A 54843-nucleotide genomic window follows, 5' to 3' on the forward strand; every position below is an offset into this window, starting at 1 on the left:
TCTAAATTTATGTTATTATTAGTCATGGGTATACAGTTCCTTTCAATGAATTTAGTCGTTTATGATTGTACTATATATCCTATTTTTTTCAAGTCTTATTTTGGACATTTACTATTTTAATTTAGGAGATTTATCTGAACTTTTTTTCTTTTATTGATAAAAAAAGGCATTTATGCTATAATAAATAGTAAAAACATATAGAATTGAAAGGGGAAAAATGTTTCAAAAATTAGATGAAGTTGTTGAAAAATACGAAGAGATAAATAAACTACTTATGACTCCTGAAGTTTTATCAGATCCAAAAAAATTAATGGAATATAATAAGACTTTAAGTCAAATGTCAGAAATAGTAGAAAAATATTTATCATATAAATCAAAAAAAGAAGCTTTAGAGCAATATAAAGAAGAAATTAAAACAGAAAAAGATGAAGAAATGCTTGAAATGTTAAACATGGAAATTGATTCTATAACAGAAGAAATTCCACATTTAGAAGAAGAATTAAAAATCTTATTATTACCAAAAGATCCTAATGATGATAAAAACGTTATAGTTGAATTAAGAGCAGGAGCTGGTGGAGATGAAGCTGCATTATTTGTTTCTGATATATTCCGTATGTTTACAAGATATGCAGAAAGAAATAGATGGAAAACAGAAATAATTGATAAAAATGAGATAGGTGTTGGCGGACTAAAAGAAATCACTTTCTTAATAAGTGGTAAAGGTGCTTACTCAAGACTTAAATTTGAAAGTGGAGTACATAGAGTACAAAGAGTTCCAGATACAGAAGCATCAGGAAGAATTCATACATCAACTATAACAGTTGCTGTTTTACCTGAAATTGATGATGTAGAACAAGTAGAAATTAATCAATCTGATTTACAAATAGATACATATAGATCAAGTGGTGCTGGTGGTCAACATGTAAACACTACAGATTCAGCTGTTAGAATTACACATAAACCGACTGGTATTGTAGTTACATCACAAGATGGAAGATCTCAAATTAAAAATAAAGAAGCTGCAATGAAAGTATTAGCAGCAAAATTATATGAAATAGAAGTTGAAAAACAAAGAAGTTCTGTTGAAGCAGAAAGAAGAAGTCAAGTAGGAACTGGAGATAGATCAGAAAAAATTAGAACATATAATTACCCTCAAGGAAGAGTTACTGATCATAGAATTAAGTTAACACTACATAAATTAGATGCAATACTTGATGGAGCATTAGATGAAATTATTGATGCATTAATAGCATTTAATCAAGCTGAGTTATTAAAAAATTCAGGAGAAAATTAATATGCAAGACACTTTATTATCTTTGTTAAATAAATCAGTAAAATATTTAGAAAATAAAGGTGTCCCAAAAGCAAGATTTGTTGTTGAGAAAATATTATCTGAAATTTTAGAACTTGATAGAATCTCATTATATTCTAATTTTGAAAAAGTTATCTCTGAGGATGAGAAAAATTTAATCAGAGAGAAAATTTTAAAATATAATGCAGATGAAAAAGAAGAAATTTTATTAGAAACGATAAGAGATTATTTTGAAAAGACTAAAATTTATCTTGATAAAAAAGGTATAAATGAAAGTAATATAATAACTAATATTATTTTTTCTAACTTATTAGATATAGATACTAGTTTATTATTTACAAAATATAATTCTAAAATTACAGAGGAACAAAAAGAAAGACTTAGAGAAATACTAAAAAAAATTGTAGAAAAAAGAATACCTATACAGTATATCTTTAATGAACAAGTATTTTATGGTTACTCATTTTATGTAGACAAGAATGTATTGATTCCGAGGATTGATACAGAAATTGTTGTTGAAAAAGCATTAGAATTGATAAGTAAAATAAAAAATCCTAAAGTTTTAGATATAGGTACGGGTAGTGGAGCTATTGCTTTAACTATTGGACTTGAAAATACTGAAAGTAAAATTTTAGCGGTAGATATTTCTGAAAATGCTTTAAAAGTAGCAAGAAAAAATGCTGAAATTTTAAATGTTCAAAATGTTAAAATTATACATTCAGACTTATTCAGTAATGTTACTTATAATGAATTTGATTTAATAGTATCAAATCCACCATATATATCTCGTGATGAAATAAGTGTCATGGGTGAAGATGTGTTATTACATGAACCAGAATCTGCATTATTTGCAGATGAAGGTGGATTATATTTCTACTATCAAATTTCTAAAGATGCTTTAAATTATTTGAAAGAAAATTCTTATTTGCTTTTTGAAATAGGATATAAACAAGGTGAAAAAGTAAAAGGAATTATGGAAAATTTTGGATATGTAGAGGTTAGTATAGGGAAAGATTTAACTGGAAATGACAGATTTGTTTTTGGTAGAAAGAAAGGGAACAAATGAGAGTAGATGACTTTGATTTTGAATTACCTTTAGAATGTATTGCTCAACATGCAATAGACCCGAGAGATTATTCAAAATTGTTAGTACTTAATAAAAATAATGGTAATATAAAAGATAAGAGATTTTATAATATCATAGACTATTTAACACCAAATGATATTTTAGTAATTAATAGAACTAAAGTTATTCCAGCGAGATTATTTGGGAAAAAAGAAAATGGTGTAGTATTAGAATGTTTTTTATTAAAAAGAATAGGTTTAAAAAAATGGGAAGTGTTATTAAAACCTGCCAAAAGATTAAAGATAAATGATAAACTTATTTTTTCTGAAAGATTATCAGCTAAATTATTAGAAATAAAAGAAGATGGTAATAGAGTTGTAGAATTTGAATTTGAAGGAGTATTTGAAGAGATACTTGATGAACTTGCAGAAATGCCACTTCCACCATATATAACTGAAAAGTTAGAAGATAAAAATAGATATCAAACTGTTTATGCAAAGTCAGGAGAATCAGTTGCAGCACCTACTGCAGGATTACATTTTACAACAGAATTACTACACAAAATTGAAAAAAAAGGTATAAAAATTGTTGAAGTATTTTTAACAGTTGGTTTAGGAACTTTTAGACCTGTTCAGGTAGATGATGTTAAAGATCATATTATGCATAGTGAAGAATATGAAGTTCCGGAAGAGACAGCAAGAATTATAAATGAAGGGAAAAAACAAGGTAAAAGAATTGTTGCAGTTGGTACAACATCAATTAGAACTTTAGAATCTTCAATTGATGAAAATAATAATTTGATTGCTCAAAAATCAGAGACAAGTATATTTATTTATGGAGATTATAAATTTAAAATGGTGGATGCATTAATAACTAATTTTCATTTACCAAAATCTACATTAATTATGTTAGTTTCATCATTTGCAGGTAAAGATTTTGTGATGAATGCATATAAACATGCAATAAAAAATGGCTATAGATTCTTTAGCTTTGGAGATTCAATGTTTATACAAGGAGAGTTATGAGAATTACATCAGGATATTTAAAAAATAGAGTTATACTAAGTAGAATTGGAAAAGAAACTAGACCAACTCTTGAAAGAGTAAAAGAAGCAATATACAGTATAATTTCTACAAAAGTAGAAGATGCTATATTTTTAGATCTTTATTCAGGCACAGGTAATATGACATTTGAAGCTATTAGTCGTGGTGCAAGTAGAGCAGTAATGATAGAAATGGATAAAGAAGCTTTAAGAGTAATTATTGAAAATGTAAATAATTTAGGTTTAGAAAGTAAGTGTAGAGCATATAAAAATGATGCTTTACGTGCAATAGAAATTCTTGAAAATAAAAATGAGAAATTTGATATAATTTTTATGGATCCGCCATATAAAGAAAATTTAACTGTTAATACATTATCTAAGATCTCACAACATAATATTTTAGCTGAATATGGAATAATTATTTGTGAGCACGGAAGATATGAAAAATTAGAAAGTGAAATTGGAAATTTAATAAAATTTGATGAAAGAGAATATAACAAAAAAGTTGTATCATTCTTTAAGAAAAAATAGGAGGAAATATGGCTAAAAAGAATTTTGAATCAATTTTAGAAGAAATTAAAGAAAGTATATCTAAATTAGAAGATTCAGATATTTCTTTAGATGATTCTATCGTTGAGTATGAAAATGCGATTAAACTAATTAAAGAAGCAGAAAAAAAACTAAAAGAAGTAGAAGGTAAATTAGAAGTTATCAAAATTAATGTTGAGAAAGAATAATTGATGGAAAAATATTTAAAAAATTTAAAGAAAAAAGTAGATAAAAATATAAAAAATATACTTAAAAAACATAAATCAATAAAAGAAATTGATGAAATGTTAGAATACGCAGTATTATTGGGTGGTAAAAGAATTAGACCTGCCATTATGTACATGTTAGCTGATATTTTTAATAAAGAATACAAAATGATAGAAAATGAAGCAGTTGCAATTGAGTTAGTACATGCATATTCACTTGTTCATGATGATTTACCTTCAATGGATAATGATGAATATAGAAGAGGAAATTTAACTGTACACAAAAAATATGGAGAATCAAATGCTATTTTAGTTGGGGATGCTTTATTAACACTTGCATTTTCAGTACTTGCAGAATCAGAATATTCAAATAAATATAGTATTGTAGCATTATCATATTATGCAGGACATAAAGGTATGATATTAGGTCAATATCTTGATTTATTATATGAAAATGTAAGTATTAATTATGAAGAATTGATGGAAATCCATATTAATAAAACTGCAATGTTATTAATGGCATCTGTTGAAATTGCTTCTATAAGTTTATCTTTAAATAATGATTCTAGAAATGCATTAAGAAAATATATGCTTTATTTAGGTCTTGCATATCAAATTCAAGATGATATTTTAGAGGTAGAATCTAATTTTGAAAAAATAGGTAAAAAAAATACAGATTTTGAAAATAAAAAATCAACATTCCCAAGTATACTTGGAATGGAAAAATCAAAAGAATTAAAAGAGAAATTTATTAATGACGCTATTTCAATAGCAACAGGAAATGAAAAATTGATAGAATTTGCGAATTATTTATTAAATAGGGAGTATTAATGTTTAGAGAAGAGAAATCGTTCTTTATAATAGACGAATTTTTAAAATATAATTGCATTGCTGCTTTTACTAAAAAAGAGTTAGGTAACATGGCAGATTATATTGACAATGGGATGCCGAAAGAAAATAGAAAAAATGCTTTATCTATTTTAAATCTTAGTGATAAAAAAATTGTATTTGCTTTACAAAAACATACAAATAAAGTAAAATATATAGATAATGAAATGGATGTAAATGAATTAGTAAATATTGATAATATTGATGGTTTTGTAACAAAGAGAAATGATATAGTAATTTTTACTTTTTATGCAGACTGTCTTCCTATATTTATAATTGATAAAAAAAATAAAGCTTATGGATGTGCTCATTCAGGTTGGGTAGGAACAACTAAATTAATGATACATAAATTAATTGATAAAATGATAGAATGTTTTGATTCAAAAAAAGAAGACTTATTAATAGGCTTGGGTATAGGTATTCATATAGAAGATTATGAGGTAGGTAATGAATTTTTAGATAATTTTAAAAATTTATTTCCAAATCATTTTCAAAAGTGTTTTAAAGAATTAAATGGTAAAATATATTATGATAATACATATTTAAATAAATTATTAGCTTTGGATTATGGTATATTAGAATCTAATATTATTGTTGATGATAGAGGTGTAAAAAATGCTTCAACATTTTCACATAGATTAGATAAAGATAATATTGGAAGATCTGCTGCAATAATTTCGATAAAGGAGTAAAATGCAACAAAAAAATAGGTTAATTTCTATTTTTATACTTTCACTTTTATTAATAATGATGAATAATAAAGCTTTAAGTAATACAAGCTATAATTATCAAATTAATAGAATGATTACGACTGTTTTAAAAATAGAAAAAAAAGAAAATGAAGATATAAAGATAGAAAATAATGAAAATAAATTTTTTCTTGAAATAAAAAAAGTAGATAAGAAAAATGTATTTGTATTTTTTTGGAATAAAGTTTTTACTTATAGTAAAATAAATGGTAGAAATAATCTAAAATATCTAGAATAAACAGTATTTTATAATCTAACATAAAAATAAAATACAAGGAGTAGAAATGAAAATAGTTGATATAATTAATAAAATATTTGGTACATCTGATGAAAAGATTATCAAAAAAATGAGAAAACAAGTTGATAAAATTAATGCTTTAGAGCCAGAGATGGAAGCATTAACAAATGAACAGTTAAGTGCAAAAACACAAGAATTTAAAGATAGATTAGCACAAGGTGAAACATTAGACGACCTATTGGTCGAAGCATTTGCTGTAGTTAGAGAAACTGCAAAAAGATTAACTGGAATGAGAATATATGATGTGCAATTAATTGGTTCTATGATTATACATAGTGGTAGAATTGCAGAGATGAAAACAGGAGAAGGTAAAACTTTAATGTCTACTCTAGCAATATATTTAAATGCATTAACAGGAAAAGGTGTACATGTAGTTACAGTTAATGATTATCTAGCAAAAAGAGATAGAGATACTATGGCACATATTTATGATTTCTTAGGATTAACTTCAGGAGTTATCATTGCAAATTTAGATAATGAAACTAGAAGAGCACAGTATAATTGTGATATTACTTATGGTACAAATAATGAATTTGGTTTCGATTATTTAAGAGATAACATGGTACATGATCCAAGTGAAAAAGTGCAAAGAGAACATAATTATGCAATAGTTGATGAAATAGATTCAATTTTAATAGATGAGGCAAGAACGCCTTTAATTATTTCAGGACCAGCAGAAGAAACAACACATTGGTATGATGTTTTTGCAAATGTTGTATTAAGATTGAAGAGAAGTTACAAGACAGAAGAAATTAAAGATAAGAAAAATACTATTATTCCTGATGAAGATTGGGAAGATTATGAGGTTGATGAAAAGGCAAAAACAGTTACAATAACTGATAAAGGTATTAAAAATGTTGAAAAAATATTACAAATTGATAACCTTTATTCTCCACAATATGTTGAATTAACTCATTTCTTATCACAAGCTTTAAAAGCAAAAGAGTTATTTAAGAGAGATAGAGATTATATAATAAATGAAAAAGATGAAGTAATTATAGTTGATGAATTTACAGGAAGATTAATGGATGGGAGAAGATATTCTGACGGTCTTCATCAAGCTATTGAAGCAAAAGAACATTTAAAAGTTGCTGGAGAAAACCAAACTTTAGCGACTATTACTTTACAAAATTATTTCAGAATGTATGAAAAATTATCAGGGATGACTGGTACTGCAAAAACAGAGGAAGAAGAATTTAAACAAATATATAAATTAGGAGTTGTTGTTGTTCCAACTAACAAACCAGTACAAAGAAAAGATTTACCTGATGTTATTTATCAAACAACAAGAGCTAAATATATTGCAATAGTAAATAAGATAATTGAACTATTTGAAAAAGGGCAACCGGTTTTAGTTGGTACTGCTTCAATAGAACATTCAGAATTATTATCATCTTACTTAACTAAAGCAAGAATACCTCATGAAGTATTAAATGCTAAATATCATGAAAGGGAAGCTGATATAGTTGCTCAAGCTGGTAGATATAAAACAGTTACAATAGCTACTAACATGGCAGGACGTGGAACAGATATTAAACTTGGAGGGGATCCAGATTCATTAGCTGTTAAAATAGCTGATCGTGGAACACCTGAGTATTATGAAGCATTTAAAACATATGAAAAAGAATGTTTAGAAAATAAGAAAAAAGTACTAGAAGCAGGAGGATTATTTATTTTAGGTACTGAAAGACATGAAAGTCGTAGAATAGATAATCAGTTAAGAGGAAGGGCTGGACGTCAAGGAGATCCAGGAGTTTCTGAATTCTATTTATCACTTGAAGATGATTTAATGAGATTATTCGGTGGAGATAAGTTAAAATCTATGATGAAAGCTTTAAATATTCCTGAAGAAGAAGATATCAGACATAAGAGAATATCAAAAGCTGTTGAAAATGCTCAAAGAAGAATTGAAAGTAGAAACTTCTCAATTAGAAAGAGTTTAATTGAATATGATGATGTTAATAATAAACAAAGAGAAGTAATCTATAAGCAAAGAGATCAAGTATTATACAATGAAAACTTAAGAGAATTAATTTATGATATGATTGATAATACTGTAGTTTCTACAGTTTCTGATTTACTTTCACCAAATAAATCAGAGTGGGATTTTGAAAGTTTAAATTCAAAAATATATGAAATTTATGGATTTGAATTACCTGATTCAGTATATCATGCAAATAATTTAGATGAAATTTTTGATATTTTATATAATGAAGTAAAAGAAAGATATGATAATAAAGTATTAGAAATTGGAGAGGAACAATTCTCTAAAATTGAAAGATACATAATGTTAGAAGTATTAGATCAAAAATGGAGACAAAACCTAAAAGACTTAACTGAATTAAGAGAAGGAATTAATTTACAATCATACGGTCAAAAAAATCCAGTTAATGAGTATAAAATTGCAAGTACAGATGTTTATAATGATATGATAGATGGAATAAATAGAGAAACTACATCATTCTTATTAAGATTAAAACTAAATGTACCTGAAGAACTTACAAATGTAAATGAAGAAGCAGTAGAAATTGTTGAAGAAGAAAAAGAATTTGTTAGTAGAAGAGAAAGATTAGAAGATAATGAATAATCAGTGAAAGAGAATTTTTTATAAATTCTCTTTTTACTTAAAGGGAGTGAAAAAATGATTGATAGAATTATAAAATTAGAAGATATATATGAGGTAATGTATTCTGAATTATATAATAAAAAAAATGATTTAGAATTATGTAATGAAAAAATATTTGAGAATGCAATTATTGATGAAAAGACAAAATTAAAGAGTTTAGCCAAGATAAAATTTGAGATAAAAAAATATTTTTATAATCTACCATTTATTACATTATTTAATGAATTTAAAAATGATATAAATTTCTTAGAAAAACATACATATTTTACTGAAAGTTTAAATAGACTTGAAATAACAAAAGCAACAAATTTGATAAATAAAGAAAATATGCATGATTATCAAAGTATTATAATACACTCAGATATTTTATCTAATCTACAAAATAGATTAGTTTGTGATAAAGGATGTCCTTTAAATTCAAGTAAAGTAGAGGATGAATTAAGATTAAAAATCATATTAAATAATGAAATAACAAAAAATGAAAATGGAGAATATATTTCATATGTAATTGGTAATAAAATATTTGATTTTAATGCTAACTTAACTAATGTTGAAATAGATAATGTTGCTAAAACGACAGTTAATTATAATTTAAGTATAAATAAAAATATAGACCATACATTAATAAAAATAACTAGAATTATTAGTAAAAACTAATCATATATTTAATATATGTTTAAATATATCTAATATACTTGTATTTTTTAGAAAATTGTGTTATTATACATCTAGAATAAATTTTGGAGGAAATAAAAATATGATAAATAAAGTAGTTACATTTAACAAAAATATGATGCACATGTACTAGAAGCTTGTATCTAAAGGGTACAAGCAGTTTGTGTTTGTGCCTTAAATGTAACTACATAAGTCAGGCACAAAAGCCTGACTTTTTATTATATTTAAGGAGGAGAGATGTCGTACTTAGTAATTAAAGACTTAACAAAAAAGTTTAAAGAAAAAGTAGCGGTAAAAGATGTAAACCTTGAAATATCCAAAGGTGAAATATTTGGGATAATTGGTTTATCAGGTGCTGGTAAATCAACTTTAATTAGAATGATAAATAAATTAGAAAAACCTACTGAAGGTACTATTTATCATGAAAATACTGATATTTTCCAATTAAATGATGTTGAAACTAGAGAATATAGAAAGAAAACTTCTATGATATTCCAAAGTTTTAACCTTTTATCTTCAAGAACAGTATTTGAAAACGTTGCTTTACCTTTAGAGATTTCAAAGGTAAGTAAAAAAGAGATTAATGATAAAGTAAATGATTTATTATCTTTAGTTGGACTTGATAAATTTAAAGATGAATATGTAAATAATTTAAGTGGAGGTCAAAAGCAAAGAGTTGCAATTGCAAGAGCATTATCAACTGATCCAGATATATTACTTTCAGATGAATCTACATCAAGTTTAGATCCAATTACTTCAAACTCAATTTTAGAGTTATTAAAAGATATAAACAGTAAACTTGGGATTACAATAATATTAATTACACATCAAATGGAAGTAATTAAAAAAATCTGTGATAGGGTAGCTGTAATGAAAGATGGAGAAGTAATAGAAGTATCGACTGTAAAAGAATTATTTATAAGTCCTAAAACAAAATTTGCAAGAGAACTAATTAGTGATCTTAAAATGGAAGTTCAAACAGGTAAAGCAAATACATTAAATTTAATATTTGATGGTGAACAAGCAGATAAATCATATGTATCTATTCTTACTAGAGAATTTAATCTTGATATAAATATATTAGGAGGTTCAATTGATACTCTAGCAAGTGGAGTAAAAGTAGGACACTTAAATGTGAGTATTGAAACTGACAATATTGAAGAAATAATTACTTGGTTAGAAAAAAATGGTATTAAAGTAGAGGTGGTAAAATAATGATTATGAAAGCAATAATAGAGACGATGTATATGATAATTGTTTCAATATTAATAGCAAGTATAATTGGTTTACCATTAGGAATATTACTTTCAATAACTAAAGAAGGTTCTATTTCAGAAAATAAAACTTTAAATAAAATTTTGGATCTAGTAATTGTAAATATTACAAGATCAATACCATTTGTTATCTTAATTGTATTATTAATACCTTTATCTAGATTAATTGTAGGTAAATCTTATGGAACAACAGCATTTATTATTCCACTTTCAATAGGTACTGCGCCATTTGTTGCAAGAATAATTGAAAATGCATTAAATGAAGTAAGTTATGGATTAATGGAAGCTGCAATTTCTATGGGTGCTACAAACAAAGATATAGTATTAAAAGTATTAATACCTGAAGCAATTCCATCTATAGTTAATGGTTTAACTTTAACATTAATATCTTTAGTTGGATTTTCTGCAATAGCAGGTATAATAGGTGGTGGAGGTCTTGGAAATCTTGCTGTAATAGAAGGTTTTCAAAGAGGAAACTATAAATTAATGTATTTATCAACATTTATATTGATAATAATAGTTCAAATAATTCAGTTTATTGGAACTAAAATTGTAAAATTTATTGAAAAGAAAAGAGGTAGGTAGAATGTTTAAAAAATTATTATTAGCATTTTTAACATTTGTTGCAGTATCATGTACTGGAGGAAAAAGTACTGAAGCTGAAACACAAAAATTAGTATTAGGAGTTTCACCAATTCCACATCAAGAAATTGTAGAATTTGTGAAAGAAGATTTAAAAGCGGAAGGTGTTGATTTAGAAATAGTTGTATTTAACGATTATGTACAACCGAATATTTCATTAAAAGATGGAAGTATTGATGCAAATTATTTCCAACATGTTCCTTATATGGAATCATTTGGAAAAGAAAATAATATTGATATGGTAAGTGCAGGTGGAATACATTTAGAACCTTTAAAAGCATATTCAGAAACTATTAAAGATGTAAATGAAATTCAAGATGGAGCAGAAATATTAATACCAAATGATCCTACAAATAGAGGAAGAGCTTTATTATTATTAGATGCTGCTGGTTTAATTAAATTAAATGATAGAGAAAAATTAGATTCTAGTGTTGCAGATATTGCTGAAAATCCTAAAAATTTAGTAATAACTGATTTAAATTCAGAACAAATAGCTCCAAGATTATCAGAAGTAGCTTTAGCAGTAATTAATACTAATAATGCATTAGCTGCAGGTCTTACTAAAGATAAAGCAGTTATTGTTGAAGGAAAAGATTCACCATATGTTAATATTATTACTGTTCTAAAAGGGAATGAAAATGATGAAAGAGTTAAAAAACTAGTTAAAGTATTACAAAGTGACAAAGTAAAACAATTTATAGCAGAAAAATACAACGGAGAAGTAGAAGTTGGATTTTAATAGTTAAAAAACTGCATCAAAATGATGCAGTTTTTTTATTGACAATTGTAAATGATATGATAGAATAAAAATAACAAAATATAGGAGATGATACAATGAAAAAATTACTTTTTGGATTAACATTATTTTTAACATGTATTTCAAATGCAGAAGTTAAAAGTGAAAAAATAGAAATTAAAAATGGATATTATTCTATTCCTGCAGTTTATACTTATAATGACGAAGTTAAGAATGCTCCATTAGTTGTAATGTTACATGGAACTGCATCAAATAAAGATGAAGTAAATGGAACATATATTAAAATGGCAAATTCATTAGCTGAAAACAATATTTCGAGTATTAGATTTGATTTTAATGGTACAGGAGATTCAAAAGTAAATTATTTACATTATACTTTAACATCAGCAACAAATGATGTAGAAAAAGTAATTAATTATTCTAGAATTTTAACTTCAGGTAAAATTGGGTTATTAGGATGGTCTCAAGGTGGTACAATTGCTTTATTAAGTGGAGATAATAAAAATATTGACTCTATTGCAACTTGGGCAGGAGCACTAAATATGTTCACTAAACAAAGAATGAAAGAATATGAGGCTTCGAAAGAAATGGGATATTTTGAAAATACTTTCCCTTGGAGAGGCCCATTAAAATTTTCACATCAATGGTATTCAGAAGTAAAAGATTTAGATATTTTATCTGAAATCAAAGAAATTAAAGTTCCTATATATGCAGTGGCTGGTTTAGAAGATGATGTAGTAAATCCAAATGAAGCAGATTTAATTGTTAAAACAGCTTCAAATAAATTATCACGTGTTGAAAAAATAGAAAAAGCAGATCATATTTTTTATACATTTGATCCAATAAAATCAAAAATTGATGAATTAGTTTCTAAAACGACTAATTGGTTTATTGAAAGTTTGAAATAATGAATGTAAAATATCAAGAAATTATTGAATATAATATTGAAAATATTGTTGAGATCTATAATTCTGTTGGTTGGACTAATTATACAGAAAATATTGAAATGTTAAAAAACTCTTATGAGAATTCTTTGTTCATTTTAGGGGCATATCTAGATGAAATGTTAATAGGTTTAATTAGAGTAGTAGGAGATGGGTATTCGATAATATATATTCAAGATATTATTATTAAACCAGAATATCATAGAATGGGAATAGGTAGTACTCTTTTAGAAAAGATACTTAAAAGATATAAAAATACATATCAAAAAATTTTGACAACAGATAATACAGAAAAGACTTTAAAATTTTATAAATCGTGTGGATTTTTAGCTGTTGAAGAATTAAATTGTAAAAGCTTCATAAAAATATTTTAGTAAATAAAAGACTAAGTTATATTTAATTGACTTAGTCTTTTTTGTTTAGTATAATTAAGATATATAAAAACAAAGTGAGAGTGAAATAATGGAAAATAAACAAGAATTTACATTGAAAAGGTTTTTACCTTTAATATATATGATTACAGTATTATTAATTGCATTACTTGCATTTAAAGTATCAATTTATTTACTACCTTTTGTTATTGCATTTATAGTTGTAACAATAACAAGAGGGCCAGTAAATTTTTTGATGGAAAAATTGAAATTTAATAGTAAATTTGCAAATATTACCGTAATTTTATTATTTTATATGGTTATACCGGTAATACTTATTTTACTATTAATAAGATCATATAATGAAATTTACAATTTTTCAAATTGGTTGATAAAAAATGTAGATACAATCAAAGAATTAGCAATTAAATTAACAGAAAAATTTGATTTTTTTGAATCTTTATTACCGCCAGTTGCTATTGTTTCAATTAAAAACTTTATTGCATCTATGATTGGGAAATTAACTAATTTAGGATTTGTAATTGCAAATAATATTTTATCAATTACATTAAAATTACCTGTTATTTTGGTTTATGTAATTATTACTATAACAGCTACGTTTTTAATGGCAAGTGATATTGAATCGGTTAATAATTTTTTTGATAAACAATTTCCTAAAAGTTGGTTAGATAAGTTTAGATTAATAAAAGTTGATGTAGTAGAGGTTGCATATCAATATTTAAAGGCGCAATTAATGTTAATTACATTATGTTTTATTGAACTTATTATAGGATTAAGTATAATTAATTTAGTTGTAAGTCCTATTAATTATGTATTTTTAGTTTCAGTGTTAATTTCTGTATTTGATGCATTGCCAATACTGGGTGCTGGGGGAATATTGGTACCTTGGTCAGTGTACAATTTATCTACAGGAAATTATGCATTAGGAATAGCAATATTATTATTATATTTATTTATTACAATTACACGTATGACATTAGAGCCACGTATTTTAAGTAAAAATTTAAGTGTAAATCCATTATTATCTTTATTATCTTTATTTGTTGGATTTAAACTATTTGGAGTAGTTGGGTTTTTATTTGGACCAATATTATTAACAATAATGACAATATTATTTAAAGAAGAAATTAATAAAGGATTCTTTAAAATATTAGCAGGAGAATATATAGAAGAAAAATAATTTAATATACATATCATATTGATATGTATATTTTAATAAAGGAGAAATATGAGAAAATTATTAGCATTATCACTAATACTAGGAATACCAGTTGGTTATTTTTTTACAGACCAATTTGTATTAAAAAATCAAATTAATGAAGAAATTATATCAGTAGAAAAAGGTGACACAATAAAGAAAATATATGATAAATATAATTTCAATTATACTATTTTAGATAAGATATTTTTAAAACTTAATCCCAAATTGTCAAATCTTAAAGAAGGGATGTTTAAATTTGAGAATACTAACATTTCAAAATTTGAATTATTAAATGGTTTACAAAAACCATATATTGATAATGTTATATTGACAATTCCTGAAGGATTTACTCAAAAACAAGTATTTGCAAGACTTGAAAAGTTAGGTTTAGCAACAGAAGAAGAAATGTTAAATGCACTCAATTCAGTTGATTTTCCTTATTATCATGAGAAAGATAATTATGATGGATATCTTTATCCAGAGACATATTTAATTCCTAGAGGAACAAAACCTTCCCAAATTGCAGAAACTATTTTGAATGAGTTTTTAAAACAATTTCCATCGGAAGATTATCCAGATAAAAAGAAATTTTATGATGATATTAAATTAGCTTCAATAGTTGAATTTGAGACAGGAGAATTAGAACATAAAGCAAAAGTTGCAGGAGTTTTTAAAAAGAGATTGAGAATAAATATGCTACTTCAATCAGATGCAACTTTAAAATATGAATTAGGTAGAATGGCATATAAAAAAGAATTAATGGAAAGTAATTCATTATATAATACGTATAAACATAAAGGATTACCGCCAACACCAATATGTAGTCCATCTAAAGAAACAATAACTGAAACTATTAATGCAAAAGAGGATAAATATTTATTCTTCTTTATGGATGGAGAAAATACATATTATTCTGAGACTCATGATGAACATTTAAGAAAGAGAAGATCAATAAAATGAGAAAATTAAGATATATACTAATCCTACTTTTTATATTTTCTTGTTCTAATATTGAAAGAACAAATACAAATAGAAATCAAGAAATTAAGGTAGTAAGTAATAAAGAGGTAAATTTAAGAGATGACATTAGAGTTAGATTAACCAATCTAGAAAAGAATAATTTAAATATTGAATTAGATGAAAATATGTTATTAAATGAAAATGTTCCATATAGTTTAAATATAAGCTTAGAAGGTTTAGAAGATAAAGTGTATATGGATGGTAATTATTATGAAAATATAACCATTAGTAATAAAACTGGTATTATAAAAATTGGGAAATATTCATTTTATGGAGATATGCTAATTAAATCAGTTGATTCAAAGTTAATATTAATTAATACATTAAATATGGAGAAATATTTACTAGGTGTAGTACCCTTTGAAATTCCTGCTTCTTTTCCAATAGAAGCATTAAAAGCACAAACTGTTATAGCAAGAAGTTATGCATATAGAAATATTGCAAGAAATAAAAAAGACTTTGATGTATATGATAGTACGTTATCTCAAGTGTATCAAGGAATACCTACAAAAAATGTTGATAATGTTAGAAAAGCAATTAAAGAAACAAGTGGAGAAGTAATATTATATAACAATAGAATAATAGATGCAGTGTTTCATTCATATAGCGGTGGTTATACAGCAAGTGCAAAAGAAGTATGGGGTAATGAAGTTGAATATTTACAAGCAATAGAAGATAATTATTCTAAAGGGGTACATTCGACAGTTTTAAATTGGGAATTTCAAATTGATAAAGAAAGCATACTTGAAAAAGTGGGATTTGAAGTATTTGATTATGATATTAGTTTTACTGAAAGTAATAGAGTATCTAAATTAATATTATATAATGAAGATAAAAGTCAAGAAATGCAATTTACAGGTAATTCATTTAGAAAGGCTTTTTCATTATCTAAAATAAAATCAACGGCATTTACGATAGAAATAAATGATCGTGGTATAAAAGTAGTAGGTTCTGGATATGGTCATGGAGTTGGGTTCTCACAATGGAGTTCTAAAACTATGGCAACAGATCATAATATGTCATATATTGATATAATTAATTTTTTCTATAGAGGAGTTAAAGTAGCAAAGAAAGGGGAATAGAATGTTTAGAAAATTTATATTAGAAAATAAATTGATTGAAAAAAATGATAAGATATTAATTGCATTTTCTGCAGGTCCTGATTCTGTTTTTTTGCTTGAAAAATTGTTAGAAATAAAGGAAGAATTTAATTTAAAAATACATTTAGGATATGTAAATCATAACTTTAGAGATGATGTTTGGAAAGATATTGAATTGGTAGAAAAAATTGCTCAAAAATATCATTTAGAATTTACAATTTTAAATATAAAATTAGACATTTTTTCTGAAGAAAGAGCTAGAGAATTAAGATATAAAGTGTTAGGAGAATTGAAAGATAAACTTTCATTTGATAAAATTGCAACAGGACATAATAAAACAGATAATGCTGAAACAATAATTTTTAGACTCATTAGAGGAACAGGACTAGATGGTCTAGAGGGGATAAAGGTTAGAAGAGAGGATATTATTAGACCGATATTATATATATCTAAACAAGATATTTTAAAACAGGTATATAATGAATATATAGTTGATAAAACAAATTTAGAAAATAATTATAGCAGAAATAAAATTAGAAATTTGATTTTTCCAATATTTGAAGAAATAAATTCAAAATTTATAGATAATATAGTAAAAATACATCAAAATATCATAAATAATAATGATCAAAAATATGAGTTTATAATTAATAAACTAAAGGAATATAATATTTCTCTTAACACAAAAAAAATAAATCAAATATACAGTATTCTTGAAAAAAATGAAAGTAAGATTATAGACTTAGGAAATGGATTTGTATGGTATAAGTCTTATGAAACAAATTCTATAATTAAACAATCTGATTTATTTAAAAATGAGGATGAACTAATTTTAAGTATTGATAAAGAGCTTGTTTTAAATGGATATACTATAGGTTATACGAATTCAACTGGACTTGAAAAAATATTAAATAAAGGGTATAATATAGTTACTTTAGATACCTTTAAAAAAGATTCAATATTTAATATTAGAACAAGATTAGATGGAGATAAGCTAGGTAATAAAAAGTTGAAAAAATTATTTATTGATAGTAAAGTTGATAAATTAGAAAGAGATAAGATACCTTTAGTAATTTTTGAAGATAATATTATTATGGTTGGGAATCTTTTTAAATTAAAAACTAATACTACATTAAATGAATATTATGTATATATTAGGAGAAATGATGGAAAATAAAAATATAAATGAAGATGAGATTTTTGATAATCAAGAAGAAAAAAAAACTGATGATCAAAATCAAGAAGAACCAAAAGAGGTTGAGAAACCTAAGAAACCAAAGAAAAAGGTATATATTTCTGATGAAGAAAATGCTGAAGAAATTAAGCGTAGAATAGAAAGTTTAAAAAATAAAAATAATAATGTTTCATTTAGAGTGAAACCTCCAGTATTTTTCTTTTTAATCTTAGTTATTATATCTACACTTTTCTATTTATATGGAAATAAAACACCTTTATTTGATGAAAAACGTGAAATAAGTTATACACAATTTGTTACGAAAGTTAGACAAGGTGAAATTACTGAAATTAGAGAAGGTGAAGAAACTTTAACTGGAATAAAAAAAGTTGCTGGAAAAATAGATGTTTTTGAAACTAATAAATTAACTGATAGATTAGGACAAGATACTAATTTAATGGAAGTTGCAAAAGAGAAAAATGTTAATATAATTGTATTAGGGACTCCAATTTCAACTATAATAAGTAGAGCTATTTTTAGCTTTGCACCAATATTTATGTTACTATTCCTTATGTATTTCATTAATAAGAAAATGATGGGTGGTTCTGGTGGAGGAATGGGAAATCCATTTAACATTGGAAAAGGAAAAGGAAAATTAAGTGAAAGACCAAATGTTAAGTTTTCAGATGTTGCTGGATTAACAGAAGAAAAAGAAGAATTAAGAGAAATTGTTGAATTCTTAAAAAACCCATCAAGATTTGAAAAAGCAGGTGCAAGAGTTCCAAAAGGTGTTCTATTATTAGGTGAACCTGGTACTGGTAAAACTTTACTTGCAAAAGCAGTTGCAGGTGAATCAGAGGCTGCATTCTTCCCAATTTCAGGTTCAGAATTTATAGAATTATATGTTGGGGTAGGAGCTTCACGTGTAAGAGAATTGTTTAAAGATGCTAAAAAAGAATCACCAGCAATTATTTTTATTGATGAAATTGATGCTGTAGGTAGAAGAAGAGGACAAAATAAAAATGGTGGTGGAGGTAATGAAGAAAGAGAGCAAACTCTAAACCAATTACTTGTTGAAATGGATGGATTTGAAACAGATCAAAGAATTATAGTAATGGCAGCTACAAATAGAGCTGATGTATTAGATCCTGCTTTATTAAGAGGTGGAAGATTTGATAGAAGAATTGAAGTTTCAAGACCTGATGTTAAAGGTAGAGTAGAAATACTTAAAGTTCATAGTAGAAATAAAAAATTAGCAAGTGATGTAAAACTTGAAGATATTGCAAAAATAACTCCAGGTTTTGTTGGTGCAGATTTAGAAAACTTATTAAATGAGGCTGCAATACTTGCTGCTAGAAAAAATTCTGATGAAATAACAATGGAAGATTTAGATGAAGCTGTAGATAAAGTAGGAATGGGTCTAGGCCAAAAGAGTAAAATTATTTCAAAAAGAGATAAAGATATGTTAGCTTACCATGAAGGTGGACATGCATTAGTTGCTTCAATTATACCTGGTGCAAGTAAAGTTCATAAAGTTACTATTATACCTCGTGGTGATGCAGGTGGATATATGATGCCACTTCCTGAGGAAACATTAGGTAAAACTAGAAAACAAATTTTAGCGGAAATTAATGTTTTATTCGCCGGTAGAGCAGCAGAAGAATTAATGATGGATGATATTGCAACAGGAGCATATTCAGATATAAAGAGAGCAACTGAACTTGCAAAATTACTAATTTCAAGTGTAGGTATGAGTGATTTAGGACCTATAAATTATGAACATTCTGATAATGGATTTACAATGTCATCTGATATGAGTAATGAAACTGCAAGAGAAATAGATCTTGAAGTAAGAAGATTATTAAAAGAAAAATATGATGAAACATTAGAACTATTAAAAGAGAATAAAGAAACTTTAGAAAGAATAGCAACATTATTAAAAGAAAAAGAAACAGTAACTGGTTCAGAAATTAGAGCTTTAATTTCTGGTTTAACAGTTGATGAAGTATTACAACTTAATGATGAAGAATTAGAAAAATATTATTAAAATATAGTGTATATACCTTGACAAAGTCTCAAAAATTTTGTAGAATAGAGTGTATTAATACGAAATTACATGTAATGACATAATTACAATCAAATTATGTAGAAAGGAGCTCAAAATGGCAGTACCTAAGAAAAGAACGTCAAAAGCGAAAAGAAATATGAGAAGAGCACATGATTCAATCAATGCTCCACAATTCGTAGTTGAAGCAAATGGTAGTGTAAGAAGACCTCACAGATTAAATCTTGAAACAGGTGAATATAGAGGAAGAAAAGTACTAAAAGCATCAGCAGAAGAAATAGTTGAATAAATAAAATACATCTTTTAGATGTATTTTTTTTAATTTTTTAGGAATTTATTTCATAGAAAAAATGTTGGAATTATGATATTTTTCTTTATAAATATCATGTTTATTTATTTTTTATTTAGTTTAACGGGATCAAGTTCGTATAATTTCTTTACAGCTATCCTACTTTATTTATTTTCTTTATTTATTGCTTTATCACCAATTGGTGAAAGTATAATTAGATGGCAATTAGGATGTAAAAAAGTTACAGACCCAGTTATAAAAGAAAGATTAGATAGAATTTTTTATGAAGTTTATAATAAGGCTAATATTTCTAATCCAGAATTAGTAGATGATATTGAAATTTTTATGACTAATGATATGTATATGAACGCTTTTGCAACAGGTAGAAAAACTATTTGTATGACTAGAGGGTTATATGAAAATCTAGATGATGAACAAATTGAAGCTGTATTAGCTCACGAGTTTTCACATATTTTATATAAAGATACAGATCTTTTATTAATTATAATGGTTAGTAATATTATAATGAACTTTGTTTTAATTATTGCAAGAAGTTTAGCTCATGTATTTGCAGTAAATATGTCTAAAGAAAAAGGTTATTCGTATGCACGTTCTAGAATAATGATAGATTTACTAATTTCAGGAGTATTTCAAATTTGTACTAAACTTGGAGTAATGTTAGTATTAACGTCAAGTAGAAATCAAGAGTTTGTTGCTGATGGTTATGATAAAAAACTTGGTTATGGAATACATTCGCAGAAGTACTGTACATACTTAATCAAGGTAATGTAGGTAAACATAGTTTAGCTCAAACTTTAATGCCTTCACACCCAAGTGTAGGAGAGAGAATTGAAAAATTAAGAGAAACATAAAATTAAGGTGATTAAATCACCTTTTTTTATTGTATTTTCAAATATTTTAGGGGACTATTTTTATTCACAAAATATGCAAAATATGATATAATTTAAAAGCATAGATTTAAATAAGGGGTATATATTATGAATAAAAAATATGAAGTTTTAGAGTACCATAAAATACTTAATAATTTAATAGATAAATCAAAATTGGAATCTACAAAAGAAAAATATATAGATTTGAAAATTTTCACTGAAAAAAATGAACTAGATAAAGAATTTTCATTATTACAAGATCTTTTAGATTTCTATAAATTTGATGATGGATTCGATTTAAATCAATTATCAAATATAAAAAGGTTTTTAAAACCAATTTCAATTTTTGGTAATTATTTAGAATCAGAAGATTTAGATGAATTAAGAAAAAATTTAGTTACATATAGAATTTCAAAATCAAGAGCTAAAAATGTAAGAGATAAATATAAACAAATATGGAATATATTTAAAGATTTAAATGACTTAAAGGATGTAGAAAATTTTATTGATGAAGTTGTAGATGATAGTGGAAGTATTAAAGATAATGCAAGTTTAACATTAGTAGATATAAGAAAACAAAAAGCTATTATTTTTAATAATATAAAAGAAAAATTTGATGCATTAATAAATAATAAAGATACACAAAGAGCAATACAGGATAAAATAATTACTAAAAGGAATGAAAGATATGTTATTGCAATTAAAACAGACTTCAAAGGATTAGTAAGGGGTATAGAGCACGATAGATCTTCAACTGGCTCAACTTCTTTTATTGAACCATTAAATGTAGTTTCATTAAATAATAAATTAAGAGAATATGAAGCAAGAGAAAAAGAAGAAATTAGAAAAATTTTACTTAGATTAACAGAAATATTAAGAGGTAAACTAGATGATTTAAATGTAATTTCGGATGTATTAGAAAAATTAGACTTTTTAAATGCAAAAGTTGAATATGCATTAGAAACAAAATCTAATATTCCTAAAATTGTAAATCATACTAAAATACATTTAGAAGATGCTAGGCATCCTTTTATAGATCAAAATAAAGTAGTACCTTTAACTTTTGATTTAGATGAAAATGATAAAGTTATGTTGATAACTGGACCAAATACAGGAGGTAAAACAGTAACATTAAAAGTTGCTGGTTTATTTACATTGATGGCTTTATCTGGTCTTGCAATACCTGCAAGTGATAAATCTATTATTGGAATGTTTGATAATGTTTTATCTGATATAGGAGATGAACAAAGTATAGAACAAAGTTTATCATCTTTTTCATCACATGTTAAATCAATATCTGAAATATTAAATGAAGCTACTTCAAAATCTTTAATACTTTTAGATGAATTAGGTTCTGGAACAGATCCTAGTGAAGGAGCAGCCTTTGCAATGGCGATAATAGATCATATTTTAGAAAGAAAAATAAAAGCTTTAATTACAACACATTATAGCCAAGTAAAAGCACATGCATACACACATCAAGGTATAAAATCTGCTTCTATGGAGTTTAATGCAGAAACATTATCACCTACATATAGACTATTAGTTGGTATACCTGGTGAGTCGAATGCATTAATTATTGCTTCAAAATATGGAATTAGCAAAGAAATAATTGAAAATGCTAAATCATATATAAGTGAAGATAATAAAGAAGTTGACAAAATGCTTGCTTCAATCAAGGAACAAAATGATACATTGGAAGCAATGAATCTTGAAGTTGAAAAATTAAAACAAGAGCTTGCAGATGAAAAAGCTAATTATGAAAATAGGGTTGCAGAGTTTGAAAAAGAGAAGAACAATGTATTAAGAGATGCATATAAAAAAGCTGAAGACTATATTAAAGACATGCAAAATAAAGCAAAAGCTTTAGTAGATAAAATAAATTCTGATAATGTTAAAAAAGAAGAAGCAAAAACTCTTCAAAAAAATATGAATATGATAAGACAATATATTGAAGATAGTAAAAAAGAAAATGTTGTTGAAAAGAAATATACAAAATCAGATATAAATTTTGAAGTAAATGAAGAGGTATTAATTAAAACACTTAATCAAGTTGGAAAAGTTTTAAGAATTATTCCAGAAAAAAATTCACTACAGGTTCAAGCAGGTATTTTAAAAATTACTGTTGCTATTGAAGATGTGGCAAAAATTCCTAAGAAAAAATCACCACGTACTACAAATGTTGTAAATGCGAAAGTAACGCAAGTAAAGGGTGAAATTGATGTTAGAGGAAAAATTGCTGAGGAAGCAATATTAGAAATCGAAACATACTTTAATAGAGCGATATTGAATGGATTTACAACAGTAGCTATAATTCATGGTAAAGGTACTATGGTACTTAGAAAAAAAATACATGATTATTTAAAAAAATCAGTATATGTAAGTGAATTTAAAGACGGTCATCCTAGTGAGGGTGGACTTGGAATTACAATTGTAACTTTAAAGTAGAGGGGTAATTATGAAAATATATAATAGTTTGAATAATAGGTTAGAAGAATTTGTACCAATTAATAAAAATAAAGTTGGGATTTATGTATGTGGTCCTACTGTATATAATTATATTCATTTTGGTAATTCTAGACCTGTTATTGTTTTTGATACTCTTGCCAGACATTTTATAAATCAGGGGTATGAAGTAGAATTTGTACAAAATTTTACAGATATTGATGATAAAATAATTAAAAAAAGTGTAGAAGAAAAACTATCATTTGATGAAATATCTTCTAAGTATATTAATGCATTTATGGAAGATATTTCTAAATTAAATATATTAGAAACTGTGAAAAGACCAAGAGTTAGTGAATATATACCACAGATAATAAATATGATAGAAACATTAATAAAAAATGGATATGCATATATATCAAATGGCGATGTTTTATTTAGAGTAAATAAATATTCAGAATATGGTAAATTATCTAATCAAAGATTAGATGATTTAACAGTTGGTGTAAGAATAGATAAAAATGATGATAAAGAAAATCCTTTAGATTTTGTACTTTGGAAAAAGAAAAAAGAAAATGAGCCTTATTGGGAATCACCTTTTTCACAAGGTAGACCAGGATGGCATATTGAATGTTCAGTAATGAGTAGAGAGTTTTTAGGTGATGATTTTGATATACATGCTGGAGGAATTGATTTATTATTCCCTCATCATGAAAATGAAAGAGCACAAAGTGTATGTTTCTGTAATGAGAAATCTAAATTTGTAAAATATTGGATGCATAATGGTTTTTTAGAAATAAATGGTGAAAAAATGAGTAAATCTTTAGGTAATTTTATTACATTGAGAGAAGTTTTATCAAATTATTCAGGTGATGTAGTTAGATTCTTTATGTTATCAACTCATTATAGAAAACCAATAAATTATTCAAATGAAAATTTAGAAATATCTAAAAAAACATTGGATTCTATAATTGAAACAATTGAAAGATATAAAGGGTTACAAGGGGGAACAAATAATTCTAATTCTGAAATAATTAAAGAAATAGAGTTATTCGAAAAAGAATTTAATGATGCACTTAATGATGATCTAAATACACCACTTGCAATATCATGTATACATGATTTAATTAAAAAGACAAATATACAATTAAACATTTCTAATTTTAAAGAAATTGAACAAGTAGTAAATATTTTAGAAAAATATATTATTAATGTATTGGGGATAAAAATGGAAAAAAATATAAATGATGAATTAAGTGAAAAATTAATAGAATTATTAAATATAATTAGAGATGAAGCTAGAGCAAATAAAAATTATGTTCTTTCAGATATGATACGTGATGAATTATTAAAACTTGGAATTAAAACAGCTGATAGAAAGGTAAAATAGATGTTTAAGAAAAATTTTATAAAAAGAATAATTAGATCTCTTAGAATTAATAAGAGTATATCTATAGATTTAGGTACAGCAAATATTCTTATATATGATAAACAAGAAGATAAAATTGTGCTTAATGAGCCATCAGTTTTGGCTAGAGACAAAAAAACTGGTAAGGTTATTGCAGTAGGTAAAGATGCAAGAGAAATGTTAGGAAAGACTCCTGATAGTATAGAAGCAATTAAACCATTAAAAGATGGAGTAATAGCCGATTTAGATGCAACTCGTGAAATGCTTTCACACTTTATGTATAAAATTTATGGTAGTTCAATTTTTAAACCTGAAGTAATGATATGTGTTCCATTAGAAGTGACACCAGTTGAAAGAAAAGCATTATTTGATTCAGTAAGTGGTGCTAAAAAAATATATATTATTGAAGAAGGAAGAGCAGCAATTATTGGTTCTGGAATTGATATTTCAAAACCTGCAGGAAATATGGTTATAGATATTGGTGGAGGTTCAACAGATGTTGCTATACTATCGTTAGATGAAGTTATTGCTTCAAAATCTATAAGAGTTGCTGGAAATAAATTTGATGAAGACATTGTTAGGTATGTTAGAAATAAATATAACTTGTTAATAGGTGATAGAACTGCTGAAAAGATTAAAAAAGAATTAGGAACAGCTTTATATGAAAAAGAGCCTAGAGTAATGACTATAAAAGGTAGACAACTAGAAATTCAAACGCCTGTTTCTTTAGAAATTAATTCTAATGAAGTTTATGAAGCTATTAAATCATCACTTTATGCCATAATTAATGCTACAAAAGAAGTTTTAGAAAAATCGCCACCTGAATTAGCAGCAGATATTTTAGATAACGGTATTGTTATGACAGGAGGAGGTTCTATGATAAAAGATTTTACAACTTTAGTTGAACAAGAAGTAAAAGTTAAGGTATATTTATCAGAACATCCTTTAGATTCTGTTGTATTAGGTGGAGGAAAAGCATTTGATAATAAGAATTTATTGAAGACTTTACAGATGAGAGAGAACTAATATGAATCTATTTGAAAATGAAGTATTAAACTTGAAAAAAAGTGCAACTTTTATGCTCTTTGCAGACAATAGAATCTCGTTGTTTGAAAAAGCAAAAGAATTTGCAACATTATTAATAAATGAATCAAATAAAGAGATACTGACTCATCCTGATGTTAGATATTATAATGAATTAAAAATAGATGATGTTAGAGATATAATCATAACATCTGTTGAGAGTCCTTATATTTCAGATAAAAAAATATATATAATTGATTCTATTGAAAATACAAAAAAAGAACCTTTAAATGCTTTATTAAAAGTAATTGAAGAACCTCCTAAGAATGTATATTTCATATTATTAACAAGAAGATTAGAAATATTAGAAACAATAAAATCTAGATCAATAATTTTAAATTTAAACTTGAATATTGATACAAAATTAATTGAAGATAATTTTTTTATGTTTAATTTGCTTGAGAACAATCTAGATTATTTAAATATTTATTTAGAAAATAAAGATAAAATAGATTTAGATTTGTATAAGGTAGATAACTTTGATAAAGTAATTAATTCAATAAAAAATTTTTTTGATGAAATAAATATATTCACGCTACTCTCATATCAAAATGCAATAGAGTATTTAGTAAAAGAAATTAGATTTAAAAAGGAAATAGAAGTAATTAAATTTAAAGACGAATTATTGTCGATTTTATTAGTATACAATGATAATAAAAAGAGTAGAGAAAGAGTAAAAACTTTCTTTCAAACATCAATTAATAAATATTCTAAATTAAAGAGAATAGAATACCTTGATGAATTAATAGAATATAAGTTAGCAATTAATTCTAATGTTAACTTAAAAGTGTTAGTCTTATTATTTATTATGACTTTATCAAAAAATTAAAGAAAATGGTGACGAAAATGTCTATAGGAATTTTTGACTCGGGTATGGGTGGTGTAACTGTATTGAATCAAATTAGAAAAGAATTTCCTGATGTAGAAATTCATTTTTTTGGAGATACAGCTAGATTACCATATGGAGAAAAAACAAAAGAACAAATAATACAATTTTCAAGTGAAATAGTTGAGTTTTTAAATAATAAAAATGTGGAACTAATAGTAGTTGCTTGTAACACAGCAACTTCACTAGCTCTTGAAGAATTGAAAGAAAAATATGATATAAATATTATTGGAGTAATTGAAGCTGGAGTTAATGGTGCCTTAAAAAATAATACAAAAAATATAGGCTTAATAGCTACTACAGCAACAGTGAACTCACATAAATATAGTGGTACAATTAATGAATTAAACTCTAATATAAAAGTAATAGAAAAAGCATGCCCATTATTTGTACCTATTATAGAAAATGGTAATATTTCTGGAGAAAAAGTAGAAAAATTAATTGAAGAATATGTTGGTGATTTAAATAGTGATATTGATACATTAATTTTAGGATGTACACATTATTCGATTTTAAAAGAATCAATTCATCATAAATATCCTAATTTAAATATTATTGATCCTTCAATTGAAATAGTAAATATTATTAAAAGTAAAAAGTTAATAAAAAATTTACATGAAAACGGAAAAACAACTTTCTATGTATCTGGAGATAAACTACAATTTAAAAACAATTTAAAGAGAATATTCGATATAGAAACAGATAATATTTTCAGAGTAAAAGGAGAAGAATAATGTACGAATATTTTGAAGGTATATTAAGTATTAAAAATTTAAATTATGTTGTAATTGATATAAATGGAGTAGGATACAAAATATATACTTCAATAAAAACATATGATAAGTTAAACTCAATAGGTGAGAAAGATAAACTATTTATTCATACTATAGTTAAAGAAGATGATATATCATTTTTTGGTTTTAAAACAGAATTAGAAAGAAGTATTTTTTTAGAATGTATAGCAATAAATGGTATAGGTGCTAAAAAAGCAATCGCTATTTTATCTAATTTTGAATTTGAAGAATTAGCTGCAATAGCTTCTTCTAAAAACTTTAAAGAATTAGCTAAAGTTCCAGGAATTGGAATGAAAAAAGCGGAGAAAATAATGGTAGATCTTGCTGATAAACTAGAAGGATTAAGTATTACAAGCTCTGCAGCTAGTCAAGATATTTTAGAATTATATAATAAAAAAGAGAATTTAAGATTAGCACTAGAATCTCTAGGATATGAAAAAATAAATGTAAATACATATGTTGAAGATAAAGAAATTAAAGAATTAAGTATGCAAGAATTAATTAAGTTAGCTTTATTAAATATAAATAAAAAGAAAAAGTAGGTGAAAACATGAATTTATCGTGGATATTAATAGTAATTGGAGCAATGATGTGGGGTATAGATGGAGTTTTATTAACACCTCGTTATTTCCAATATGGATTATATAATGTTGTTTTAATCGTTTTTATAGCTCATTTAATACCATTTATATATATGAGTATAACTAAGCCTAAAGATATTAAAGCTGTTAAGAAAATAAAATCTTCAGATTTTTTATATTTCATCTTAATTGCTTTATTCGGAGGTACTATTGGAACACTTTCAATAGTTAAAGCTTTACAACTAAGTGAATTTAATCCATATAGTTTAGTTATATTAATACAAAAATCTCAACCAATTTTTGCAATTTTATCTGCCTATATTTTATTAAAAGAAAAGATAACGCACAAATTTAAAGCAGTCTTTGTAATTTCATTGCTTTCACTATATTTCTTAACTTTTGGACTAAACAGTCCATTCTCTATAGAAATAAAATCAATATATCCTGCAATTTATTCATTAATTGCCGCAATTTCATTTGGTTTATCAACTACATTTAGTAGAAAAGTCGCTATGAAATACAGTGCTAGTTTATCAACTTATGTTAGATTTATGCTAACAACTGTAATCACATTATGTATATTATTATTTAATATGACTCAAACTAAACAAGATTTATTATATTTTATAAGTACTAAAGAAGTTTTAATTCTCGCTTTAGTTATATCAATTTGGGGTATGATTGCAACAAAATTATACTATAGAGGTTTACAAAATACGAAAGCTATTTATTCAACAGTTTCTGAACTTGCGTTTCCACTAACGTCAGTATTTATTGATATGTTTATATTAGGAAATGTTTTAGAACCTGTTAGAATAATTGCTGGATTAATCTTATTAATAAGTATAGTTTATTTAAATGTAAAGAATGAATAAAGGAGTTTAAGATGGAATATATTAAAATAAGGGGTGCAAGAGAACATAATCTTAAAAATATTGATATTGATATACCGAAGAATCAATTTGTTGTAATTACAGGAGTTAGTGGTAGTGGAAAATCATCTCTTGCATTTGAAACAATATATTCAGAAGGTCAAAGAAGATATGTAGAAAGTCTTTCAGCATACGCTAGACAGTTTATAGGTCAAATGAAAAAGCCTGAATTAGATAGTATTGAAGGATTATCACCTGCAATATCTATAGAACAAAAGTCTGTTTCTAAAAATCCTAGATCTACAGTTGGAACTATGACTGAAATATATGATTATATGAGATTATTATGGGGGCATATTGGTAGTGCACACTGTCCTATATGTAAATCATTAGTAAAGAGACAAAGTATTGAAGAAATAACGAATGAAGTTCATTCTAAATGTAAAGATAAAGATAAATTAATATTTTTATCACCAGTAGTAATTGATAAAAAAGGTAGTTTTAAAAATTTATTCATAAATCTTTCAAGACAAGGTTATTTAAGAGTTAGAGTTGATGGTACAATATTAGAATTAGATGATAGTATTGAACTTGATAAAAATAAAAGACATAATATTGAATTAATAACAGATAGAATCGTTTTTAAGGAAGAAAATATATCAAGAATAAATGAAGCTATTGTTAATGCAACGAAATTTTCAGATGGTAATTTAATTGTAAATATTAACGGTGTAGATTATAAATATAGTGAAAATTTTGTTTGTAGTAATCATCCAGATGTATCATTTCCGGAAATAAATCCAAGATTATTTTCTTTTAATGCGCCTTATGGTGCTTGTGAAGAATGCAATGGGTTGGGTTCATCATTAGAAGTTAATATGGATGCGATATTGTTAGATGAAAATTTATCAATAAATGAAGGAGCTTTATCAATAGTAGGTGGAAGTTCTCCAACATCTTGGACATGGAAACTATTTTTAGCCTTTTTAAAAGGTCATAATATTGATCCAGATAAACCGTTTAAAAAATTAACACAAAAAGAAAAAGATGTTATTTTCTACGGCAGTGATAAAGAATATCATTTTTCAATTCATACTAAAGAGTATAATTATGATGGAATGAGAACTTTTGAAGGATTAGTTAATCTTGTAAAAAGAAGACATAAAGAATCTATGAGTGACTCAAATAGAGAAGAAATACAAAATAGATATATGATAGAAATGAATTGTTCAAAGTGTTCCGGTAAAAGATTAAATGATACAGTACTTGCAATTACTATAAATGATAAAAGTATTATAGATGTTACAAATATGAGTATTGTAAATGCTCTAAATTTCTTTGAAAATTTAGTTTTAACTGAAAAAGAAAAACAAATTGCAGAAGAAATATTGAAAGAAATAAAAAGTAGATTATCATTTCTAATAAATGTAGGTCTTGATTATTTATCTCTTGATAGAATGACAAAAACTCTTTCAGGTGGTGAATCACAACGTATAAGACTTGCAACTCAAATTGGTTCAAGACTGACAGGTGTTATTTATGTATTAGATGAACCTAGTATAGGTTTGCATCAAAGAGATAATGATAAACTTTTAAAAACTTTAAAGGATTTAAAAGATATTGGAAATACTTTAATTGTAGTAGAACATGATGAAGATACTATGATAGAATCTGATTATTTAATAGATATTGGCCCTGCAGCAGGAAAATTTGGTGGAGAAATAATAGCATGTGGAAAACCACAAGATGTAATTAAAGAAGGTAAGTCTTTAACTGCTAAATATTTAAATAAAGAAATTGAAATCGAAACACCTAAAAAGCTTAGAAAATCTAAAGAATATTTAAAAATACATAATTGTTGTGGTAATAATCTTAAAAATGTTGATTTAAAAATACCATTAGGAATATTTACAGTTGTTACAGGTGTTAGTGGAAGCGGAAAATCTAGTTTAATTAATCAAACACTATATCCAATTCTGCATAATCATATAAATGAAAAAACTATGTTTCCATTAAAACATGGTAAAGTCGAAGGTATTGAAGAAGTTAATAAGGTAATTAATATAGATCAAAGTCCAATAGGTCGAACTCCAAGATCTAATACAGCAACATACACAAAAATATTTGATGATATTAGAGGTATTTTTGCTGAAACAAATGATGCAAAAGTTAGAGGATTTGATAAAGGAAGATTTTCATTTAATGTTAAAGGTGGAAGATGTGAAACATGTGCAGGGGCAGGTATTAACAAAATTGAAATGAATTTTTTACCTGATGTATATGTAGAATGCGAAATGTGTAAAGGGAAAAGATATAATAGAGAAACTTTAGAAGTAAAATATAAGGGGAAAAATATTTCTGAAGTTCTTGATATGAGTGTTATAGATGCATATGAATTTTTTGAAGCCTTTCCTTCATTGAAGAGAAAACTTCAAACATTAATTGATGTAGGAATGGACTACATCTCATTAGGACAACCTGCAACTACATTATCAGGAGGAGAGGCCCAAAGAATTAAACTAGCATCTGAACTTTCTAAGGTAACAAAAGAGGGTACTATGTATATACTTGATGAACCAACAACAGGTTTACATTTTGAAGATGTAAGAAAATTATTAATTGTTCTTGATAGATTAGTATCGAAAGGTAATAGTGTTGTTGTAATAGAACATAACTTAGATGTTATTAAATGTGCTGATCATATAATTGATATAGGACTTGAAGGTGGAGATAAGGGTGGATATATTGTTGTAGAAGGAACACCAGAAAAAATTATGAAAAATAAAGATTCATATACAGGGGAATTTTTAAAAAGATATTTAATTAAATAGGAGGAAATATGTACATTAATGAAGTTGTAAAGAATTTACAAATATCTATTATCAGACAAATATCAGCTAGAATGCCAGAATTTAAAAATGGTATTAATATGACTATAGGAGAACCTGGTAATGATATACCACGTGAATTAAAAGAATACATGGCAGATATCACTTTAAATCAAAAGATTGGTTATACAAATACAGGTGGTGCAATTGAATATAGAGATGCTGTAGCTAAATATTATAACAAGCTTTATGGATCTAATTATACATGGAAGAATGCTTTAGCAAATGCTGGATCTACAGAAGGAATTTCTTCTTTCTTAAGAACCGTATTACAACCCGGAGATGAAGTTATTATGCCAACTCCTACTTATCCTGGATATGAACCTAATATACTACTTATGGATGCAGTTCCAGTGTTTATTGATTTAAGACATACAGATTTTCAACTAACTGCTGAAATCTTAGAGCAATATATAACACCTAAAACAAAAGTAATCATTCTAACATATCCTAATAACCCAACAGGGACAGTTATGCCTTTAGAAGAAATGGATAAAGTTGCTGAATTATTAAGAAAACACGAAATTTATTTATTAAGTGATGAAATTTATTCAGTAATAGCATTTGATGAATATCATTCTTTTGCTAGATATACTGATTTAATTGATAAAATAGTTGTAATAAACGGATTTTCAAAATCACATTCAATGACAGGGTATAGAGTAGCATATACACTTGGTTCAGAAGAAATTATAAATAATATGAATAAAGTTGGACAATATACAATGACTGGTGTTAATACAGTTGGGCAATTAGGAGCTATTTATGCTTGTGAGCACATCCCAACAAGAGAAGATGTAATTGCTGAAAATAAAGCTAAATTAACTCGTATGATGAATGGATTAAGAGAAATCGGATTTAAAGTAATTGAACCTAAAGGGGCGTTCTACTTATTTGTTGACTATACAATGTTTTCAGATAAAAACTCTCTAGATTTTGCTTTAGATGTTTTAGAGAAAACTGAATTAGGGATAGTTCCAGGTATTTGTTTTAATGTAGAAGGATTCTTTAGATTATCAGTTACACAAAGTGATGAAATTATAGATGAAGCTATAAATAGATTAAAAAAATATGTTGAGAAAGAATGCAAATGAGAAAAAATGATATAGTCAATCTTGAAATTGTAGGTATTGATTTTCCATCTAAACCATATGGTTATTTAAAAAATGATGAAAGAAAATGTTTTGCGAATACAAATGTTGTTCCAGGACAAATAATACAAGCTAGAATTGGTAAGATAAAAAATAATAAGATAGAATTAAGAGATATAGTTGTTTTAGAGAGCAATCAAAATGTTTCTAAACCATTTTGTAATAAATTTAATATTTGTGGAGGTTGTGCTTTTCAATATTTAAATTATGAAGCACAAGCGAATCTAAAAACAAATTTAGTCTATAAATTAATTGATAATACAATTAAAACAAAAAATTATGAAAAATTTCCAGTTGTTACAATGGAAAAAGATAAAGAATATAGAAATAAAATGGAGTTTAGCTTTGGGAATGAATATAAAGATGGTCCAATAATACTTGGATTACATAAAAAAAATTCGTTTCATGACATTGTTAATGTAAATGAATGTCAATTGATGGATGAAAACTTCAGAAAAATAACTAAATATACTAACGATTTTTTTTCTACAAGAAATATAAGTTTCTACCATAGATTAACTCATGTAGGTTTTTTACGTAATTTAGTAATTAGAAAAGGTGAGAAAACAAAAGAAATTGGAGTAAACATAGTTACTACATCACAATCTGAGAATTATGAAATTATAGATGAATATAAAGAAGGATTATTAAATCTTGAATTATCAATGGATTTAAAATCTATAATTCATACTATTAATGATGATAAATCCGATTCTGTTAAGGCAGATAGTGAAAGAATTTTATATGGGAAAAGAGATATTTCAGAAGAATTATTTGGATTAAATTTTAAGATTAGTCCATATTCTTTCTTTCAAACTAATTCATTTGGTGTTGAAAAATTATATCAACAAGTTATCAATAATTTAAAACTAATTACAAAGGAAAATGATAAACCAGTAGTTTTTGATTTATTTAGTGGAACAGGGACTATAGGTCAAATAGTTGCTAAATATTCAAAAGAAGTATACGGAATTGAATTAGTTGAAGAAGCTGTTGTTAAAGCAAATGAAAATGCAAAAGAAAACGGTATTTCAAATGCAAAATTTATCGCAGGAGATGTATTTGAAAAATTAAGAGAGTTTGATGAGGTAAATATAAAGCCTGATATATTAATACTTGATCCACCTAGAAGTGGAGTTGGTGAAAAAACAATATTAAAATTAATAGAATATAATACAGAACATATAATATATGTATCGTGTAACCCAAAAACACTTGCAGAAGATTTAAAAATTTTTGAAGATAATTCATATATCTTAAAAAGAGTAGTCTGTGTTGACATGTTTGGTTATACTCCACATTTAGAAACGGTAGCACTATTGTCCAAACTTGATGTCGATAAGCATATCAGTGTTAAAATTGAGCTGGATGAACTTGATTTGACAAGTGCAGAGAGCAAAGCGACTTATGAGCAAATCAAGGAGTATGTATTGAATAAATTTGGTTTCAAGGTTTCGACACTATATATTGCACAGACAAAAAGAAAATTTGGAATTGAGGTAAAAGAACACTACAATAAATCAAAAAAAGAAAATCAAAGAGTTCCACAGTGTACTCCAGAGAAAGAAGAAGCTATTATGGATGCTCTGAGGCATTTTAAAATGATATAGCAGAAAGGTAGTATGTTCTATGAGATGGATAATAAAAATAATCTTGTTTCCAATCAGCTTATCACTAAGTATCCTCTCGGCATTTTTGACATTTTTACTTGCCATAGGAACAACAATACTGTATTTGTTAATGCTTATGTGTATCCTTGTTGGGGTTGTATCACTATTTCAAAAAGATTTTTCAATAGGTATAGAAGCACTGATAATAGGATTCTTATTAAGTCCATACGGAATACCGATGATTGGAGAGGCAGTCATAGCTTTTTTACAAGGGATTAATAAAGCGATAAAATCAGTTTAAATCAAGAAGTGATAAATTACAATTTACAAGTGAGAATAAAGTTGAACAACGCTGGATCAACGATGCATGACAATCGTTTCACGTAGCTTTAACCTTTATTCGGACGTACAGAGAGCAGACGATATTGTCTTGAAGAATAAAACAAATCAATCTGTAAATCATATTGATAAATCAAAATAAATGATATGATTATTTTAAAATATAAAATGGAAAGGAGTAATTTTTATGTTAAAATCTTTGTTTGATAGAAATTGTGAATTGATAGGGTGGATAGAGCCAGGAAAACATATATTTAATTGCAACATGGACTGGATAGCTTATATTTCAAGAGGTCGTGCTTGGTCATCTGAAACAGGCAATTGGATAGGACCAGTAAACGAACTTGTTTGTCTTGATACTAGCGGAAGGGTTATTGCGTGGAGTACAGGCTCAACTATTAGGGGAACTGCACGTCCTGCCAGACCTGCACGTCCTGCTAGACCTGTAACACCTGTTGGAGGATGGTCAAATTTATCTATAAATGAATGGCTCAATCAATAATTTGTACTTAACATCAGCAAAAGCGGTAAGGCTATAAGGTTTACCGCTTTTTTGTGGGAAGGGAAATTTTATATGTCAGATTTTCAAAAGTGTGGAAACCGTATCATAGGGAGCGATCAATCCCTGTTTGTAAAATAAAAAAATTCATAAAAATAGTTACCAAAGGCGATAGAGAAAAAACTATCGTCTTTTTCTTTGCAAATTTTTAAGTAGGGAGGTGGTTCTGTATGGACTTTGACTATTTCTATAATCGTGAAGCAGAGTGATTTAACTTTCTGAAAGTACCTGAAATATTGGTAGACGGAGAAGAATTTAAAGGACTGTCTGCTGAAGCAATTATCCTTTATTCCATGCTTTTGAAACGAACAGGAATGTCCTTTAAGAATAACTGGATAGATAAGGAAGGTAGAGTATTTATCTATTTCACAGTCGAGGAAATTATGAAAAGAAGAAATATTTCAAAGCCTACTGCCATAAAAACATTAGATGAGTTAGACAGCAAAAAAGGGATAGGACTGATTGAAAGAGTAAGGCTTGGACTTGGTAAGCCGAATGTCATATATGTCAAAGACTTTATGAGCATATTAGTGGTAAAAGAAAATGACTTGCAGAAGTCAAAAAACTTTACATCAGAAGTCAAAGATGTTGACCTCAGAAGTAAAGAAAATGAACTTCAAGAGGTTAAAAATGTTGACCGTAACTATATAGAGAATAATAAGAGTAAGTATAGTAAGAGAGAATATAGTTTTGGGGAAAACGGACTTGAAACATTTCAAAATGTCTTTTTAAATGATGAAGATATAGGCGAATTACAAATAAAAATGGCAGGAGAGCTTGATAACTATATTGAGAGATTATCAACCTATCTTCAAAGTACCGGAAAGACATATAAAGACCATAAAGCAACAATCCTTTCTTGGTTTTATAAAGATCAAGGAAGTAAGAAAACATCCAATATCCCTACATGGGAGGAATATAACAAAGGAGTACATCTATGAATAAGGAATTAAAAAAAGTGATGATAGAAGATGTGGAATATAGTTTTGATCCTGAAAAAGAATATATCAAGGACGGACATGCCTACTGTAAAGTGTGCAATGAAAGAAAAGATGGGAAAGCATTAGAGTTTTTCGGAAAGCAGATGATATTTAAGACTGCTTGTAAATGTGATAGAGATAGAGAAGCACAAGAAAAAGAAAGACAAAAGCAGCTTGAAATCGAGAGATTAAAAAGTATCTGCTTCACATCCATTATTCAGTGGTCATACACATTTGAAAATTATCAGGGAGAAGAAAATCAAAGCCTTATCATTGCAAAGAACTTTGTAAAAGACTATGAGGAAATGAAAAAAGAAAATATCGGACTCCTTTTTTATGGCTCAGTAGGTAGCGGAAAGACCTATCTTGCCTGCTCCATTGCAAATAACCTTATTGAACAGTATCGAATAGGCGTTAAAATAAGAAATTTTTCACAGATTATCAATGAACTGCAAAAGGGAGGATTTGATTTTGACAAGAACGCATATATTGAATCCCTTGTAAATACTTCCGTTCTTATCTTGGATGACTTAGGAATAGAAAGAGATACAAGCTATGCCAAAGAGCAAGTATATAACATTGTTAATAACAGGTACTTAAAACAGAAACCGACTATCTTTACCACTAACCTTTCCTACGACACAATCCAAAATTGTAAGGATAGCGTAGAGTATCAAAGAATCTACTCAAGAATCATAGAGATGTGTATTCCTGTTATGGTTGTAGGAGAAGATTTTAGAAAGGTTATTCAAAAGGACAAACTGAATCGGAATAAGGACAGACTGCTGAATGGAGGTGAGAGAAGTTGATCAATGAAGAAATAGCAAGAAAAACACTGAATATGGAAGTTAGAGTTGCTAAAATAACAGGAAAGCTAATTCTGAACTTGTTAAAGAAATTGATGAAAGAAGCAGAAAAACTTGGAGGACTTGAAAAGCTGGTTAATACTAACGGAAATGAAGTAAAGCTAAAAGATATGGTTAAAAAGGGGCAGCTTGAAGAAATTCCAGTTGAAGAAGCAGAGCTTAAGGAACTCAAAAAGGAACTTAATCGGTATGGGGTAAAGTTTTCAGTCATGAAAGATAAGGAAAGTGGGAAATACTCAGTATTCTTTCAAGCTAAAGATATGAAGGTTATGGACAAAGCATTTAAGCATGCCCTTTTAGAATCAGAAAAGAAAACGGAAAGGAAGGAGTCCATTCATAAGAATATTGAGAAGTTCAAGGAGATGGCTAAAAACTCTGTTTCCAAAGATAAAATCAAGAATAAACAAAAGGAGCAGAGCCTATGATAGATAAAATGTTAAAGGACATCAAAGGCTTATTTAAGGTGCAAGATAAGGTAAAGCTTCTAAAGCAGAACATTCCCTATCTTGCATTTTTCTATTTAGGAAACATCTTTGCCCATCATGTGAGAAGCTATACCGGTGGTGATGTCATAGATAAAGTCTTTCAAGGGATATTGGAGATCAACACGATGAGTTTTCTTCCAAGTATTCATCCGGTGGATATTTTAATGGGCATAGGAGTGGCTGCTTTAATTAAATTTATTGTCTATACCAAAGGTAAAAATTTAGACAGGGGAAAGAGTATGGCTCAGCAAGATGGGGAAATAAGAAAGATATTGAGCCATACATGGATGAAAAGTTTCAAAACAATATCTTGCTTACCCAGACAGAACGCCTAACTATGAATGGTAGACCGGCTAATCCAAAGTATGCTCGTAACAAAAATGTACTTGTAATCGGTGGATCAGGAAGTGGTAAGACAAGATTTTATGTCAAACCTAACCTTATGCAGATGCACAGTAGCTATTGCGTAACTGATCCAAAAGGAACGATAGTCCTTGAATGTGGCAAGATGCTTGAAGACAATGGATATGAGATTAAAATCTTAAATACCATTAACTTCAAAAAGAGTATGAAATACAATCCTTTTGCCTATATTCGTTCTGAGAAAGATATTCTGAAATTGGTACAGACAATCATTGCAAATACGAAAGGAGAGGGAGAAAAAGTAGGTGAGGATTTTTGGGTGAAAGCCGAAAAACTCTACTACACAGCCCTTATAGGATACATCTTCTATGAAGCTCCAAGAGAAGAAAAGAACTTTGCAACGCTCCTTGATATGATAGACGCTTCCGAAGTCAGAGAAGATGACGAAACCTATATGAATCCGATAGATAGGCTCTTTGAAGCACTTGAAAAGAAAGAACCTACACACTTTGCAGTAAAGCAATACAAAAAATATAAATTGGCTGCGGGAAAAACGGCAAAATCTATTCTTATCTCTTGTGGTGCAAGGCTTGCTCCATTTGATATTAGGGAACTTAGGGACTTGATGAGTGAAGATGAACTTGAGCTTGATACACTCGGAGATAGAAAAACGGCACTCTTTGTTATTATCTCTGATACTGATGATACCTTTAACTTTGTAGTATCCATTATGTACTCACAACTTTTTAATCTCTTATGTGATAAGGCAGATGATGTATATGGCGGACGATTACCTGTCCATGTGAGATGCTTGCTTGATGAATTTGCAAACATCGGCTTAATTCCAAAGTTTGAGAAACTTATAGCAACAATCCGTTCCAGAGAAATATCAGCAAGTATCATACTTCAAGCACAATCTCAGTTAAAGGCAATCTATAAGGATAATGCCGATACAATCGTAGGTAACTGTGATAGTACCTTGTTCCTTGGTGGCAAGGAGAAAACTACACTTGAAACACTGGGAAAAGAAACGATAGATTTATATAACACATCGGAAACAAGGTCAAATCAAAAGTCTTTCGGACTTAATTATCAAAAGACAGGTAAGGAACTGATGAGCCAAGATGAGATTACTGTAATGGACGGTGGTAAATGTATTTTTCAGCTTAGAGGTGTAAGACCTTTTCTTTCAGATAAATTCGACATCACAAAGCATAAGAACTATAAGTTCTTAGAAGATTATGACAAGAAGAATGTGTTTGATATTGAAGAACATATAAAGAGAAAAGGCAAGGTTAAGCTTAATAGAAATACGGTAATTACAAGATTGTAAGATTTACTGTTATAACTATATGGTCGAGGGTATATTTGATATAATAGAGCTAGATAAATTTGAATTCATAGGAGGTAACGATGAACAAGATTACTTGTATTTGTTTAGGTGTGAAAGATATGGAAAGGTCAATAAAGTTTTATAGAGATGGTTTAGGATATAAGACTGATTGCAGAGAAAATAATCCGTCAGTATGCTTTTTTGATACTCCGGGAACAAAGTTTGAACTATTTCCTTTGGAACAATTAGCAAAAGATATTGATGAAAATAATCCACCAAAAGGGAATGGATTTTTAGGAATTACATTAGCCTACAATGTTGAACATAAAGAAGATGTACAGACTGTAATTGCATTAGTAAGAAAAACAGGTGGAAAAATTGTAAAAGAGCCACAGGAAGTTTTTTGGGGTGGATATCACGCATATTTTTCGGATTTAGATGGATACTATTGGGAAGTTTCAAGGGGACCGAATTTTCAATTTGATGAAAATGGATTGCTGAAATTTTGAGGATAAATAGGGAAAGAGTATGCCATAAAGTAAGGAATATTTGATTTGGAAGGAGGTAATCATGGTGAATGAATTTAATAAATTTGTTCGTGAGATTTTTTCCGCAGCAGGTGATATTGTCATAAAATCCATGATGGGCGGATACCTTATATATTTTAACGGTAAGCTGATAGGTGACATTTGCGATAATGAACTATTTTTAAAGAGAACGCCGACATCGGACAAACTTCTTGTAGACTCAGAATTGCGTTATCCGTATAAGGGTTCAAAGACATTGATGTATGCATTCGACAGATTTGAGGATATGGATTTGATTACTGAACTACTGAAAGGTATGTATGCGGAACTGCCAGAAAAGAAACCCAAGAAAGCTAAATGACACAAACAAGCTTCAGTTTGTTGAACTGAAAAATTGAATACTAAATGCGTAAGACGATAGAAAAGAAAAAATCTATCGTCTTTTTTCATGCCTATTTTCAATTTATATTGCGATCAATAAATAGGGGAAACTCGCTAATTAGTGAACTAGTATTTCAAGTAGCTTTCACTAATATATACACGACAAAATGCTAATTCCCTTAAATATGTTAAAGACAATAAAGGAGATAAGATGATAAGGATCAGAAGTCCAACTAAGAAAAAACTAAATAGTAAGAGTATCAGCGATTGGAAAAGTAATACTTCTGGTCGCTTTTTTTATTGAAATGAAAAGGAGAAATTTAAAAAGATGAAACAAGAAATGATTAACATCAACGCCAACTTATTGGCGGAACCAACTTTCTCAAGCTTTGAAAAAGACGGAGAAACGGTAGAAGTTGCAAATTTTACGCTTGTAAAAAAGTACGGTAAGGGTAAGGAGTATATCAACTGTGCAGCTTATGGAGAAAAGAGTGATATTCCAAAAGACTTTAAGCAGGGAGATTTTGTAAAGCTCTTTGGACAAATCAGAACTTCCATTGATGATAATGGTAAGGAACATACTAACATCAGGATACTTTCTTCAAAACTGTTAAAGGCAAAGGAACAAATGAAAGGACAAGAAGAAAAGAAAGAATCTGTTCTTGGAGCTATCAAAAAGTATCAGGCTGAAGATAAGGAAAAGCCTAAAGAAAAGAAAGAAGCAAGCAAAGAAGCTGAGAGATAAGCTTATGGTCGGTGTGGTCTTAGGACTGCACCGACTCTTTTTTATTTGCAAGAGTTCGAATAAAGAGAATATATTTATGAAAAAAATACATTTTATGGTATAATACAATAAATGAATTGATAGAAAAGGCAAAAGTTAGTAAAAGCACATTCTATAAAATGAAAAATGAACAGAATGTAACTACGGATGTTTTGCTTAGAATTTGCAATGCTTTAGATTGTGATATTGACGAAATAATTGAGTGTATAAAGCAATAATAAAAAAGGAGAATGGAGAATGATTTTAAAAAAGATGAAAGTTAAAAATTTTAGGTTATTAAAAAATTTTGAATTGGATTTTAAAGATGAATTGTCGTTAGTTATAGGTAAAAATAATTGTGGAAAAACATCAGCTCTTATTATTTTGGATAAGATGTTAAATTCATCTAAAGTGATGTGGGAAGATATAAATTTGGAATGTCAGAAAGAATTTTATGAAAAAATAATTTATTTTGATATATCTGAGCAAGAGAAAGTTACATCATTAGAAACTGTTAATCTGCAATTATTTATTGAGTTTGATGATAATGATTCATATGCAAATATTCAAAAATTCATGATGGATTTAAATCCGGAAAATAACATTATAGTGTTAGAATTTATTTCGTTAATATCTTTAAAAAAAATTATCGAATTAAAAAACATTATTAGTGAAAAAAATATTGAAGATTTTAAATCATTTTCCAAATTTATGAGTAAGAATTTTGCAAACTTCGTTGAAACGAAAAGATATTCAAGAGGGTTTGATATTGAATCAAACCAAATAACGCAAGATAGATCAGAAGAAATTGATAATAAGGATATTCAAAAAGTCATTAAAGTGGCAGGAATAAGAGCTGATCGAGCGGTTTCTAATGATGATCGTAATCATGTTTTATCAGGTTTAACTGGTAAATATTTCAGTTCTTATAAAGCTGCAAAAGATGAAAGTGTGTTGGTATTTACAAAACTTGAAGAAAAATTGGAGCAAGCCGATAAAGAATTATATAAGATTTACAATGGAGAAAAAAGTGAAAGTGGAGAAGATATTGATGGAATTTTTAGTGATGTTATAGATGTTATAAAAACTTATGGTGGTGTAGAAAACGGAATTGATATAGCAATAGAGTCATCTATTTCAGAGAAAAATTTATTGTCAGATAATACAAAATTAAGTTATAGACAAGGGGGAGATTGTTCACTTCCAGAAACATATAATGGGTTGGGATATTTGAATTTAATTGGTATTTTATTTGAGATTGAAACCAAGATACAGGAATTATTTGAACAACCAGCAGATATAAATCTCTTATATATTGAAGAGCCTGAAGCACATACACACCCTCAGTTACAGTATATATTTATAAGGAATATTAAATCTCATATCAAAGCACATAGAAAAAAGTTGTTGGAAGACAAGAATAAACAGTTGCAGATTTTAATCACTTCGCATTCATCACATATAGTTTCTGAATGTAACTTTGATGACATTATATATTTAAAGAAAAACGGGAATACAGTTATAGCTAAGAGTTTTAATTCTTTAAAAAAAGAGTATGGTGGAGATGAACAGAAAGGATTTAAGTTTGTAAAACAATATCTGACAATAAATAGAAGTGAACTTTTTTTTGCTGACAAAGCTATTTGTATAGAAGGAGATACCGAACGAATCTTAATGCCAATGATGATGCATAAGATTGATAATAAAGAAAATCCAGAAGGAGATATTATCCCACTATTATCACAAAATATTTCTGTAATAGAAGTTGGGGCACATTCACATATCTTTATTCCACTATTTGAGTTTTTAGGTATTAAGGCTTTAATATTAACAGATATAGATGCCGCTAATAAAAATGACAATGGGAGATATGTAAAATCACACCCTAAGGAAGCAAAGTATACAAGCAACGCTTCCATAAAAGATTTTTTCAAAGATACTGGTCTTGATGAATTAAATGATCAATTTGGAGAACTTGTAGAAAAAAGATACGAGGATAAAATTAAAAATAATATTCGAATAGCATATCAAATACCGGAAACTGATGGTGAGTATCAAGCAAGTAGTTTTGAAGATGCATTTATAGCATTAAATAAAGACTTTATTATAAAGAATAAAGAAGGGCTTTGTGAATATGGAGCTTTAAAAGATTTTTCGAATGATGAAATAGAAAATGGTGATTATTATAATTTTGCTTTGAATAATGTGAAAAAGAAATCTTCATTTGCATCAAGTTTATTGTATTTTGATGATGAGAATGGCGAAGAAGATGAAAAATGGGCAGTTCCACATTATATTGAGGAGGGCTTATTATGGATACGCTAACATTGGAAAAAGAAGTATTAGAAGCTCTTCAATGTATAAAAAATGGTGAAAATTTTATTTTAGAAGGTGGAGCAGGAAGTGGAAAAACATACTCCTTAATTTCCTTAATAAATGCACTTACAGAGGAATTACCAGATATTAAGATAGTATGTATTACATATACAAATAACGCAGTTGCAGAAATTTTATCAAGAATAGAAAATGAGAACCTTTGTGTTTCAACAATACATGAGTTTATATGGGCTCTTATCAGAAAATATCAGAATGAAATAAAAGATATTTTAGTTGGGCTTATTAATGATGATAATGAAAAGAACTTTAAAAAGCCAAAAAATTTTTCTGAGGATTTAATTTCTAAAGAATATTTCGAAAATCTTTATGTGGATTATGACGAGTATTATTCTATAACGTCAAATGATGAAAATAGAGTGAAAATCAGCCATGATCACATTTTGATTGTTGCAGAGAAAATGTTTGAGAAATATAAAAAAATAGCAGACATTTTAAAGGATATTGCAGATTGTATTTTTGTTGATGAATATCAGGATACAAGTCCTTTAGTTACGGATATTTTACTAAAGCATCTTGAACAAAGCAATAAGAAAAATGTAATTGGTTTTTTTGGAGATTCAATGCAGTCTATATATGACGACGGAGTTGGTAATTTAAATCAATATAATTTAACTAAAATAGTAAAGATGCAAAACCGAAGAAATCCAAGAGTTGTAATCGAAGTAGCCAATAAGTTTAGAGATGATGATATTGAGCAAAGACCTTCAGAAGATACAAATGCACCTAATATGGAGAATGGTACTATTAGAGAAGGTAGTATTAAATTTTTATATGGAAATGAAGCAGATGATTTTATAAGCATAAAGGAAAAGAGTATTTTTGAATCTTGGAATTTCTCGGATGGAAAACAAACAAAAGAGTTAAGGTTAACACATAAATATAATGCTGAAATGGCTGGATTTAAAGGCTTATATGATCTATATAATGCTGATTTGATAATTACGCTTATAAGCAAGATAAAGGAAAAAATTGATAAGGAAAATTTAGACAGTGATAAGACTTTGGGAGAATTGGCGTTAGAGATAAAACCGATATATAAGAAAGTAGAGTTGCTGGATCAAATTAACGGAAACGAAATTTATCAGTCAGTATACAGTGTTTTAGAAGGTATGTCATGGGAAGAAGCTTGCGAAAAATGTAAAGTTACTAAGGAATCACTTATGTCATATAAATTAAATGGGATGAGTGGTAGATATGAAGCTAATTCTTATAGAGATAGGATTTTACGCAGATTAGATATATTAGAGGAAATTATTGAATTATATGAGGCTAATAAATTTAATGATTTTCTACGAATAACAAAATTTTCTATTCATGATAGGAATGATAAGATTTGCCTTAAGCAAGCAATTGATTATCTTGTAAGTGAAGATAATCAAACGATAGAAGATGTTTTAAAATTTGCAGAAGTAAAAGGGTTACTCAAAGAAGATGAATTATTCAATGATTATATTTTAAATAAAGGGTTTTATTTATGGGAGAGAATAAAAAAGATAACATTTAATCAATACAGAAAAAGTGTCTTATATTTAAAAGAATTTTCGCCAATTTGCACTCAACATAGTGTTAAGGGTAGTGAATATGATAATGTACTTCTTGTATTAGAGTCTGATTGGAATAAATACGATTTTAATACATTATTTGGAAAGGGGTCTTCAAATTCTAATGTTCAACTAAGAACGAAAAAATTATTTTATGTATGTATGACGAGAGCAAAAAAGAATTTAATAATATATATGCCTACTAATGATTCTGACATATTGGGGAAAGCAAAAGATTTTTTTGGAGAAGAAAATGTTATAGATATTTCTTCGATTGAATAGAGGAGATGGTTATCTTTCCATCTCCTTAACCATGTAAATTCTATAGTTTTTTTGTATTTGATAAAGCTCGTCCATAGTAGATTTTGTAGAAGAATACTCTTGCATTAGGGTATTCTTTTTTTCTTGCAATTTATCAAGTCTATCTAAAATATCCTTAGAATTTAGGAGCTTGGAATAGGATTTTTTAAGCTCTGAAAGGGAATTTTCATATAGGGTAATTTGAGCTTTGTATTCTTCAAAAAATGCCTTATCAGACGAATTAGCCTTATATTCCTTATAGTATTGTCTGTTTTTTTTACTGTATGAACTTGTTCCATAGTGGCAGAAAGCTCCTGTATTTCCTTATCAATAGCCTTGATTTTATCCTGTAAATTTTGCCTTTCATCAGCTGTTTTTTGGATATACTCGTCAAGCTGCTTAACAGATTTAATTCCTTGTTCTCTAAGAAAGATGACAGACTCAGCTATTGTATTAAGGTTATGTTTGGTTGCCCAATATTCATAGCCTTTGCTTTCTTTTACTTTTATATTGGTGTTCATATCAATAACATTGCCGATCCGTTTTTTGACAGTAGGAGTCTTGATAAACTCTCTTTCTGCAATGCGTTCTTTTAATTTTTCTTCGGTGTAATCTTCTCCGATAGTTTTAGCCCTTGTAAATCTCGCCTTATTTTTTGGCTTAAAAGCAATGTGTTTGCCATATTTAATTTCACAGCCAAGATCAGCCATCTTTTTTAGAAACTCATCCCAATCCTTAGACTGTTTTATCATTCTGTCAATGTCAAATTGAAGCCTGCTTTTCCAAGAAGTACCACGCTTTACCTGTTCGTTTTCATACCAAGACTTACCGTTAGTCTTATATTTTTTCTTATAGCTTTCATAAAACTCATCAATGACAGATAGGTTATTTTCTTTGCACGATTTATCACTGTGATACCTGATTTTATGATAGCTTTTCTTATTAGACTGGTAGCACTTACCCGTTATCATATTTACATTATTAAAGATGATGTGATTATGAATATGCCCCTTATCTATGTGAGTAGATAAGACAAATTCATACTCATTTTTAATATCTTTTTGAATAACTTCATACCGATTTGGTGTGCCATTTCAGTCGTAGTTTCGTCCGGTAAAAAGGATTGAATGAGATGTCTTGCAAGAACAGTTCCCTTTGTTCCTGCATCATTTCGTGTCCTTAAAAATTCAGTATGAGCAGTTGACTCATGGCATTTATGCGTGCTGACTAAAATCTGCTCGTCTGTTTTATCTCCATTTACAATGTATTCGATAGCAAGATTAAGAGTCGATTTGATAGGGTGTATTTTTGTAATAGCCATAAAAACTAATCACCTCCGGAAGTCCTGTTAAGCAGCAGGGAATGAATTTGCCATAGCTCTTTTGAGAAATGTTTAATCTCTTTTTTCATATCATTAATGTCCTCTTCGTAAATTACACCTGTTGAATTTACTCGCTTTGCAATCTGATTGATGTTATTTGTGACATTTGAAAGCAAGCCTTGTAAATCTCGGAAAGGCTCTAAATCCACTTGATAAATTTCCTTTTCTAAAACGCATTTGCGGATAAAATGGCTCATATTTCTACACTTTGCAAGTTTTCTTTTATCTTCAAAAAGAGCCTTTTCTTCTTCTGTTAGTTTAATTTCAAGTCTTTCATTTCGTATTCTATTTGCCATAGGTAGTTCCTCCTTTGAATGTATTTCGGGGTCTTAGGGTTCTCCCTAACAAGCCAAAAATTGATAAAAAAAGAAGCAGTTCCCAGAGGGCTGCTTCATCAATTTTTTCGTAAGTGTCCGTACACTTACTGTGCTTGCTACAAAAGAATGATTATGGTAGAAAGCATTAAGCAAGTTTTAAATGTATATCTTATATTATACCAAATGAGATAAGTAATGTCATCAGAATTGAAAAAATGCTTTTAATATGACAACATATGTCAAGTTAATATGGTATAATAAATATAGGAGATGTTAAGACGATGAAAGATAATAGGCTATTTAGGATACTATATTATATTTTAGAAAAGGGAAAAGTTACAGCAAGCGAACTTGCTGATAAATTTGAGGTATCAGTCAGAACAATTTATAGAGATATTGACTCTATCAGTAGTGCAGGTATTCCCATTTATGCGTTGCAAGGAAAGGGTGGTGGAATAGAAATTGCTGAGGATTTTGTTCTTAGTAAATCACTACTGTCTGAAAACGAGAAACAACAAATTATGTCAGCTCTTCAGGGATTGGAGAATACAACAATACAACATGAGAATGAGCTTCTAACAAAACTATCCGCACTCTTTAAAATAAAAATACCAGTTGGATAGAAGTTGATTTTAATAATTGGCAAAACAATAAGATGTATGAAAAAACATTTAATGATATTAAGTCCGCAATTTTAAGTAAGAACATTGTTTCATTCACATATTTTAGCAGTAATGAAAAAGAAACAAGCAGAAGAGTTAAACCTGTGAGATTGCTTTTCAAGAGTCAGGATTGGTATCTATATGCCCTATGTTTACTCAGAAATGATTTCAGATATTTCAAATTGTCCAGGATAAAGAATTTAGAAATCCATACTGAAAAGTTTGATGACAACTTTGAAGATGTAATACTCAAAAAAGAAACGCCACATGAGAATACAGTGAATATAAAAGTTAAGTTTGATCGAAAAGTTGCTTTCAGGGTATATGATGAACTAAACGGAGAAATTACAGAAGATAATGACGGAAATTTATATACTGAAATAGAAATACCGAATGACTATAACTTATATAATTATATTTTTTCATTTGGAGATGAAGCAGAAGTATTGGAACCTGAAGAAGTTAGAATGCAAATTAAAAAAATGATAAATAAAATGGCAGAAAAATATATAATATGACAGATGGTGTCAAGTATGGTGAGATATAATTATCTTAAATAAAGATAAGGAGGAATAAAAAATGGATACGAAATATTGTCAATGTTGTGGCATGCCTATGGGAGAGGAAACAGAGCTTTATGGTACAAATTCAGATGGAAGCGTAAATGAAGATTATTGTAAGTATTGCTTTGAGAAAGGCGAATTTACTTTTAAGGGAACAATGGAGGAAATGATTGAGATATGCGTTCCTCATGTAGTCGAAGCCAATAAAGATATGAATGAAGATAGTGCAAGAAAAATGATGATGGAGTTTTTCCCAACTCTAAAGAGATGGAAGGAGTAAAAAATTATGCCAAGACCAACGACAAAAAATGATTTAATGATTGCTGCTAAGGAAAACTATGAAAAGTTAAATTTATTTATCTCAAAGATGACTGAGGAAGAGTTAAATACACCATTTGACTTTTCAAAAGATGAAAAGAAAAAAGAAGCCCACTGGAAAAGAGATAAGAATCTAAGAGATGTTTTAATCCATCTCTATGAGTGGCATCAGCTTATTTTGAATTGGGTACATTCCAATCAAAAGGGAGAAGAAAAACCGTTTTTGCCTGAGCCGTACAATTGGAAAACTTATGGAGATATGAATGTAGAATTTTGGAAGAAACATCAAAATACTTCTCTTGAAGACGCAACTAAAATGTTTCATAAATCCCATAGAGATGTTTTAGAGTTGGCTGAAAAATTTACAAGTGAAGAATTGTTTTCCAAAGGCGTCTACAAGTGGACAGTGGGGAGTACACTGGGTTCCTATTTTGTAAGTACCACTGCAAGCCATTATGATTGGGCAATGAAAAAATTAAAAGCCCATCAGAAAAAATGCAAATCAAAATAATTGGAACAGGATAGTAAAGTACATTTTACAAAGGTAAAAGGAATATTATCTTCAAAAAATGGAATGAATTTGTTCAGAAGCTGCACTCACGGTTGTATTTATTGCGACTCAAGAAGCAACTGCTACCGGATGAACCATAAATTTGAAGATGTAGAAGTAAAGGAAAATGGAATCAGTCTTTTGGAAGAGAACCTAAAACGAAAGCGGAAAAAATGTATGATTGGTTTAGGTTCTATGACTGATCCATACATTAAAGAGGAACTTGGACTAAATTATACAAGACAGGCACTTGAGATAATAAATAAATTTGGCTTCGGTGTAACGCTTACAACAAAGTCAGCTAATGTTTTAAGGGATTTAGACTTATTGAAAGAAATAAATTCAAAAACAAAATGTGTAATTCAAATGACACTAACGACTTATGATGAAGAACTTTGTAAAAAGATAGAGACTAATGTTTCAACGACAAAAGAAAGGGTTGAAGCATTAAAAATATTGCGTGATGAGGGAATACCAACAGTAGTTTGGTTAACACCGATATTACCATTTATTAACGATACGGAAGAAAATATTCTTGGGATTTTAAACTGCTGCAAGGAAGCAAAAGTGTTTGGAATAGTATGCTTTGGTATGGGAGTTACACTCAGAGAGGGAAATAGAGAATATTTTTATTCGCAGTTAGATAAAAAGTTTCCAAAGCTGAAAGAACAATACATCAGAGAATATGGCAATAGTTATGTGGCAAACAGCGTAAACAATAAAAAACTAATGGGTGTATTTCACGAATTCTGTGAGCGGAACGGTATCGTTCATGATAATGAAGCAATATTTAACTATTTGGGACTATTTGAGGGAAAGGACATCTCAAAGTAGCTTAGTTTTTTTGACTTAATCTGACTAAGGGGGGGTGAAATATTTATAAAATTATAATTAAGGAGGGATTTATTAATGAAAGTGTTAATTTTTAACATATACGATACAAATATAATAATGTCCCTTTTTTACAACCTTTTTTTCATTATTTAATCATGATAATTTAGTATTTTTCTTCCATTACGGAGGACTCGGTATGTTCAAATGCCGAAGTCCTCCTTTTTTGTCTGAAAAACAAACAGACAAAAAAGAAATGGAGGAAACTTTATGGCAAAAGAGTATTACCTTTATGTCAGCTGACAAAAGGTGAAAGTCAGTGAAGATATTTATAAAGTCTACTGGCGAGAAAAAGAACACGAAAAGTATTTGGAGCAGGTGGACAGAAAAAACCACTTGCTCTTTTTTTCGTCATTAGATCATGATGGACATTATGTTGATAATATCATAGATGAAAATGTTGATGTAGCAAAGATTGTGGAAATACAAATGATGATTGAATCATTGAGATATGCTATATCAAAGCTGAACGATGAAGAAAGAGACATCATAGAGCGTTTGTACTTTAATGACGAAACGCTTCGTTCAGTAGCAAGATTAAAAAGTATTACACATCCGGCTTTAATCAAGAGAAGAAATAAAATCCTTGAGAAACTGAAAAAGTTTATTGAGGATCTATAAACTTCGGTAACCAAAGGGGTCAAACTTTCCTTATATAAAGTGAAGGGGAGTTTGATCTCCTTTACTTTTATAAGAGATATAGCCTATTTATGGCAAACAGGAAGATGTAAAGAAAATTCCTTTCAAATAATTGTTCTTTGACAACTGAATAGACCATGACGGGACTTTTAATTACTTAGTGAGCGAAAGAAATTTTACGCCATAACTTTCCTGCTGAAGAAATTCGGTTTAAATGAATACTGTCAAAGACAAGGATATAAGGAAACGAGCGATAAATAAATTTTCTTAAAGCAAAGAGCGAGGATAACTTTGCAAGTGATGACCTAAGTAATGATAATGATACTTCTTTAGTGAAAGCCGGCTCATCTTAACAGGGGCGGTGGTGAGATTCCAATGTTGCTGATCCTAAGCACCCGTCAATGTCATTAAACTTGGTTAGATGAGAAAATTATATATTGATTATAGAGGAATTAGAGGGAGGTGTACGAGTGGACAATGACTGGAATGGATTGGCTGATTTGATAGCAAATCTTATTACAAAGTATGCTGGTGTTTTAGATTTGGATAATCTACCAGATCCAATGCCAGTAAATAATAACAGTGAAAATGAAAATATCTTTGACATGGTAAAAACACAGATTGAGAAAATGAAATAAAAGTGCTATAATATACTTGAGATATAAGTCCAAACTTTTTGGAAGTATGAAAAAGATATAGAGAAATATATTGAGGTTAATGCTATGTCAAAAGAGAAAATAAAAGTATACCTCTACACAAGAGTATCTACATCAATACAGATAGATGGTTATTCTTTAGAGGCACAAAAATCAAGAATGAAGGCTTTTGCCCTTTATAATGACTATGAAATTGTTGGTGAGTATGAAGACGCAGGTAAGTCTGGAAAATCTATTGAGGGAAGGATACAGTTTAATCGAATGATGGAAGATATAAAATCTGGCAAAGATGGAGTATCTTTTGTTCTTGTGTTTAAGCTATCAAGATTTGCAAGAAATGCTGCGGATGTTTTATCAACATTACAAACAATGCAAGATTTTGGAGTTAATTTGATTTGCGTTGAGGATGGGATTGATTCATCCAAAGATGCAGGTAAATTGATGATTTCTGTTTTATCAGCTGTGGCTGAAATTGAAAGAGAAAATATTCGTGTTCAAACAATGGAAGGGCGTATTCAAAAGGCAAGAGAAGGGAAATGGAATGGAGGTTTTGCTCCTTATGGGTATCAGCTTGTCGATGGTAAACTGTTTATCAATGAAGAAGAAGCTGTCGCAATAAGAACTATTTTTGATCAATATGTTAATACAACCATTGGAGCTAATGGACTTTCAAAATACTTAGAAAATCATGGAATAAGAAAAATTCCAAGACAGAATGGAAAAAATCCATTGTTCGATGCAGGTCTTATAAGAAAGATATTAAAGAATCCTGTATATAACGGGAAGATAGCTTTTGGAAGAAGAACTTTAGAAAAAGTTCATGGTACAAGAAATGAATATAAACAAGTAGAACAAGATGAATATTTAATAGCTGAAGGAATTCATGAAGCTATAATTTCTGATGAGTTATGGCAGGCTGCTCAGGTTAAGCTAAAATCTCAAGCAAAGAAATATGTGCATGTGAATAAAGGAAAAGATATACGGACACACTTACTTTCAGGAATTGTAAAATGCCCGGTATGTGGAGTGGGAATGTTTGGCAACAAGTGTATCAAGAAAAGGAAAGATGGTACAAAGTATAAAGATTTTTATTACTATGGCTGTAAACATAGGCAGATGATGAGAGGTCATAAGTGTACTTTCAGTAAGCAAATTAGAGAGGAATTGTTAGATGATGCAGTTGCTAATGATAAGCACTACAAACGAAGAAAACAGGACTTAGACGATAGACTTTATCGTATGTACGATAAAATTGAAGAATTAGAATCATTCTTAATTGATGCGAAAGCAAAAAAACAAACTATTGAAGCTGAAAAACTTACAGGAGATAATATATATAAAGTTCTGATCTATTTTGATAAACTCTACAAGGAAATGAATGATGTGGAGCGTAGACAGTTAATTACAGCTTTGATTTCTGAAATTCAAATTTACGAAGAAAAGCAACCGAATGGACAATGGCTAAAATCAATTACTTTTAAACTTCCTATCATCGATGAAGATTTAAATATAGGTTTGGACAATGATGAACAAGTTGAGACTGTTGTATTATTATCTAAAAAAAGTGAGTACTAGATGCATTTTATTAGAGAATTTTTAGGTTTGCTAGCATTAGTTGGTTTAGCCGGTACAATTATGAATTATATTGGAAAAACATTTCATAAATATTTACAAACAAAAAATGAAGTAGATTCAAGATTAAAAAAATAGATCAAATATGTAAAGATTTTTTGTAAAAAAATATAAATTATGGGGTTATTTTACTGTAATAACTATGATATTACATGCAACAATTCAATTTATTAACTATGGGTTTGTATGGTCTGGATTACTTACAGCAATAATATTACTTATTGAAGGATATTTAGGTTATTCAATGACAAAAAAATTTAATAAAAAGATATATAATATACACAGAACTATTGCTTTACTATTAGTTATAGCTTTGTGCGTACATTTAATACATATAAAATTCTTTTTTAGTGTATAAGATAAATTAGGAGGCAAAATGTTTTATAATAAAGTTAAAGAAAGTGCGGACTATATTTCTTCAAAAGTTGATGCAAATGTAGATGTAGCGGTAATTTTAGGAAGTGGATTAGGTAAACTTGTAGATATAATGGAAGATAAAACTTATATTTCATATAAAGATATACCTAATTTTCCTCAAATATCAGTAATAGGACATGCTGGAAATCTTGTTTTTGGTAAAATTGGAGAAACAAAAGTAATGGCTTTACAAGGTAGATTCCATTATTATGAAGGGTATTCGATGAAAGAAACAGCTTACCCTGTTTATGTAATGAAATTATTAGGTATTAAAAAAATGATAGTTACAAATGCTTGTGGTGGTATTAATACTAATTTCAAACCAGGAGATTTAATGATAATAGATGATTTTATTAATTCAGTTAGTGATAATCCATTAAGGGGAGCCAATGATGAAAGATTTGGATTACGTTTTCCAGATATGTCTGAACCATATAGTCTAGAATTAAGAAATAAGGCTAAAGATGTTGCAAATAGATTAGGTATAGAGACAAAAAATGGTGTCTATACATTCTTCCAAGGCCCTTACTATGAAAGTGCAGCTGAAATACGTATGTATGGACGTGCTGGTAGTGATGCAATAGGAATGTCGACTGTTCCTGAAACAATAGTAGCTAATTATGTTGGAATTAAAACTTTAGGAATTTCTTGTATTACAAATATGGCAACAGGATTACGTGTAGGAAATCATTCACATGATGAAGTTGTTGCAATTGCGGAAGAAGCAAGTAAAAAATTATGTGTATGGATGGAAGAATTTATAAAAGAATTAGTATAGAGGAGACCAACTATGATTTGTCAAGTATAAATTAATAAAAATATAGTTGGAGAGGTTATCAAATTTTAGACAAAACAAAATTAGCACTAAATGATGTGCTTTTTAAACAATATCAATTATCTTAAAGAATCAGGATCAAAGGCAACATTATCCTTAAGGATTTTAAATATAACATGAATTAACTTTTTAGCAACATGACCTAAAGCAGAGTAATGTTTTTTACCTTGATTTCTTTTTAATTGATAATATTTTGCAAATGTATTGTTTAAAAGTGAAATTTGTCAAGCATCATTAATTAAAGCATATCTTAATAATGCTGGTCCACGTT

The 54843-nt window shown here is 28.0% G+C and carries 56 protein-coding genes and 2 pseudogenes; 56 read left to right on the plus strand and 2 right to left on the minus strand.

The window, feature by feature from the left end; genetic code table 11:
* The first annotated feature begins 217 nt into the window (after nucleotides 1-217).
* The 45 genes and pseudogenes from prfA (at nucleotide 218) to GM111_RS03430 (ending at nucleotide 45693) form a co-directional block, all read left to right on the plus strand.
* Nucleotides 218-1294 carry a peptide chain release factor 1 gene (gene prfA, locus GM111_RS03210; RefSeq protein WP_156299441.1) on the plus strand — a complete coding sequence of 359 codons (1077 nt, stop codon included), beginning with the start codon at nucleotides 218-220 and terminating at the stop codon, nucleotides 1292-1294.
* A gap of 1 nt (nucleotide 1295) precedes the next feature.
* Entirely contained in the window at nucleotides 1296-2378 is a 1083-nt protein-coding gene (prmC, locus tag GM111_RS03215) for a peptide chain release factor N(5)-glutamine methyltransferase (protein WP_156299442.1), read from the plus strand.
* A complete protein-coding gene (queA, locus tag GM111_RS03220) occupies nucleotides 2375-3403 on the plus strand; it encodes a tRNA preQ1(34) S-adenosylmethionine ribosyltransferase-isomerase QueA (protein ID WP_156299443.1) in 1029 nt (342 codons plus the stop codon). Before prmC ends, queA begins: the two co-directional genes overlap by 4 nt.
* Nucleotides 3400-3951: a 16S rRNA (guanine(966)-N(2))-methyltransferase RsmD gene (gene rsmD / locus GM111_RS03225; protein ID WP_156299444.1), complete on the plus strand. Its 552-nt coding sequence runs from the start codon at nucleotides 3400-3402 to the stop codon at nucleotides 3949-3951. Before queA ends, rsmD begins: the two co-directional genes overlap by 4 nt.
* A gap of 8 nt (nucleotides 3952-3959) precedes the next feature.
* Entirely contained in the window at nucleotides 3960-4157 is a 198-nt protein-coding gene (gene xseB / locus GM111_RS03230; protein WP_156299445.1) for an exodeoxyribonuclease VII small subunit, read from the plus strand.
* 3 nt (nucleotides 4158-4160) lie between these two features.
* Nucleotides 4161-5006: a polyprenyl synthetase family protein gene (locus tag GM111_RS03235; RefSeq protein ID WP_156299446.1), complete on the plus strand. Its 846-nt coding sequence runs from the start codon at nucleotides 4161-4163 to the stop codon at nucleotides 5004-5006.
* Nucleotides 5006-5755 carry a polyphenol oxidase family protein gene (locus tag GM111_RS03240; protein WP_156299447.1) on the plus strand — a complete coding sequence of 250 codons (750 nt, stop codon included), beginning with the start codon at nucleotides 5006-5008 and terminating at the stop codon, nucleotides 5753-5755. The genes GM111_RS03235 and GM111_RS03240 overlap by 1 nt, the downstream gene beginning before the upstream one ends.
* A gap of 1 nt (nucleotide 5756) precedes the next feature.
* Nucleotides 5757-6050: a hypothetical protein gene (locus GM111_RS03245; RefSeq protein ID WP_156299448.1), complete on the plus strand. Its 294-nt coding sequence runs from the start codon at nucleotides 5757-5759 to the stop codon at nucleotides 6048-6050.
* A gap of 46 nt (nucleotides 6051-6096) precedes the next feature.
* Nucleotides 6097-8697, plus strand: a complete 2601-nt coding sequence (secA, locus tag GM111_RS03250) for a preprotein translocase subunit SecA (protein ID WP_156299449.1) — start codon at nucleotides 6097-6099, stop codon at nucleotides 8695-8697.
* A 54-nt stretch (nucleotides 8698-8751) separates the two neighbouring features.
* On the plus strand, nucleotides 8752-9393 hold the full coding sequence (locus tag GM111_RS03255; RefSeq protein ID WP_156299450.1) for a hypothetical protein: 642 nt from the start codon (nucleotides 8752-8754) through the stop codon (nucleotides 9391-9393).
* 255 nt (nucleotides 9394-9648) lie between these two features.
* Entirely contained in the window at nucleotides 9649-10626 is a 978-nt protein-coding gene (locus GM111_RS03260) for a methionine ABC transporter ATP-binding protein (protein WP_156299451.1), read from the plus strand.
* The gene (locus tag GM111_RS03265) at nucleotides 10626-11270 is read left to right on the plus strand and encodes a methionine ABC transporter permease (protein ID WP_156299452.1); all 645 of its coding nucleotides are present in this window, start codon (nucleotides 10626-10628) and stop codon (nucleotides 11268-11270) included. The genes GM111_RS03260 and GM111_RS03265 overlap by 1 nt, the downstream gene beginning before the upstream one ends.
* A 1-nt stretch (nucleotide 11271) precedes the next feature.
* Nucleotides 11272-12066, plus strand: a complete 795-nt coding sequence (locus tag GM111_RS03270; protein WP_156299453.1) for a MetQ/NlpA family ABC transporter substrate-binding protein — start codon at nucleotides 11272-11274, stop codon at nucleotides 12064-12066.
* Nucleotides 12067-12161: 95 nt separating this feature from the next.
* On the plus strand, nucleotides 12162-12992 hold the full coding sequence (locus tag GM111_RS03275; RefSeq protein WP_156299454.1) for an alpha/beta hydrolase: 831 nt from the start codon (nucleotides 12162-12164) through the stop codon (nucleotides 12990-12992).
* Nucleotides 12992-13402: a GNAT family N-acetyltransferase gene (locus GM111_RS03280; RefSeq protein ID WP_156299455.1), complete on the plus strand. Its 411-nt coding sequence runs from the start codon at nucleotides 12992-12994 to the stop codon at nucleotides 13400-13402. Before GM111_RS03275 ends, GM111_RS03280 begins: the two co-directional genes overlap by 1 nt.
* Before the next feature lie 88 nt (nucleotides 13403-13490).
* Complete coding sequence (ytvI, locus tag GM111_RS03285; RefSeq protein WP_156299456.1) at nucleotides 13491-14600, plus strand: sporulation integral membrane protein YtvI; 1110 nt, start codon at nucleotides 13491-13493, stop codon at nucleotides 14598-14600.
* 48 nt (nucleotides 14601-14648) lie between these two features.
* Nucleotides 14649-15581 carry an endolytic transglycosylase MltG gene (gene mltG / locus GM111_RS03290; RefSeq protein WP_156299457.1) on the plus strand — a complete coding sequence of 311 codons (933 nt, stop codon included), beginning with the start codon at nucleotides 14649-14651 and terminating at the stop codon, nucleotides 15579-15581.
* Nucleotides 15578-16723: a SpoIID/LytB domain-containing protein gene (locus GM111_RS03295; RefSeq protein ID WP_156299458.1), complete on the plus strand. Its 1146-nt coding sequence runs from the start codon at nucleotides 15578-15580 to the stop codon at nucleotides 16721-16723. The genes mltG and GM111_RS03295 overlap by 4 nt, the downstream gene beginning before the upstream one ends.
* A 1-nt stretch (nucleotide 16724) precedes the next feature.
* Nucleotides 16725-17918 (plus strand): tRNA lysidine(34) synthetase TilS, encoded by a 1194-nt coding sequence (tilS, locus tag GM111_RS03300; protein WP_156299459.1) that lies wholly within the window; start codon nucleotides 16725-16727, stop codon nucleotides 17916-17918.
* Nucleotides 17908-19962 (plus strand): ATP-dependent zinc metalloprotease FtsH, encoded by a 2055-nt coding sequence (gene ftsH / locus GM111_RS03305; protein ID WP_156299460.1) that lies wholly within the window; start codon nucleotides 17908-17910, stop codon nucleotides 19960-19962. The genes tilS and ftsH overlap by 11 nt, the downstream gene beginning before the upstream one ends.
* Before the next feature lie 115 nt (nucleotides 19963-20077).
* Nucleotides 20078-20269, plus strand: coding sequence for a 50S ribosomal protein L32 (gene rpmF, locus GM111_RS03310; protein ID WP_067320210.1), 192 nt, complete (start codon nucleotides 20078-20080; stop codon nucleotides 20267-20269).
* A gap of 96 nt (nucleotides 20270-20365) precedes the next feature.
* Nucleotides 20366-21061, plus strand: coding sequence for a M48 family metalloprotease (locus GM111_RS03315; RefSeq protein ID WP_197034455.1), 696 nt, complete (start codon nucleotides 20366-20368; stop codon nucleotides 21059-21061).
* Between the two features lie 206 nt (nucleotides 21062-21267).
* Nucleotides 21268-23607 carry an endonuclease MutS2 gene (locus GM111_RS03320; RefSeq protein WP_156299462.1) on the plus strand — a complete coding sequence of 780 codons (2340 nt, stop codon included), beginning with the start codon at nucleotides 21268-21270 and terminating at the stop codon, nucleotides 23605-23607.
* A gap of 7 nt (nucleotides 23608-23614) precedes the next feature.
* On the plus strand, nucleotides 23615-24994 hold the full coding sequence (cysS, locus tag GM111_RS03325; RefSeq protein WP_197034457.1) for a cysteine--tRNA ligase: 1380 nt from the start codon (nucleotides 23615-23617) through the stop codon (nucleotides 24992-24994).
* Entirely contained in the window at nucleotides 24995-26038 is a 1044-nt protein-coding gene (gene mreB / locus GM111_RS03330; protein WP_156299464.1) for a rod shape-determining protein, read from the plus strand.
* Nucleotide 26039: 1 nt separating this feature from the next.
* The gene (locus tag GM111_RS03335; RefSeq protein WP_156299465.1) at nucleotides 26040-26924 is read left to right on the plus strand and encodes a hypothetical protein; all 885 of its coding nucleotides are present in this window, start codon (nucleotides 26040-26042) and stop codon (nucleotides 26922-26924) included.
* 17 nt (nucleotides 26925-26941) lie between these two features.
* Nucleotides 26942-27715 carry a glutamate racemase gene (gene murI / locus GM111_RS03340; RefSeq protein WP_156299466.1) on the plus strand — a complete coding sequence of 258 codons (774 nt, stop codon included), beginning with the start codon at nucleotides 26942-26944 and terminating at the stop codon, nucleotides 27713-27715.
* Complete coding sequence (gene ruvA, locus GM111_RS03345) at nucleotides 27715-28317, plus strand: Holliday junction branch migration protein RuvA (RefSeq protein ID WP_156299467.1); 603 nt, start codon at nucleotides 27715-27717, stop codon at nucleotides 28315-28317. The genes murI and ruvA overlap by 1 nt, the downstream gene beginning before the upstream one ends.
* Before the next feature lie 8 nt (nucleotides 28318-28325).
* Nucleotides 28326-29231, plus strand: a complete 906-nt coding sequence (locus GM111_RS03350) for a DMT family transporter (protein WP_156299468.1) — start codon at nucleotides 28326-28328, stop codon at nucleotides 29229-29231.
* A gap of 11 nt (nucleotides 29232-29242) precedes the next feature.
* Nucleotides 29243-32059 (plus strand): excinuclease ABC subunit UvrA, encoded by a 2817-nt coding sequence (gene uvrA / locus GM111_RS03355; protein WP_156299469.1) that lies wholly within the window; start codon nucleotides 29243-29245, stop codon nucleotides 32057-32059.
* An 8-nt stretch (nucleotides 32060-32067) separates the two neighbouring features.
* Nucleotides 32068-33210, plus strand: a complete 1143-nt coding sequence (locus GM111_RS03360; protein ID WP_156299470.1) for a pyridoxal phosphate-dependent aminotransferase — start codon at nucleotides 32068-32070, stop codon at nucleotides 33208-33210.
* A complete protein-coding gene (gene rlmD / locus GM111_RS03365; RefSeq protein ID WP_156299471.1) occupies nucleotides 33207-34877 on the plus strand; it encodes a 23S rRNA (uracil(1939)-C(5))-methyltransferase RlmD in 1671 nt (556 codons plus the stop codon). Before GM111_RS03360 ends, rlmD begins: the two co-directional genes overlap by 4 nt.
* Nucleotides 34878-34896: 19 nt before the next feature.
* Complete coding sequence (locus tag GM111_RS03370; RefSeq protein ID WP_156299472.1) at nucleotides 34897-35178, plus strand: CD1845 family protein; 282 nt, start codon at nucleotides 34897-34899, stop codon at nucleotides 35176-35178.
* Nucleotides 35179-35403: 225 nt separating this feature from the next.
* Complete coding sequence (locus GM111_RS03375; RefSeq protein ID WP_156299473.1) at nucleotides 35404-35718, plus strand: 4-fold beta flower protein; 315 nt, start codon at nucleotides 35404-35406, stop codon at nucleotides 35716-35718.
* Between the two features lie 275 nt (nucleotides 35719-35993).
* Nucleotides 35994-36716 (plus strand): replication initiator protein A, encoded by a 723-nt coding sequence (locus tag GM111_RS03380; RefSeq protein WP_231479759.1) that lies wholly within the window; start codon nucleotides 35994-35996, stop codon nucleotides 36714-36716.
* Nucleotides 36713-37564: an ATP-binding protein gene (locus tag GM111_RS03385; RefSeq protein WP_156299474.1), complete on the plus strand. Its 852-nt coding sequence runs from the start codon at nucleotides 36713-36715 to the stop codon at nucleotides 37562-37564. The genes GM111_RS03380 and GM111_RS03385 overlap by 4 nt, the downstream gene beginning before the upstream one ends.
* Entirely contained in the window at nucleotides 37561-38046 is a 486-nt protein-coding gene (locus GM111_RS03390) for a PcfB family protein (RefSeq protein WP_156299475.1), read from the plus strand. Before GM111_RS03385 ends, GM111_RS03390 begins: the two co-directional genes overlap by 4 nt.
* The gene (locus GM111_RS08640) at nucleotides 38043-38441 is read left to right on the plus strand and encodes a conjugal transfer protein (protein ID WP_231479753.1); all 399 of its coding nucleotides are present in this window, start codon (nucleotides 38043-38045) and stop codon (nucleotides 38439-38441) included. The genes GM111_RS03390 and GM111_RS08640 overlap by 4 nt, the downstream gene beginning before the upstream one ends.
* A complete protein-coding gene (locus tag GM111_RS03395; RefSeq protein ID WP_231479754.1) occupies nucleotides 38390-39802 on the plus strand; it encodes a VirD4-like conjugal transfer protein, CD1115 family in 1413 nt (470 codons plus the stop codon). Before GM111_RS08640 ends, GM111_RS03395 begins: the two co-directional genes overlap by 52 nt.
* A gap of 80 nt (nucleotides 39803-39882) precedes the next feature.
* Nucleotides 39883-40311 (plus strand): VOC family protein, encoded by a 429-nt coding sequence (locus GM111_RS03400; protein WP_156299476.1) that lies wholly within the window; start codon nucleotides 39883-39885, stop codon nucleotides 40309-40311.
* Between the two features lie 61 nt (nucleotides 40312-40372).
* Nucleotides 40373-40690: a TfoX/Sxy family protein gene (locus tag GM111_RS03405; protein WP_231479755.1), complete on the plus strand. Its 318-nt coding sequence runs from the start codon at nucleotides 40373-40375 to the stop codon at nucleotides 40688-40690.
* Nucleotides 40691-41038: 348 nt separating this feature from the next.
* A pseudogene (locus tag GM111_RS08645) lies at nucleotides 41039-41234 on the plus strand (single-stranded DNA-binding protein); the annotation flags it as partial.
* Nucleotides 41235-41571: 337 nt separating this feature from the next.
* Nucleotides 41572-41712 (plus strand): helix-turn-helix domain-containing protein, encoded by a 141-nt coding sequence (locus GM111_RS03420; RefSeq protein WP_456243025.1) that lies wholly within the window; start codon nucleotides 41572-41574, stop codon nucleotides 41710-41712.
* 19 nt (nucleotides 41713-41731) lie between these two features.
* The gene (locus GM111_RS03425) at nucleotides 41732-43798 is read left to right on the plus strand and encodes an ATP-dependent nuclease (protein WP_156299477.1); all 2067 of its coding nucleotides are present in this window, start codon (nucleotides 41732-41734) and stop codon (nucleotides 43796-43798) included.
* Nucleotides 43786-45693, plus strand: a complete 1908-nt coding sequence (locus GM111_RS03430) for a UvrD-helicase domain-containing protein (RefSeq protein ID WP_156299478.1) — start codon at nucleotides 43786-43788, stop codon at nucleotides 45691-45693. The genes GM111_RS03425 and GM111_RS03430 overlap by 13 nt, the downstream gene beginning before the upstream one ends.
* 161 nt (nucleotides 45694-45854) lie before the next feature.
* Here the strand turns inward: GM111_RS03430 and GM111_RS03435 are convergent.
* Together GM111_RS03435 and GM111_RS03440 are read right to left on the minus strand one after the other, a co-directional pair.
* Nucleotides 45855-47032, minus strand: a pseudogene (locus GM111_RS03435) (relaxase/mobilization nuclease domain-containing protein).
* A 5-nt stretch (nucleotides 47033-47037) separates the two neighbouring features.
* Nucleotides 47038-47388 carry a plasmid mobilization protein gene (locus tag GM111_RS03440; RefSeq protein ID WP_156299479.1) on the minus strand — a complete coding sequence of 117 codons (351 nt, stop codon included), beginning with the start codon at nucleotides 47386-47388 and terminating at the stop codon, nucleotides 47038-47040.
* A 302-nt stretch (nucleotides 47389-47690) separates the two neighbouring features.
* On the opposite strand from GM111_RS03440, the gene GM111_RS08650 reads away from it, so the two are divergent.
* From GM111_RS08650 to GM111_RS03485, 11 genes are all read left to right on the plus strand, one after another.
* On the plus strand, nucleotides 47691-48032 hold the full coding sequence (locus GM111_RS08650) for a helix-turn-helix transcriptional regulator (RefSeq protein ID WP_231479756.1): 342 nt from the start codon (nucleotides 47691-47693) through the stop codon (nucleotides 48030-48032).
* 32 nt (nucleotides 48033-48064) lie between these two features.
* Nucleotides 48065-48589 carry a WYL domain-containing protein gene (locus GM111_RS08655; protein WP_231479757.1) on the plus strand — a complete coding sequence of 175 codons (525 nt, stop codon included), beginning with the start codon at nucleotides 48065-48067 and terminating at the stop codon, nucleotides 48587-48589.
* 61 nt (nucleotides 48590-48650) lie between these two features.
* The gene (locus GM111_RS03450) at nucleotides 48651-48914 is read left to right on the plus strand and encodes a zinc ribbon domain-containing protein (RefSeq protein WP_156299480.1); all 264 of its coding nucleotides are present in this window, start codon (nucleotides 48651-48653) and stop codon (nucleotides 48912-48914) included.
* 6 nt (nucleotides 48915-48920) lie between these two features.
* Nucleotides 48921-49463 carry a ClbS/DfsB family four-helix bundle protein gene (locus GM111_RS03455; RefSeq protein WP_156299481.1) on the plus strand — a complete coding sequence of 181 codons (543 nt, stop codon included), beginning with the start codon at nucleotides 48921-48923 and terminating at the stop codon, nucleotides 49461-49463.
* Nucleotides 49464-49526: 63 nt separating this feature from the next.
* Entirely contained in the window at nucleotides 49527-50336 is an 810-nt protein-coding gene (locus GM111_RS03460) for an SPL family radical SAM protein (protein WP_156299487.1), read from the plus strand.
* Between the two features lie 306 nt (nucleotides 50337-50642).
* Nucleotides 50643-51014 (plus strand): sigma-70 RNA polymerase sigma factor region 4 domain-containing protein, encoded by a 372-nt coding sequence (locus tag GM111_RS03465; protein WP_231479758.1) that lies wholly within the window; start codon nucleotides 50643-50645, stop codon nucleotides 51012-51014.
* Between the two features lie 488 nt (nucleotides 51015-51502).
* Nucleotides 51503-51670 carry a hypothetical protein gene (locus GM111_RS08170; RefSeq protein WP_018365289.1) on the plus strand — a complete coding sequence of 56 codons (168 nt, stop codon included), beginning with the start codon at nucleotides 51503-51505 and terminating at the stop codon, nucleotides 51668-51670.
* An 84-nt stretch (nucleotides 51671-51754) separates the two neighbouring features.
* Nucleotides 51755-53263 (plus strand): recombinase family protein, encoded by a 1509-nt coding sequence (locus GM111_RS03475; protein WP_156299482.1) that lies wholly within the window; start codon nucleotides 51755-51757, stop codon nucleotides 53261-53263.
* The gene (locus GM111_RS08485; RefSeq protein ID WP_269320136.1) at nucleotides 53264-53398 is read left to right on the plus strand and encodes a hypothetical protein; all 135 of its coding nucleotides are present in this window, start codon (nucleotides 53264-53266) and stop codon (nucleotides 53396-53398) included.
* 64 nt (nucleotides 53399-53462) lie between these two features.
* Nucleotides 53463-53678: a hypothetical protein gene (locus GM111_RS03480; RefSeq protein WP_156299483.1), complete on the plus strand. Its 216-nt coding sequence runs from the start codon at nucleotides 53463-53465 to the stop codon at nucleotides 53676-53678.
* An 18-nt stretch (nucleotides 53679-53696) separates the two neighbouring features.
* Nucleotides 53697-54515: a purine-nucleoside phosphorylase gene (locus GM111_RS03485; protein ID WP_156299484.1), complete on the plus strand. Its 819-nt coding sequence runs from the start codon at nucleotides 53697-53699 to the stop codon at nucleotides 54513-54515.
* Nucleotides 54516-54843: the final 328 nt, after the last annotated feature.

Origin of the sequence: Streptobacillus canis, from assembly GCF_009733925.1 — a bacterium.
GTDB lineage: Bacteria > Fusobacteriota > Fusobacteriia > Fusobacteriales > Leptotrichiaceae > Streptobacillus > Streptobacillus canis.

Excerpts from the sequence above, each read along its gene's own strand:
- GM111_RS03315 (WP_197034455.1), top strand. The coding sequence starts at position 20,366 with ATGTTTATTTATTTTTTATTTAGTTTAACGGGATCAAGTTCGTATAAT.
- tilS (WP_156299459.1), top strand. The coding sequence starts at position 16,725 with ATGTTTAGAAAATTTATATTAGAAAATAAATTGATTGAAAAAAATGAT.
- secA (WP_156299449.1), top strand. The coding sequence starts at position 6,097 with ATGAAAATAGTTGATATAATTAATAAAATATTTGGTACATCTGATGAA.
- GM111_RS03485 (WP_156299484.1), top strand. The coding sequence starts at position 53,697 with ATGTTTTATAATAAAGTTAAAGAAAGTGCGGACTATATTTCTTCAAAA.
- ytvI (WP_156299456.1), top strand. The coding sequence starts at position 13,491 with ATGGAAAATAAACAAGAATTTACATTGAAAAGGTTTTTACCTTTAATA.
- GM111_RS03480 (WP_156299483.1), top strand. The coding sequence starts at position 53,463 with ATGATATTACATGCAACAATTCAATTTATTAACTATGGGTTTGTATGG.
- GM111_RS03460 (WP_156299487.1), top strand. The coding sequence starts at position 49,527 with ATGAATTTGTTCAGAAGCTGCACTCACGGTTGTATTTATTGCGACTCA.
- GM111_RS03405 (WP_231479755.1), top strand. The coding sequence starts at position 40,373 with ATGGTGAATGAATTTAATAAATTTGTTCGTGAGATTTTTTCCGCAGCA.
- GM111_RS03350 (WP_156299468.1), top strand. The coding sequence starts at position 28,326 with ATGAATTTATCGTGGATATTAATAGTAATTGGAGCAATGATGTGGGGT.
- GM111_RS03440 (WP_156299479.1), bottom strand. The coding sequence starts at position 47,388 with ATGGCAAATAGAATACGAAATGAAAGACTTGAAATTAAACTAACAGAA.
- uvrA (WP_156299469.1), top strand. The coding sequence starts at position 29,243 with ATGGAATATATTAAAATAAGGGGTGCAAGAGAACATAATCTTAAAAAT.
- queA (WP_156299443.1), top strand. The coding sequence starts at position 2,375 with ATGAGAGTAGATGACTTTGATTTTGAATTACCTTTAGAATGTATTGCT.
- GM111_RS03280 (WP_156299455.1), top strand. The coding sequence starts at position 12,992 with ATGAATGTAAAATATCAAGAAATTATTGAATATAATATTGAAAATATT.
- GM111_RS03265 (WP_156299452.1), top strand. The coding sequence starts at position 10,626 with ATGATTATGAAAGCAATAATAGAGACGATGTATATGATAATTGTTTCA.
- GM111_RS03375 (WP_156299473.1), top strand. The coding sequence starts at position 35,404 with ATGTTAAAATCTTTGTTTGATAGAAATTGTGAATTGATAGGGTGGATA.
- murI (WP_156299466.1), top strand. The coding sequence starts at position 26,942 with ATGTCTATAGGAATTTTTGACTCGGGTATGGGTGGTGTAACTGTATTG.
- GM111_RS08655 (WP_231479757.1), top strand. The coding sequence starts at position 48,065 with ATGTATGAAAAAACATTTAATGATATTAAGTCCGCAATTTTAAGTAAG.
- mreB (WP_156299464.1), top strand. The coding sequence starts at position 24,995 with ATGTTTAAGAAAAATTTTATAAAAAGAATAATTAGATCTCTTAGAATT.
- GM111_RS03275 (WP_156299454.1), top strand. The coding sequence starts at position 12,162 with ATGAAAAAATTACTTTTTGGATTAACATTATTTTTAACATGTATTTCA.
- ftsH (WP_156299460.1), top strand. The coding sequence starts at position 17,908 with ATGGAAAATAAAAATATAAATGAAGATGAGATTTTTGATAATCAAGAA.
- prfA (WP_156299441.1), top strand. The coding sequence starts at position 218 with ATGTTTCAAAAATTAGATGAAGTTGTTGAAAAATACGAAGAGATAAAT.
- GM111_RS03320 (WP_156299462.1), top strand. The coding sequence starts at position 21,268 with ATGAATAAAAAATATGAAGTTTTAGAGTACCATAAAATACTTAATAAT.
- GM111_RS03335 (WP_156299465.1), top strand. The coding sequence starts at position 26,040 with ATGAATCTATTTGAAAATGAAGTATTAAACTTGAAAAAAAGTGCAACT.
- GM111_RS08650 (WP_231479756.1), top strand. The coding sequence starts at position 47,691 with ATGAAAGATAATAGGCTATTTAGGATACTATATTATATTTTAGAAAAG.
- ruvA (WP_156299467.1), top strand. The coding sequence starts at position 27,715 with ATGTACGAATATTTTGAAGGTATATTAAGTATTAAAAATTTAAATTAT.
- rpmF (WP_067320210.1), top strand. The coding sequence starts at position 20,078 with ATGGCAGTACCTAAGAAAAGAACGTCAAAAGCGAAAAGAAATATGAGA.
- GM111_RS03270 (WP_156299453.1), top strand. The coding sequence starts at position 11,272 with ATGTTTAAAAAATTATTATTAGCATTTTTAACATTTGTTGCAGTATCA.
- GM111_RS03255 (WP_156299450.1), top strand. The coding sequence starts at position 8,752 with ATGATTGATAGAATTATAAAATTAGAAGATATATATGAGGTAATGTAT.
- mltG (WP_156299457.1), top strand. The coding sequence starts at position 14,649 with ATGAGAAAATTATTAGCATTATCACTAATACTAGGAATACCAGTTGGT.
- GM111_RS03235 (WP_156299446.1), top strand. The coding sequence starts at position 4,161 with ATGGAAAAATATTTAAAAAATTTAAAGAAAAAAGTAGATAAAAATATA.
- GM111_RS03395 (WP_231479754.1), top strand. The coding sequence starts at position 38,390 with ATGGATGAAAAGTTTCAAAACAATATCTTGCTTACCCAGACAGAACGC.
- GM111_RS03400 (WP_156299476.1), top strand. The coding sequence starts at position 39,883 with ATGAACAAGATTACTTGTATTTGTTTAGGTGTGAAAGATATGGAAAGG.
- xseB (WP_156299445.1), top strand. The coding sequence starts at position 3,960 with ATGGCTAAAAAGAATTTTGAATCAATTTTAGAAGAAATTAAAGAAAGT.
- GM111_RS03430 (WP_156299478.1), top strand. The coding sequence starts at position 43,786 with ATGGATACGCTAACATTGGAAAAAGAAGTATTAGAAGCTCTTCAATGT.
- rlmD (WP_156299471.1), top strand. The coding sequence starts at position 33,207 with ATGAGAAAAAATGATATAGTCAATCTTGAAATTGTAGGTATTGATTTT.
- GM111_RS03260 (WP_156299451.1), top strand. The coding sequence starts at position 9,649 with ATGTCGTACTTAGTAATTAAAGACTTAACAAAAAAGTTTAAAGAAAAA.
- prmC (WP_156299442.1), top strand. The coding sequence starts at position 1,296 with ATGCAAGACACTTTATTATCTTTGTTAAATAAATCAGTAAAATATTTA.
- rsmD (WP_156299444.1), top strand. The coding sequence starts at position 3,400 with ATGAGAATTACATCAGGATATTTAAAAAATAGAGTTATACTAAGTAGA.
- GM111_RS08640 (WP_231479753.1), top strand. The coding sequence starts at position 38,043 with ATGATAGATAAAATGTTAAAGGACATCAAAGGCTTATTTAAGGTGCAA.
- GM111_RS03450 (WP_156299480.1), top strand. The coding sequence starts at position 48,651 with ATGGATACGAAATATTGTCAATGTTGTGGCATGCCTATGGGAGAGGAA.
- GM111_RS03245 (WP_156299448.1), top strand. The coding sequence starts at position 5,757 with ATGCAACAAAAAAATAGGTTAATTTCTATTTTTATACTTTCACTTTTA.
- GM111_RS03425 (WP_156299477.1), top strand. The coding sequence starts at position 41,732 with ATGATTTTAAAAAAGATGAAAGTTAAAAATTTTAGGTTATTAAAAAAT.
- GM111_RS03360 (WP_156299470.1), top strand. The coding sequence starts at position 32,068 with ATGTACATTAATGAAGTTGTAAAGAATTTACAAATATCTATTATCAGA.
- GM111_RS03295 (WP_156299458.1), top strand. The coding sequence starts at position 15,578 with ATGAGAAAATTAAGATATATACTAATCCTACTTTTTATATTTTCTTGT.
- GM111_RS03475 (WP_156299482.1), top strand. The coding sequence starts at position 51,755 with ATGTCAAAAGAGAAAATAAAAGTATACCTCTACACAAGAGTATCTACA.
- GM111_RS08485 (WP_269320136.1), top strand. The coding sequence starts at position 53,264 with ATGCATTTTATTAGAGAATTTTTAGGTTTGCTAGCATTAGTTGGTTTA.
- GM111_RS03240 (WP_156299447.1), top strand. The coding sequence starts at position 5,006 with ATGTTTAGAGAAGAGAAATCGTTCTTTATAATAGACGAATTTTTAAAA.
- GM111_RS03455 (WP_156299481.1), top strand. The coding sequence starts at position 48,921 with ATGCCAAGACCAACGACAAAAAATGATTTAATGATTGCTGCTAAGGAA.
- GM111_RS03370 (WP_156299472.1), top strand. The coding sequence starts at position 34,897 with ATGAGATGGATAATAAAAATAATCTTGTTTCCAATCAGCTTATCACTA.
- GM111_RS03385 (WP_156299474.1), top strand. The coding sequence starts at position 36,713 with ATGAATAAGGAATTAAAAAAAGTGATGATAGAAGATGTGGAATATAGT.